General features: G+C 68.0%; 47 protein-coding genes and 2 riboswitches (2 of these 49 running past the window's edge). Of the genes, 20 read left to right on the plus strand and 27 right to left on the minus strand.

Annotation, left to right across the window (positions count from 1 at the left end; all coding sequences use genetic code 11):
• The 6 genes from ABIC51_RS24610 to ABIC51_RS24635 all read left to right on the plus strand — a co-directional run.
• A protein-coding gene (locus ABIC51_RS24610) for a hypothetical protein (RefSeq protein ID WP_027788671.1) crosses the window boundary here: on the plus strand, positions 1-268 show its 3' portion. 95 nt of this gene lie to the left of the window's left edge; only the last 268 of its 363 coding nucleotides appear in the window; its start codon lies beyond the left edge, outside the window; it ends in the stop codon at positions 266-268.
• A 113-nt stretch (positions 269-381) separates the two neighbouring features.
• Positions 382-482, plus strand: a riboswitch (glycine riboswitch).
• A 34-nt stretch (positions 483-516) separates the two neighbouring features.
• Positions 517-650: riboswitch (glycine riboswitch) on the plus strand.
• 84 nt (positions 651-734) lie between these two features.
• On the plus strand, positions 735-1,853 hold the full coding sequence (gcvT, locus tag ABIC51_RS24615; protein WP_059694458.1) for a glycine cleavage system aminomethyltransferase GcvT: 1,119 nt from the start codon (positions 735-737) through the stop codon (positions 1,851-1,853).
• Between the two features lie 117 nt (positions 1,854-1,970).
• Positions 1,971-2,351, plus strand: coding sequence for a glycine cleavage system protein GcvH (gcvH, locus tag ABIC51_RS24620; RefSeq protein ID WP_027788673.1), 381 nt, complete (start codon positions 1,971-1,973; stop codon positions 2,349-2,351).
• Between the two features lie 63 nt (positions 2,352-2,414).
• On the plus strand, positions 2,415-5,342 hold the full coding sequence (gene gcvP, locus ABIC51_RS24625; RefSeq protein WP_174392928.1) for an aminomethyl-transferring glycine dehydrogenase: 2,928 nt from the start codon (positions 2,415-2,417) through the stop codon (positions 5,340-5,342).
• A gap of 151 nt (positions 5,343-5,493) precedes the next feature.
• Positions 5,494-6,630, plus strand: coding sequence for an alginate lyase family protein (locus ABIC51_RS24630; protein WP_027788675.1), 1,137 nt, complete (start codon positions 5,494-5,496; stop codon positions 6,628-6,630).
• Positions 6,631-6,660: 30 nt separating this feature from the next.
• A complete protein-coding gene (locus tag ABIC51_RS24635; protein ID WP_027788676.1) occupies positions 6,661-8,049 on the plus strand; it encodes an L-serine ammonia-lyase in 1,389 nt (462 codons plus the stop codon).
• A 66-nt stretch (positions 8,050-8,115) separates the two neighbouring features.
• Here the strand turns inward: ABIC51_RS24635 and ABIC51_RS24640 are convergent, their stop codons facing one another.
• The 4 genes from ABIC51_RS24640 to ABIC51_RS24655 all read right to left on the minus strand — a co-directional run bounded on the left by ABIC51_RS24640 (position 8,116) and on the right by ABIC51_RS24655 (position 9,632).
• Positions 8,116-8,517 carry a type II toxin-antitoxin system VapC family toxin gene (locus ABIC51_RS24640; RefSeq protein ID WP_027788677.1) on the minus strand — a complete coding sequence of 134 codons (402 nt, stop codon included), beginning with the start codon at positions 8,515-8,517 and terminating at the stop codon, positions 8,116-8,118.
• A complete protein-coding gene (locus tag ABIC51_RS24645; protein WP_027788678.1) occupies positions 8,517-8,753 on the minus strand; it encodes an antitoxin in 237 nt (78 codons plus the stop codon). The genes ABIC51_RS24640 and ABIC51_RS24645 overlap by 1 nt, the downstream gene beginning before the upstream one ends.
• A gap of 136 nt (positions 8,754-8,889) precedes the next feature.
• Positions 8,890-9,174: a type II toxin-antitoxin system RelE/ParE family toxin gene (locus tag ABIC51_RS24650; RefSeq protein ID WP_027788679.1), complete on the minus strand. Its 285-nt coding sequence runs from the start codon at positions 9,172-9,174 to the stop codon at positions 8,890-8,892.
• Positions 9,171-9,632, minus strand: a complete 462-nt coding sequence (locus tag ABIC51_RS24655) for a ParC-related protein (RefSeq protein WP_027788680.1) — start codon at positions 9,630-9,632, stop codon at positions 9,171-9,173. Before ABIC51_RS24655 ends, ABIC51_RS24650 begins: the two co-directional genes overlap by 4 nt.
• A gap of 300 nt (positions 9,633-9,932) precedes the next feature.
• On the opposite strand from ABIC51_RS24655, the gene ABIC51_RS24660 reads away from it, so the two are divergent.
• Entirely contained in the window at positions 9,933-11,636 is a 1,704-nt protein-coding gene (locus ABIC51_RS24660) for a thiamine pyrophosphate-binding protein (RefSeq protein ID WP_059678233.1), read from the plus strand.
• Positions 11,633-12,775: a glycosyltransferase family protein gene (locus ABIC51_RS24665; RefSeq protein WP_175900373.1), complete on the plus strand. Its 1,143-nt coding sequence runs from the start codon at positions 11,633-11,635 to the stop codon at positions 12,773-12,775. Before ABIC51_RS24660 ends, ABIC51_RS24665 begins: the two co-directional genes overlap by 4 nt.
• A gap of 168 nt (positions 12,776-12,943) precedes the next feature.
• Here ABIC51_RS24665 and ABIC51_RS24670 read toward each other — a convergent pair whose 3' ends face one another.
• The 3 genes from ABIC51_RS24670 to exaC all read right to left on the minus strand — a co-directional run bounded on the left by ABIC51_RS24670 (position 12,944) and on the right by exaC (position 16,617).
• The gene (locus ABIC51_RS24670) at positions 12,944-13,975 is read right to left on the minus strand and encodes a helix-turn-helix domain-containing protein (RefSeq protein WP_027788682.1); all 1,032 of its coding nucleotides are present in this window, start codon (positions 13,973-13,975) and stop codon (positions 12,944-12,946) included.
• 205 nt (positions 13,976-14,180) lie between these two features.
• A complete protein-coding gene (locus tag ABIC51_RS24675; protein ID WP_060349879.1) occupies positions 14,181-14,726 on the minus strand; it encodes a hypothetical protein in 546 nt (181 codons plus the stop codon).
• Between the two features lie 364 nt (positions 14,727-15,090).
• Positions 15,091-16,617, minus strand: coding sequence for an acetaldehyde dehydrogenase ExaC (gene exaC / locus ABIC51_RS24680; RefSeq protein WP_021163584.1), 1,527 nt, complete (start codon positions 16,615-16,617; stop codon positions 15,091-15,093).
• 321 nt (positions 16,618-16,938) lie between these two features.
• Between exaC and ABIC51_RS24685 the strand changes: the two genes are divergently transcribed.
• Positions 16,939-17,367, plus strand: coding sequence for a pyridoxamine 5'-phosphate oxidase family protein (locus tag ABIC51_RS24685; protein WP_226129334.1), 429 nt, complete (start codon positions 16,939-16,941; stop codon positions 17,365-17,367).
• A gap of 108 nt (positions 17,368-17,475) precedes the next feature.
• Here the strand turns inward: ABIC51_RS24685 and ABIC51_RS24690 are convergent, their stop codons facing one another.
• Positions 17,476-19,089 carry an MFS transporter gene (locus ABIC51_RS24690; protein WP_175862305.1) on the minus strand — a complete coding sequence of 538 codons (1,614 nt, stop codon included), beginning with the start codon at positions 19,087-19,089 and terminating at the stop codon, positions 17,476-17,478.
• 155 nt (positions 19,090-19,244) lie between these two features.
• Between ABIC51_RS24690 and ABIC51_RS24695 the strand changes: the two genes are divergently transcribed.
• A complete protein-coding gene (locus ABIC51_RS24695) occupies positions 19,245-20,129 on the plus strand; it encodes a LysR family transcriptional regulator (protein WP_027788687.1) in 885 nt (294 codons plus the stop codon).
• 97 nt (positions 20,130-20,226) lie between these two features.
• Here the strand turns inward: ABIC51_RS24695 and eutC are convergent, their stop codons facing one another.
• From eutC to ABIC51_RS24715, 4 genes are all read right to left on the minus strand, one after another.
• Positions 20,227-21,021 (minus strand): ethanolamine ammonia-lyase subunit EutC, encoded by a 795-nt coding sequence (eutC, locus tag ABIC51_RS24700; RefSeq protein WP_021164100.1) that lies wholly within the window; start codon positions 21,019-21,021, stop codon positions 20,227-20,229.
• A complete protein-coding gene (locus tag ABIC51_RS24705; RefSeq protein ID WP_027788688.1) occupies positions 21,018-22,415 on the minus strand; it encodes an ethanolamine ammonia-lyase subunit EutB in 1,398 nt (465 codons plus the stop codon). Before ABIC51_RS24705 ends, eutC begins: the two co-directional genes overlap by 4 nt.
• 95 nt (positions 22,416-22,510) lie before the next feature.
• Positions 22,511-23,923, minus strand: a complete 1,413-nt coding sequence (eat, locus tag ABIC51_RS24710; protein ID WP_059694466.1) for an ethanolamine permease — start codon at positions 23,921-23,923, stop codon at positions 22,511-22,513.
• A 247-nt stretch (positions 23,924-24,170) separates the two neighbouring features.
• Complete coding sequence (locus tag ABIC51_RS24715; RefSeq protein ID WP_146254001.1) at positions 24,171-25,634, minus strand: mechanosensitive ion channel; 1,464 nt, start codon at positions 25,632-25,634, stop codon at positions 24,171-24,173.
• 275 nt (positions 25,635-25,909) lie between these two features.
• Here ABIC51_RS24715 and ABIC51_RS24720 point away from each other — a divergent pair, with 275 nt between their 5' ends.
• The gene (locus ABIC51_RS24720) at positions 25,910-26,788 is read left to right on the plus strand and encodes an AraC family transcriptional regulator (protein ID WP_059490293.1); all 879 of its coding nucleotides are present in this window, start codon (positions 25,910-25,912) and stop codon (positions 26,786-26,788) included.
• A gap of 159 nt (positions 26,789-26,947) precedes the next feature.
• Here ABIC51_RS24720 and ABIC51_RS24725 read toward each other — a convergent pair whose 3' ends face one another.
• Positions 26,948-27,331: a zinc ribbon domain-containing protein gene (locus tag ABIC51_RS24725; protein ID WP_027788692.1), complete on the minus strand. Its 384-nt coding sequence runs from the start codon at positions 27,329-27,331 to the stop codon at positions 26,948-26,950.
• A 10-nt stretch (positions 27,332-27,341) separates the two neighbouring features.
• Positions 27,342-29,882, minus strand: a complete 2,541-nt coding sequence (locus ABIC51_RS24730; RefSeq protein WP_175900376.1) for a heavy metal translocating P-type ATPase — start codon at positions 29,880-29,882, stop codon at positions 27,342-27,344.
• Between the two features lie 92 nt (positions 29,883-29,974).
• On the opposite strand from ABIC51_RS24730, the gene cadR reads away from it, so the two are divergent.
• The gene (gene cadR, locus ABIC51_RS24735; RefSeq protein ID WP_014895515.1) at positions 29,975-30,406 is read left to right on the plus strand and encodes a Cd(II)/Pb(II)-responsive transcriptional regulator; all 432 of its coding nucleotides are present in this window, start codon (positions 29,975-29,977) and stop codon (positions 30,404-30,406) included.
• A gap of 68 nt (positions 30,407-30,474) precedes the next feature.
• Positions 30,475-31,047: a PadR family transcriptional regulator gene (locus tag ABIC51_RS24740; protein ID WP_354006668.1), complete on the plus strand. Its 573-nt coding sequence runs from the start codon at positions 30,475-30,477 to the stop codon at positions 31,045-31,047.
• A gap of 45 nt (positions 31,048-31,092) precedes the next feature.
• Here ABIC51_RS24740 and ABIC51_RS24745 read toward each other — a convergent pair whose 3' ends face one another.
• The 4 genes from ABIC51_RS24745 to ABIC51_RS24760 form a co-directional block, all read right to left on the minus strand.
• Complete coding sequence (locus tag ABIC51_RS24745) at positions 31,093-32,523, minus strand: FAD-binding oxidoreductase (RefSeq protein ID WP_175900379.1); 1,431 nt, start codon at positions 32,521-32,523, stop codon at positions 31,093-31,095.
• A 15-nt stretch (positions 32,524-32,538) separates the two neighbouring features.
• Positions 32,539-33,327, minus strand: coding sequence for an ABC transporter substrate-binding protein (locus ABIC51_RS24750; protein WP_027788696.1), 789 nt, complete (start codon positions 33,325-33,327; stop codon positions 32,539-32,541).
• Between the two features lie 71 nt (positions 33,328-33,398).
• The gene (locus ABIC51_RS24755; protein ID WP_027788697.1) at positions 33,399-34,553 is read right to left on the minus strand and encodes a pyridoxal phosphate-dependent aminotransferase; all 1,155 of its coding nucleotides are present in this window, start codon (positions 34,551-34,553) and stop codon (positions 33,399-33,401) included.
• Positions 34,554-34,752: 199 nt separating this feature from the next.
• A complete protein-coding gene (locus ABIC51_RS24760; RefSeq protein ID WP_027788698.1) occupies positions 34,753-35,427 on the minus strand; it encodes a TetR/AcrR family transcriptional regulator in 675 nt (224 codons plus the stop codon).
• A 121-nt stretch (positions 35,428-35,548) separates the two neighbouring features.
• Here ABIC51_RS24760 and ABIC51_RS24765 point away from each other — a divergent pair, with 121 nt between their 5' ends.
• The 6 genes from ABIC51_RS24765 to ABIC51_RS24790 all read left to right on the plus strand — a co-directional run bounded on the left by ABIC51_RS24765 (position 35,549) and on the right by ABIC51_RS24790 (position 41,323).
• Positions 35,549-37,201, plus strand: coding sequence for an acyl-CoA dehydrogenase family protein (locus ABIC51_RS24765; RefSeq protein WP_146254005.1), 1,653 nt, complete (start codon positions 35,549-35,551; stop codon positions 37,199-37,201).
• A 59-nt stretch (positions 37,202-37,260) separates the two neighbouring features.
• Positions 37,261-38,772: a class I adenylate-forming enzyme family protein gene (locus ABIC51_RS24770; protein WP_175855329.1), complete on the plus strand. Its 1,512-nt coding sequence runs from the start codon at positions 37,261-37,263 to the stop codon at positions 38,770-38,772.
• Between the two features lie 259 nt (positions 38,773-39,031).
• The gene (locus ABIC51_RS24775) at positions 39,032-39,691 is read left to right on the plus strand and encodes a PAAR domain-containing protein (protein ID WP_027788701.1); all 660 of its coding nucleotides are present in this window, start codon (positions 39,032-39,034) and stop codon (positions 39,689-39,691) included.
• Between the two features lie 10 nt (positions 39,692-39,701).
• The gene (locus ABIC51_RS24780; RefSeq protein ID WP_146254007.1) at positions 39,702-40,247 is read left to right on the plus strand and encodes a PAAR domain-containing protein; all 546 of its coding nucleotides are present in this window, start codon (positions 39,702-39,704) and stop codon (positions 40,245-40,247) included.
• Between the two features lie 4 nt (positions 40,248-40,251).
• Entirely contained in the window at positions 40,252-40,920 is a 669-nt protein-coding gene (locus ABIC51_RS24785; protein WP_175900382.1) for a M35 family metalloendopeptidase, read from the plus strand.
• Entirely contained in the window at positions 40,913-41,323 is a 411-nt protein-coding gene (locus tag ABIC51_RS24790; protein WP_175757977.1) for a hypothetical protein, read from the plus strand. Before ABIC51_RS24785 ends, ABIC51_RS24790 begins: the two co-directional genes overlap by 8 nt.
• A gap of 206 nt (positions 41,324-41,529) precedes the next feature.
• Here ABIC51_RS24790 and ABIC51_RS24795 read toward each other — a convergent pair whose 3' ends face one another.
• The 4 genes from ABIC51_RS24795 to hemE form a co-directional block, all read right to left on the minus strand.
• On the minus strand, positions 41,530-42,669 hold the full coding sequence (locus tag ABIC51_RS24795) for a branched-chain amino acid ABC transporter substrate-binding protein (protein ID WP_027788703.1): 1,140 nt from the start codon (positions 42,667-42,669) through the stop codon (positions 41,530-41,532).
• An 84-nt stretch (positions 42,670-42,753) separates the two neighbouring features.
• Positions 42,754-46,686, minus strand: coding sequence for a trifunctional transcriptional regulator/proline dehydrogenase/L-glutamate gamma-semialdehyde dehydrogenase (gene putA, locus ABIC51_RS24800; protein WP_048026158.1), 3,933 nt, complete (start codon positions 46,684-46,686; stop codon positions 42,754-42,756).
• 440 nt (positions 46,687-47,126) lie between these two features.
• On the minus strand, positions 47,127-49,388 hold the full coding sequence (locus tag ABIC51_RS24805; RefSeq protein WP_027788705.1) for a primosomal protein N': 2,262 nt from the start codon (positions 49,386-49,388) through the stop codon (positions 47,127-47,129).
• A 454-nt stretch (positions 49,389-49,842) separates the two neighbouring features.
• Positions 49,843-50,937: a uroporphyrinogen decarboxylase gene (gene hemE / locus ABIC51_RS24810; protein WP_034195829.1), complete on the minus strand. Its 1,095-nt coding sequence runs from the start codon at positions 50,935-50,937 to the stop codon at positions 49,843-49,845.
• A gap of 149 nt (positions 50,938-51,086) precedes the next feature.
• On the opposite strand from hemE, the gene ABIC51_RS24815 reads away from it, so the two are divergent.
• Positions 51,087-51,887 (plus strand): transporter substrate-binding domain-containing protein, encoded by an 801-nt coding sequence (locus ABIC51_RS24815; protein WP_175900388.1) that lies wholly within the window; start codon positions 51,087-51,089, stop codon positions 51,885-51,887.
• A gap of 743 nt (positions 51,888-52,630) precedes the next feature.
• Here ABIC51_RS24815 and ABIC51_RS24820 read toward each other — a convergent pair.
• From ABIC51_RS24820 to atpA, 5 genes are all read right to left on the minus strand, one after another.
• Entirely contained in the window at positions 52,631-54,358 is a 1,728-nt protein-coding gene (locus ABIC51_RS24820) for an AMP-binding protein (RefSeq protein WP_175900391.1), read from the minus strand.
• A 254-nt stretch (positions 54,359-54,612) separates the two neighbouring features.
• Positions 54,613-55,038 carry a F0F1 ATP synthase subunit epsilon gene (locus ABIC51_RS24825; RefSeq protein ID WP_006477288.1) on the minus strand — a complete coding sequence of 142 codons (426 nt, stop codon included), beginning with the start codon at positions 55,036-55,038 and terminating at the stop codon, positions 54,613-54,615.
• A gap of 153 nt (positions 55,039-55,191) precedes the next feature.
• Positions 55,192-56,586 carry a F0F1 ATP synthase subunit beta gene (atpD, locus tag ABIC51_RS24830; RefSeq protein ID WP_027788709.1) on the minus strand — a complete coding sequence of 465 codons (1,395 nt, stop codon included), beginning with the start codon at positions 56,584-56,586 and terminating at the stop codon, positions 55,192-55,194.
• A 66-nt stretch (positions 56,587-56,652) separates the two neighbouring features.
• The gene (atpG, locus tag ABIC51_RS24835; RefSeq protein WP_021160445.1) at positions 56,653-57,528 is read right to left on the minus strand and encodes a F0F1 ATP synthase subunit gamma; all 876 of its coding nucleotides are present in this window, start codon (positions 57,526-57,528) and stop codon (positions 56,653-56,655) included.
• 69 nt (positions 57,529-57,597) lie between these two features.
• Positions 57,598-57,671: the 3' portion of a F0F1 ATP synthase subunit alpha gene (atpA, locus tag ABIC51_RS24840; protein WP_027788710.1), read on the minus strand. It continues 1,468 nt past the right edge of the window; 74 of the gene's 1,542 nt are visible here — the last part of the coding sequence; its start codon lies off the right edge, out of view; its stop codon occupies positions 57,598-57,600.

Here is a 57,671-nt window from a genome sequence, read left to right on the forward strand (position 1 = left end):
TCCGCCGCGGCCGAATCCGCAGGTCGTCGCGAACGAGCGGATGCAGCAGATCCAGGGCCGGATCGACAACCTGCACCGCCGCATCGATGCGCGCGTGAACGGCGGCTACTACCCGCCGCCGTACGGCGCGCAGCTTCACCACCGCCTCGACGTGATCCGCCAGGAAGCGAACGACATGTCCGCGCAGCACAGCGGCGGCCTGTCCGGCGACGAGCAGCGCGTGCTGAACCAGGAACTCGACACGGCCGCGCGCGCGATCGGCGAGTAACGCACCGGCGCCCGCCGGCGCGAAAAAAGCGGCGGCACCGGTTGCCGCCGCTTGTCGCGAAGCGACATTCTTTTGCTCAAATTGACAAGGCCCACCTGCTCGCGTACAGTCGCCCGCACGCGTCGGGAGAGCGTGTGACCGTGCTGTTCCAGCCGGTTGCGCCGCCGAAGGGGCACACCCGCAAACTCTCAGGCAAAAGGACCGACCGCGTCGGGGAACCTCGTCCGTGCATCGCGCGGGCCACACACTCCCCGCACTCTGGAGAGCGGCAGTAGCCCGCAGCGCATAGGCTGCGCGGGCAGGCTGCCCACCGAAGGGGCGCGCGTTCGCCAGGCCTGGCCGGCAGCGCAATCTCTCAGGTATCGAGGACAGAGGGGCATGTACCGGATCGCTCGCAGGCCGTCGGCCGCGGTGGTCGGCACATGGCCGTTCTGATCCGCGCGCAAGCGCCTTGCCTGAGGCCTCGATGACTGCACTGAATCACACCCCGCTCAACGCCGCGCACCGCGCGCTCAATGCCCGCATGGTCGACTTCGGCGGCTGGGACATGCCCGTCAACTACGGCTCGCAGATCGAAGAACATGAAGCCGTGCGCACCGACGCCGGCATGTTCGACGTGTCGCACATGTGCGTCGTCGATTTCACCGGCAGCCGCGTGCGCGCGTTCTTCGAGCACGCGATCGCGAACAACGTCGGCAAGCTCAAGACGCCCGGCAAGGCACTCTACTCGTGCCTGCTCAATCCGCAGGGCGGCGTCATCGACGACTTGATCGTCTACTACTTCACCGAAGAATTCTTCCGCGTCGTCGTCAACGCCGGCACGGCCGAGAAAGACATCGCGTGGTTCAACCAGCTGAACGAGCAAGGCGGCTACGGCGTCACGATCGCGCCGCGCCGCGATTTCGCGATCATCGCCGTACAGGGCCCGAACGCCCGCGAAAAGGCCTGGGCGACCGTGCCCGCCGCGCGTGCCGCGACGAGCGAGCTGAAGCCGTTCAACGCCGCGCAGGTCGCCGGCACGCCGTTCGGCGATCTCACCGTCGCACGCACCGGCTATACCGGCGAAGACGGCTTCGAAGTGATCGTCCCGGCCGTGCATGTCGAAGCGCTGTGGAACGCGCTGCAGCAGAACGGCGTGCGCCCGTGCGGGCTCGGCGCGCGCGACACGCTGCGCCTCGAGGCCGGCATGAACCTGTACGGCCAGGACATGGACGACACCGTCTCCCCGCTCGACGCGGGCCTCGCGTGGACGGTCGACCTCGGCGCGCCGCGCGACTTCGTCGGCCGCGCCGCCCTTGAAGCAAACGGCACCCGCGCCGCGTTCGTCGGCCTGATCCTGCAGAAGGAAAACGGCAAGGCGGGCGGCGTGCTGCGCGCGCACCAGAAGGTCGTCACGCCGCACGGCGAAGGCGAGATCACGAGCGGCACGTTCTCGCCGTCGATGCAGGAATCGATCGCGTTCGCGCGCGTGCCGGCGGCCGTCCAGATCGGCGACGTGGTCCAGGTGCAAATTCGAGACAAGAATCTTCCCGCGCGCGTGGTAAAACTGCCGTTCGTGCGCAACGGCAAGGTCCTCGCTGCGTAACGGCCGGGAGGCCCGCCTCCCGGGAAGCCGGGAGATGGCGCCTGGCGCAACACCACACCCGGCGCGCCCCGGCGGCGCGCCAGCAAAACGAACAAACCCTTTTATCAGGAGCATCCGATGAGCAACGTCCCGGCCGATCTGAAGTACACCGACGAACACGAGTGGATCCGCACTGAAGCCGACGGCACGCTGACGGTCGGCATCACCGATCACGCGCAGAACACGCTCGGCGACATCGTTTTCCTCGAACTGCCGGCCGTCGGCAAGCAGGTGAAGGCGGGCGACGCGATCGGCGTCGTCGAATCGGTGAAAGCCGCGTCGGACATCTATTCGCCGGTGTCGGGCGAGGTGGTCGCGATCAACGCGGACGCCGTCGACACGCCGGAAGAAGTGAACAGCGACGCGTACGACACGTGGCTGTTCAAGATCAAGCTCGCCGACGGCGCATCGACCGACGGCCTGCTCGACGCCGCCGCCTACAGCAAGCTGATCGACTAATTCCCTTACCCGAACCGCGCGACGCCGGCCGCCGGCCGGCCCGCGCGGGACCAGAGTCACGCCATGAAGCTCGAACACCCGGACCGCCTGATGAACCGCACGCCCCTCTCGCTCGCCGCGCTCGAAACGCACGACGCGTTCGCCGAACGCCACATCGGCCCCGACGCCGCCAGCCAGCAGGCCATGCTCGACACGCTCGGCTTCGCGTCGCGCGCCGCCCTGATCGACGCCGTGATCCCGGCCTCGATCCGCCGCGCCGAAACGCTGCCGCTCGGCCCGTTCGCGCAGCCGAAGAGCGAGGCGGAAGCCCTCGCCGCGCTGCGGGTTCTCGCGAACAAGAACCAGGTGTTCCGCTCGTATATCGGTCAGGGTTACCACGACACGCACACGCCGGCCGTGATCCTGCGCAACGTGCTCGAAAACCCGGCGTGGTACACGGCCTACACGCCGTACCAGCCCGAAATTTCCCAGGGCCGCCTCGAGGCGCTCCTGAACTTCCAGCAGATGGTCGCCGACCTGACGGGCCTCGCGATCTCGAACGCGTCGCTGCTCGATGAAGCCACCGCCGCCGCCGAAGCGATGACGCTGCTGCAACGCACCGGCAAGCCGGCGTCGAACGTGTTCTACGTCGCCGACGACGTGCTGCCGCAAACGCTCGAAGTGATCCGCACGCGCGCGCTGCCGGTCGGCATCGAGGTCAAGACGGGCCCGGCCGCCGACGCGGCGCAGGCGAATGCGTTCGGCGTGCTGCTGCAATACCCGGGCGTGAACGGCGACGTGCGCGACTACCGCGCGCTCACCGAAGCGATCCACGCGGCCGGCGGCCACGTGGTCGTCGCGGCCGACCTGCTCGCGCTGACCGTGCTGACGCCGCCCGGCGACTGGGGCGCGGACGTCGCGATCGGCAACACGCAGCGCTTCGGCGTGCCGATGGGCTTCGGCGGCCCGCACGCCGCGTATCTCGCGGTGCGTGACGAATTCAAGCGCCAGATGCCGGGCCGCCTCGTCGGCGTGACGGTCGACGCGCAGGGCAAGCCCGCGCTGCGCCTCGCGCTGCAGACGCGCGAACAGCACATCCGCCGCGAGAAGGCGACCTCGAACGTGTGTACCGCGCAGGCGCTGCTCGCGATCATGGCCAGCATGTACGCGGTCTACCACGGTCCGCACGGCCTGAAGACGATCGCGCTGCGCGTGAACCGCATCGCGGCCCTCTTCGCCGCCGGCGTGAAGCAGCTCGGCTTCGCGACCGTCAACGACACGTTCTTCGACACGCTGACGATCGATACCGGCGCGCGCACCGCGCAGGTCCACGAACTCGCGAAGGCCAAGCGCATCAACCTGCGCCGCGTGAGCGACACGCAAGTCGGCGTGTCGGTCGACGAAACGACGACGCGCGACGACCTCGCCGATCTCCTCGCCGTGTTCGCACAGGCCGCGGGCGGCACCGCCCCGGCCGTCGATGCCCTCGACGCGGGCCTTGCCGGCGTTGCCGCGCTGCCGGCCGGCCTCGAGCGCACGAGCGCGTACCTGACGCACCACGTGTTCAACCGCCACCATTCCGAAACCGAAATGCTGCGCTACCTGCGCAGCCTGTCGGACAAGGATCTCGCGCTCGACCGCTCGATGATCCCGCTCGGCTCGTGCACGATGAAGCTGAACGCGACGTCGGAAATGCTGCCGGTCACGTGGCCCGAATTCGGCGGCATCCATCCGTTCGCGCCGGCCGAGCAGACCGTCGGCTACCGCGAGATGATCGACCAGCTCGAGCAGATGCTTGTCGCGGCCACCGGCTACGCGGCCGTGTCGCTGCAGCCGAACGCCGGCTCGCAGGGCGAGTACGCGGGCCTGCTGATCATCCACGCTTACCACGCATCGCGCGGCGAAGCGCACCGCGACGTGTGCCTGATCCCGGCGTCCGCGCACGGCACGAACCCGGCGTCCGCGCACATGGCCGGCATGAAGGTCGTGGTCGTCGCCTGCGACGCGCAGGGCAACGTCGACATCGCCGATCTCAAGGCCAAGGCCGACGAGCACGCGAAGGACCTCGCGGCGATCATGATCACGTATCCGTCGACGCACGGCGTGTTCGAGCAGAACGTCCGCGAGATCTGCGAGATCGTGCATGCGCACGGCGGCCAGGTGTACGTCGACGGCGCGAACATGAACGCGATGGTCGGCCTGACCGCGCCGGGCCAGTTCGGCGGCGACGTGTCGCACCTGAACCTGCACAAGACCTTCTGCATCCCGCACGGCGGCGGCGGCCCGGGCGTCGGCCCGGTCGCGGTCGGCGCGCACCTCGCGAAGTTCCTGCCGAACCAGCATTCGACCGGCTACTCGCGCGACGAAAACGGCATCGGCGCGGTGTCGGCCGCGCCGTACGGCTCGGCGTCGATCCTGCCGATCTCGTGGATGTACATCGCGATGATGGGCGCGAAGAACCTGACCGCCGCGACGGAAACCGCGATCCTCAACGCGAACTACATCGCGAAGCGCCTCGCGCCGCACTACCCGGTGCTGTATTCGGGCCCGGGCGGGCTGGTCGCGCACGAGTGCATTCTCGACCTGCGCCCGATCAAGGAATCGAGCGGCATCACCGTCGACGACGTCGCGAAGCGCCTGATGGATTACGGCTTCCACGCGCCGACGATGAGCTTCCCGGTGCCGGGCACGCTGATGGTCGAGCCGACCGAATCGGAATCGCAGGAGGAACTCGACCGCTTCATCGCCGCGATGATCGCGATCCGCGAGGAAATCCGTGCGGTCGAGGAAGGCCGCGCCGACCGCGAGGACAACCCGCTGCGTCACGCCCCGCATACGGCGGCCGTCGTCACCGCGAACGAATGGCCGCACGCGTACTCGCGCGAGCAGGCCGCGTACCCGGTCGCGTCGCTCGGCACGAACAAGTACTGGCCGCCGGTCGGCCGCGCGGACAACGTCTACGGCGACCGCAACCTGTTCTGCTCGTGCGTGCCGATGTCGGAATACGCATAACGCACACGAGGCCAGGAGCCGTCCGATGGTGCCCGCACCGCACGCAACCCGGGGTTGCGTGCGGTTTTTTTGTTCGCCGCTCGAACCCGTGCACGTTCGTGCGCCAATCCGGCTAACATCACACGCGATCCAGCCAATGAAGGAGTTCCGCATGGTGCGTCCGATGTTTCCGGGCCATGGTGCACTGCAAGGGCGGCCGCGCGCGCGCCGCTTCGTGCCGATGTTCGTCGCGTCGCTGTCGTTGGCCGCTGCCGGCCTCGGCGCGTGCGGCAGCGCGCGCGCGGCGATGAATTTCTGCGCGGCGCCGGCCCTGCAGGCGAGCGAGACGACGCAGGCCGAGCCGGGCGTCCAAGCGCTGATCCGCAGCGTCGACGCACGCATCGGCGAGCAGCCGAAGGCGATGGCGCGCGTGCACACCGAGGGCACGCTGCCGCACGAAGGCATCTACGACCAGAGCGCCGCCGCGCTGAAGGATCTCGACCTGATGCGCGATGCCGCGCTCGCGTGGCGCGTGACGAACGCGCCGCGCTACCTGCAGCTCGTCGACCGCTTCCTGTCCGCGTGGGTCGGCACCTACCAGCCGAGCTTCAACCCGATCGACGAGACGCGTTTCGACAGCCTGATCGTCGCGTACGACATGACCGCAAGCGCGCTGCCGGTGAAGACCCGCAACGCGACCGCGGCGTTCATCGCGAAGCTCGGCGCCGGTTATGTCGCGCAGATCGACGCGCAGAAGCGCCCGCTCACCGGCACCTGGCGCAACAACTGGCAGAGCCACCGGATCAAGCTGATCGCGCTGTCCGCGTTCACGCTCGGCGACCGCAGGATGATGAACGCCGCGCAGCGGCTGTTCGTCGAGCATCTGGCCGACAACATCGGCCCGGACGGCAAGACGTGGGACTTCGAGGAGCGCGATGCGCTGCACTACGCGGTCTACGACCTGCAGCCGCTGGTGACGGCCGCGCTCGCCGCGCGCCGCTTCAACCGCAACTGGCTGCGCGAGCGCGGCACGAACGGTGCGACCCTGGAGGCCGCGCTCGACTGGCTCGTGCCGTACGCGCTCGGCGAGAAAACGCACGAGGAATTCGTGAATTCGCCGGTGCCGTTCGACGCGAAGCGCCGCGAAGCCGGCCTGCCGGGCTACACGGGGCAGTGGGACCCGAAAAACGCCACCGAACTCTTTCATCTGGCCGCGCGGCTCGACGGGCGCTATGCCCGCGTCGCGCAGCAACTTTCCCCAACGCCGCCCGCATGGCTCGCCGCGTGCCTGCCATTGCAGGCGCGCTAGCACTACTCTTAAAGCAAGGCAGGAATCGAAATGGCAGTCAGCGTCTTTGACCTCTTCAAGATCGGTATCGGTCCGTCCAGTTCGCATACGGTCGGGCCGATGCGCGCGGCGCTGATGTTCGTCCAGGGCCTCGAGCGCGACGGGATGCTCGACGCGACCGCCCACGTGAAGGTCGAGCTGTACGGCTCGCTCGGCGCCACCGGCAAGGGCCACGGCACCGACCGCGGCGTGATGCTCGGCCTGCTCGGCGACGCGCCCGACACCGTCGATCCCGACACGATCGACGCGCGGCTGGAAGACGTCCGCCAGTCGAAGAAGCTCGCGCTGCTCGGCACGCACCCGGTGCCGTTCGTGCTGAAGGAGAACATCGCGTTCTACCGCCAGGCGCTGCCCGAGCATCCGAACGGGATGAAGCTGCGCGCGAGCGACGCGAACGGCGCGGTGCTGGTCGAGCGCACCTACCTGTCGGTCGGGGGCGGCTTCGTCGTGACGGCCGGCGCGCCGAACACGAAGGTGCTGAGCGCGGCCGAGCAGATGACGCACCCGTTCCGCACCGGCGCCGAGCTGCTCGCGCTGACCGAGTCGACCGGCAAGTCGATCGCGCAGCTGATGTGGGAAAACGAGCGCGCGTGGCACACCGAGGAAGAGACGCGCGACGGCCTGCTGAAGATCTGGGCGGTGATGCAGTCGTGCGTGTCGCGCGGCTGCGGAATCGGCAACCCGGATGCCGACGGCAACCTGCCCGGCCCGTTCCAGGTCAAGCGCCGCGCGCCGCAGCTGTACCGCACGCTGACGGGCAGCCCGGAGCGTGCGCTGCAGGATCCGCTGTCGATGATCGACTGGATCAACCTGTACGCGATCGCGGTCAACGAGGAAAACGCGGCCGGCGGGCGCGTCGTGACCGCGCCGACCAACGGCGCGGCCGGCATCATCCCCGCCGTGCTGCACTACTACACGCGCTTCACGCCGGGCGCGAACGAGCAGGGCGTGATCGACTTCCTGCTCACCGCCGCCGCGATCGGCATTCTCTACAAGCTGAATGCGTCGATCTCCGGCGCGGAAGTCGGCTGCCAGGGCGAAGTGGGCGTCGCGTGCTCGATGGCCGCGGGCGCGCTCGCGGCCGTGCTCGGCGGCACGCCGCAACAGGTCGAGAACGCGGCCGAGATCGGGATGGAGCACAACCTCGGCCTCACCTGCGACCCGGTCGGCGGGATGGTGCAGATTCCCTGCATCGAGCGCAACGCGATGGCGTCGGTGAAGGCGGTCAATGCGGCGCGCATGGCGTTGCGCGGCGACGGCTCGCACTACGTGTCGCTCGATTCGGTGATCAAGACGATGCGCGAGACCGGCGCCGACATGAAGACGAAGTACAAGGAAACGTCGCGCGGCGGGCTCGCGGTGAACATCGTCGAGTGCTGATGCCGGTTCGGCGGTCATGCGGGGCGGATCGATGTCCCGCCTGACCGCCGGGCTCGATGCCCGACATCAATCGTTCAGCCAGTTCTCCAGCCGCAATCCCGGATAGCTGACGAAATCCCGCTCGTTGTTGGTCACGAGCGCAACGTCGAGCGACACCGCGTGCGCGGCGATCAGCTTGTCGAGATGATCCCTCTTCCGCTCGCGGGTTGCGTCGCGGACCGGACCGTACGCTTGCGCCGCCGCGACGTCGAACGGCGCAACGGGGATATCGTCGATCAGCGCGGCGAGATGGCGACGCTCCCGCGCAGGATTCGCACATGCGGCGACGCCGTACTCGAGCTCGGCATACGTGATCGCCGACATCACCACATCCCCCGTGTAGCACTGCGCAAATTGTTTCGCGACTTGCTCGGGCTGGTTCTTCATCAGATAGATGCACATGTTGGTGTCGAGCATGTAGCGCGGCATTACAGCTCCTCGCGATCGGCCTGCTCCTGGTCGCCGCGCCCTTCGGCCATGAAATCCGGCCCGAATTTCGCGAACTTCTCGAGTACGCGGGTCAACGGCCGCCGCATCGGTCGAATACGGATTTCGTCACCGATACGCTCGATTTCCAGTTCGATATCGTTACGCTCATAGGCGAGGTCGGCAGGAATTCGCACGGCCTGCGAGTTGCCGTTCCGAAATACCTTCGTCGTGTGCATGTCGATCTCCGCCCGGATGTACATGGGATGTACATTATCCGATGCGGTCTGCGATGTAAATCCATGTGTGTACATAACATGCGTTCCCGTGAAATCCTTCATCCACTGCTCGACGCCGACTTGCGGATATCGGGCATCACGGCCACTGCCGTCGCGCATGCAGCACGCGGAGGATCTCGACGATCCCCTCAGCCGGTCTGATGCGATACACGAGCACGTAGTTCGGCGCGACCACCAGTTCGCGCGTGCCGGCCACTCGCCCTTGCCGATACAGCTCTGCACGGGCCGGCAACGTGGCGGCCCTTTGTTCCAGCAGTTCGTCGAGTTCGATTGCGGCCTGCGGGTCGTCCTCGCCGATGTAGTCCATGATCGCGGCGCGATCCTCGTACGCCTTCGGATTCCAGTGCAGCGCGAGGGTCAAGAAGCATCCCCTCGCCTGCCCGCGAGCCGTTCACGCAGCGCCGCACGGCGCGACGCGAAGTCGGCGCTCACCTCCGCGTCGGGAATCGACGCGCGCGGATCGTCCAGCGCCTGCTGCACCTGCTCGCGAAACCAGCGATCGTGGGCCGCTGCCTCGTGTGCCGCCTTCAGCGCAGCTGCGCGATCGGGCCGGGTCGCGCGGCAGGCCGCATCCGGGTCGAACGTGGACGCGTCCACATCGAACCGGCTGATGCCGATGTCGCGCAGAAAGCCGACCAGCGTTTCAAAGCGGCGAAACACCCGCACGTCGCCGCGTTTCGCCGACAGGAAACGTTCGTGCGCACCGCAACGGGCGGAAAGTGCCCAACCGTTGCCGCACCCCACCACGCGGGCCGCGCTTACGGCGCCGGCTTTGACAAGCTCCGTCAGCATCTTTTGATCGATCGTTTCGGTTGTCATGGCGATCCTCGATCCCTTTATCCATCCGTTCGTTGAAATTTTACTATTGCCTGGCTGCCCATTTTATTGTTAATCGGCGCCCACTTTCAGCGGACAAACAGGTATTGGGTCCAGCTTCGCATCCATGGCAATCACTTTTCACCTTCGCGCACGCCGACACAAGCCGGCCGTTCGGCCACCCGAAGCCACGACGCGCGCCACGAACCGCCCCGCGTTCCGACACTTTTCTCCGGCCGGCGTACCGGCGCCCCGCCGACAGGCGTAAGCTGTACGTCCCGCTACCCAGGGAGACGGCAGCCCATGTCGCATTCCAAGGATCTCGAGCAGCCCGCCACCACCGGCGCGCGACTGCTCGTCGATGCGTTGCTCGCCAATCACGTCGAACGCGTGTTCTGCGTGCCCGGCGAGAGTTTCCTCGCCGTACTCGATGCGCTGGCGGACGACACCGCGCGCATCCAGACCGTCGTCTGCCGCCACGAGGCGGCCGCCGCGAACATGGCCGAGGCGGTCGGCAAGCTGACCGGCCGCCCCGGCATCGCGTTCGTCACGCGCGGGCCCGGCGCGACCCATGCGTCGATCGGCGTGCACACCGCGTTCCAGGATTCGACGCCGATGATCCTGTTCGTCGGCCAGTGCGCGCGCGAGCACCTCGACCGCGAAGCCTTCCAGGAAATCGACTACCGGCGGATGTTCGGCCAGATGGCGAAATGGGTCGCGCAGATCGACGATCCGCGCCGCATTCCCGAGTACCTGAGCCATGCGTTCCACGTCGCGACCGCCGGCCGGCCCGGCCCGGTCGTGCTCGCGCTGCCGGAGGACGTGCTGTCCGAAGCCTGCGCGCCGCAGCCCGTCGTGCCGGCCGCGAAACGCGTCGCGGCCGCGCCGTCGGCCGCGCAGCTCGACGAGCTGCGCGAGCGGCTCGCGCGCGCCGAACGTCCGTTCGCGATCGTCGGCGGCAGCGGCTGGACGCCCGACGCGTGCGCGAACCTGCGCACCTTCGTCGAACGCTGGCAGTTGCCGGTGGCCTGCGCGTTCCGCTACCAGGACACGATCGACAACGCGCACCCGAACTATGCGGGCGACGTCGGGCTCGGGATCAACCCCGCGCTCGCGAAGCGCATCCGCGACGCCGACCTGCTGCTCGTGATCGGGCCGCGCCTCGGCGAAGCGACGACCGGCGGCTACACGCTGCTCGACATCCCGAAGACACGCCAGACGCTCGTTCACGTGCACCAGGGCGCGGACGAGCTCGGCCGCGTGTATGCGGCCGACCTGCCGATCGTGTCCGGGATGCCCGAGATCGCCGCGCCGCTCGCCGCGCTCGAGCCGCCCGAGCACCCCGCGTGGGCCGGCAGCGCCGCCGACGCGCATCGCGCGTATCGCGAATGGCATGCGCCGCTGCCGATGCCCGGCGACGTCCAGCTCGGCGACGTGATGGTGCAGTTGCGCGAGCGCCTGCCGCACGACGCGATCCTCACCAACGGCGCGGGCAACTATGCGATCTGGCTGCATCGCCACTTCGCGTACCGGCACTTCCGCTCGCAGCTCGCGCCGACGAGCGGCGCGATGGGCTACGGGCTGCCGGCCGCGCTCGCCGCGAAGTCGCTGTACCCGTCGCGCGCCGTCGTCGCGCTCGCGGGAGACGGCTGCTTCATGATGGCCGGCAACGAGCTCGCGACTGCGATGCAGTACGGGCTGAACATCGTGGCAATCGTCGTCAACAACGGGCATTTCGGCACGATCCGCATGCATCAGGAGCGCAACTACCCGGGCCGCGTGCACGGCACGGGGCTCACGAATCCCGATTTCGCCGCGTATGCGCGCGCATTCGGCGCACATGGCGAGACCGTCGAGCGCACCGCCGATTTCGCGCCCGCGCTCGAACGCGCGCTGACCTGCGGGCTGCCCGCGCTGATCGAGATCCGCATCCCGCAGGACGCCAGCACGCCGGCCGCGACCCTCGAGCAGATCCGCGAACAGGGCCGCCGCGCGCGCGGCGGATGACGGTGAGCTCGCACGCCGCGCCGCCTGCCGGCGCGCTGTCGCACGACGACGCGCTCGCGCTCCCCGGCACGCTGCTCGCACCGGACGGCACGCTCGTCGCGCCCTACGACCTCGAGCACAGCGACGCGCGTGCCGCCGGCCACGTCGCGGCCGCGCCCGCGCGCGGCCTGCTGCACGCCGCGCACCGGCCGTTCCGGCTCGACTATGGCCGCGCACGGCAGGTGCATGTGATCAACGGAATGGGGGTCACGCTCGGCGATTCGGTGATCGGGCTCACCGCCCTCGCCGCGCTGCGCGCAGCGCACCCGGGCCTGGGCTTCACGCTGTACCGGCCTGCCCGCGCGCCGCGCTACGTCGATGCGCTGTATGCGCTCGCGGCCGACATCGTCGCGCCGTCGCGCGCGCTGCCGTACCCCGCCGACGCGCTGCCGGCGGACGCGCCGTGCATCGACGTCGGCAATCACCTGTACTGGCCCGCGTTCGCGCGGTTGCCGATGATCGATTTCTTCCTCGACGCGCTCGGCGTGGAGCCTGCCTCGGTGCCGGCGTCGGCCAGGCGCAACCGCTGGCTCGCGCGGCTGCCGTTGCCCGCGTTGCCCGCGCAATGGCAGCGTCCGTACGTGCTGTTCTGTCCGAACGCGAGCACCGCGTTGCGCAGCGTGCCGTCTGCCCTCCGGGCTACGTTCGTCGAACAGCTGGCCCGGCGCTACGGCTTGCCGGTGGCCGGGTTCGGGCCGGTCGCGCATCCCGCGTATGTCGACGTGAGCGCCGATGCGGCAGACGATACGGCCCGGTTCATCGCATGGGTCAAGGGCGCCAGCCTGCTGTTCGCGCCCGACACGGCCGCGTTGCACCTTGCCGACGGTTTCGACGTGCCGACGCTCGCGTGCTTCACGACGATCGGGCCGGCGCTGCGTGTGCGCGACTATCCGCATTGCGTGCCGGTCGCGCTCGACGTGCCGGCCGAATTGCGCGGGCTGCATCGCAGCGAGCGGCCGGCCGATCTCGCGGCTGTCGAGGCCGCTTACCGGGCGATCGACTGGGACGCGCTGGCCTGGCCCGCGCCGCGCAAAGCCGCGGCGACCGCCGCACGGGAAAACCGGACGCCAGCATCCGCTGCGTGGCCGAAAGCGCAATAGCGTGCCCGCGCCGCCTGAGCCTGAGCCTGAGCCTGAGCCTGAGCCGGAGCCGGAGCCGGAGCCGGAGCCGGAGCCGGAGCCGGAGCCGGAGCCGGAGCCGGAGCCGGAGTCCGAGTCCGAGTCCGAGTCCGAGTCCGAGCCAGGCTCACCCCGACTGCTGCCCCGCGCTCACCCCGCCACCATCACCGCGCGATCGCGCAGCGTCTCTGACGGCCGCTTGCCGAACAGCCGCCGGTAATCGGTCGCGAACTGGCTGAGATGCCAGAAGCCCCACGCCTCCGCAACGTCCTGCACCGAACCGGCCGCGCGGCCGCACAGGTCGCGCCGCGCACCGTTCAGCCGCAGCGTGCGCAGGTAGGTGGCGGGCGCCATGCCGAGCACGTCCTGGAAGCAGTACTGCAGCGTGCGCCGGCTCACGTGCAACTGCTCGCACAGTTCGGGCACGCCGACCGGGCGCGTGCGGTGCGCAAGCACGTAGTCGCGCGCCTGTTCGACGATCCAGCGGCGCATCGACGGCGCGCGGCCGGCATCGTCGTCGGCCGGTTGCGCGCACACGTCGAACAGCGCGGCCAGCACCTCGGCCTGCAGGTCGTCGCGCTGCGCATCGGCCAGCGGGCCGGCCATCGCCACCGCCCCGTCGAGCCGGCGGCCGAGCAGCGCGCACAGGCGCGCGAGCCGCGCATCGCCGACCTGCATCACGCGCTGCGTGAACAGCCGCTCGTCGAGTGCGCGGTGTTCGACCTCCTCCGCATAACGGCGCAGCACGTCGCCGCGCACGACGATCCCGTAGATCGAGAACTGCGCGGGCGTCACCAGTTCGAATTCGACGTTGCCGGGCCGGAACGCGAGCGCGCCGGGCCCGATGCGGCACGCATCGACGCGCGCGGTGCCGTCGCTCACGAGCGGGATGCCGAACCAGTACGCATCGCCGCGCACCTCGCATGCCTGGCGCAGCAGGTGGCTCGTCGATTCCCGAAACAGTTTCATCGTGTCGAGCGGCAGCTCGGTCAGCGTGCCGACGAAACGGCCGGCCGCGAGCTGGTCGTAGGTCTGCCGCCAGCCGATCAGGTTGCGCGCCTGCTCGTCGGCGTCGTGCGCGACGCTGACGACCGCCTGCCCGGCCAGCGCATCGTCGCCCTGCGCGTTGCGCCGCGTGTCTTCGGCCGTCGGTTCTTCGCTATACGCCACGTGTTGGTCCATCGTGTCCTCCCTCACCTGCCCGGAACCGCGTCTGTCACGCAAGTCCCGTGCCGAACCGCGCGGTTCGGCGCACGGCCCGTCATTCCACGTTGCCCGGCCGTTGCGCGCCATCCGGGCGCACCCGAAGGCAGCGTGCCGCGCACGCCGCCGGTGCGATCCGCGCGACGACCGCGCATCTCGACCGCCGCCGGCCACCGAATCCCGGCTACCCGGCCGGCTTCAGCCGGACGACCCGCGTACCGCAATTGCCATACGCCTGCGCGACCGCCAGCTCGACGATCGCGCTTCCGGCCGGCCAGGGTGCCGCGTCGGCTTCGGGCAAATCGGCGCGCAGCGTCGCGCGACCGTTGATCCGGTAGCGGATGCCGCGCACGAAGTCGACGAACAGCAACCCGACGCCGCTGCCGTCGCATGCCGCCGCATCGATCCGGCCCCCGGCGCCGGGGGCGACCGGCAACGCGAACCGCAGCGTCTTCGTGTCGATCACGCGGACGACCGGCAGCAGATCGCCGTTCGCATCGCGCATGCCCGGCACGATGTCGCAGCTCACGGATGTGCGCGAGCCGCCTGCGGTGGCGATGAACATGAACGGCTGAGATTCGACGAACTGCCGCACGCCGATGCTCACGCGTGTCGTCACCACGTCGCTCATCCGCTCGGCTTCGTCGGCCACGCCGAAGCGGTGCTGCGCGTCGAGTTCGCCCGCATGGAACACGGGGTGACGCGGAAAGGATCGGGGCAGTTCTGCCATGCTGGTTTTCGTTACACGCATCGGCGCGCCGTGCCGCAGCGACGACACGACGGCCGGTATCGTTTCCGGCGCCGGCCGCGACGATGCTCGACCGGCGCCGGGGGTCGGATGTCGAAGTCGAAAATGGCGAAGTGCCGGGTGGCCGGGTGGCCGGATGGGCCGACGGCCACCAGCCGATAGCCGATAACCGCCGCATCGCACCCGCATGTGCAACGTTCGACGGACGGGCAAACGTCACCCGACCATCGAACGTCGAACGCAGCCAGTGCGCCACGCGCCCCACCAACGAACCCCGGCGATCGTCCCGGCCGGCGCTACCCTGCCGGCCGATCCCGGCGCTCCGCCACTGCGTCGACGCCCCGGGTCAGAAGAACCCGAGCGCCTCGGCCTGGTAGCTGACCAGCAGGCACTTCGTCTGCTGATAGTTCGACAGCGCCATCTTGTGCGTCTCGCGGCCGATCCCCGACTGCTTGTAGCCGCCGAACGCCGCGTGCGCGGGGTACAGGTGGTAGCAGTTGGTCCACACGCGGCCGGCCTCGACCTCGCGGCCCATCCGGTACGCACGCGTGCCGTTGCGCGTCCACACACCCGCGCCGAGCCCGTAGAACGTGTCGTTCGCGAGTTCGATCGCTTCCTGCTCGTCCTTGAACGTCATCACCGACGCGACCGGCCCGAAGATCTCTTCCTGGAACACGCGCATCTTGTTGTTGCCGAGCAGCATCGTCGGCTTCACGTAGTAGCCCGTGTCGAGGCCGGCGGCCGGCGCCGTGCGTTCGCCGCCCGTCAGGCATTGCGCGCCTTCGCCGCGGCCGATGTCGATGTACGACAGGATCTTGTCGAGCTGCTGCTGCGACGCCTGCGCGCCGATCATCGTCTGCAGGTCGAGCGGGTGGCCGGCCTTGATGCGCTCGACGCGCGCGACCGCCTTCTCGATGAACTTCTCGTAGATCGATTCCTGGATCAGGATCCGCGACGGGCACGTGCACACCTCGCCCTGGTTCAGCGCGAACATCGCGAGCCCTTCGAGCGCCTTGTCGAGGAACGCGTCGTCCTGGTCGAGCACGTCGGCGAAGAAGATGTTCGGGCTCTTGCCGCCCAGTTCGACCGTCGACGGGATCAGGCTGTCGGCCGCCGCGCGCAGGATGTGCTTGCCGACCGGCGTCGAGCCCGTGAACGCGATCTTCGCGATCCGCTTGCTGGTCGCGAGCGCTTCGCCCGCTTCCTTGCCGAAGCCGTTCACGATGTTGATCGTGCCGGCCGGGAACAGGTCGCCGATCAGCTCCATCAGCACGAGTACCGACGCGGGCGTCTGCTCGGCCGGCTTCATCACGACGCAGCAGCCGGCCGCGAGCGCCGGCGCGAGCTTCCATGCGGCCATCAGCAGCGGGAAGTTCCACGGGATGATCTGGCCGACGACGCCGAGCGGCTCGTGGAAGTGGTACGCGACGGTGTTGTCGTCGATCTCGGAGATGCCGCCTTCCTGCGCGCGGATGCAGCCCGCGAAGTAGCGGAAGTGGTCGATCGCGAGCGGCAGGTCGGCCGCCATCGTCTCGCGCAGCGGCTTGCCGTTGTCGATCGTTTCGGCCACCGCCAGCAGCTTCAGGTTCTTTTCCATCCGGTCGGCGGCGGCGAGCAGCAGGTTCGCGCGCTCGGCCACGGACGTCTTGCCCCACTTGCGGCGCGCGGCATGCGCGGCGTCGAGCGCCAGCTCGATGTCGTCGGCGCCCGAGCGCGGAATGCGGCAGAACGGCTGGCCGTTGATCGGCGACACGTTCTCGAAATACTCGCCTTTCACCGGCGGAACCCACTTGCCGCCGATGTAGTTGTCGTATTGCTGACGGTACGGGTATTCGACGTCGAGGCCCAGTTGCTTCAGGTCAAACGGGTTCATACATGTCTCCTGTTCATCGTGCTTGTGTGCGTACAGCGCCGGTTGGATCGCGCTGCATCCGTTTACGCAACATGCGTGCCAAACCGGACGGAAGCACGGCGACCACGGCCGGCCCGCGTGCGCACCGTGCCGTGTTCACCCACGCAGCACGGCGGGTGTACCCATTCTGAACAGCGCGATTGCGCAGCAGCCGGGGCCGGTGTGCGAAATTTCCACAGTGCGCGGGCGCGCGTGCAGGCGGACGCCGGCCGCGACGCGTGGCATGTCGCTTGCGTGCGCTTCGTGCATTCCCACGCAACGGCGAGTGCGCCGACCGACACCATGAACGACCGCGGCCCCCTGACCGACGACGCCATCGCGTTCATCCGCGAGCAGGCGTTCCTGATCGTCGCGACCGCCGACGAAGGCGGCAACAGCGACTGCTCGTACCGCGGCCGCCAGCCGCGCGCCGACGGCTCGTTCGAGCCGCTCGTCGACATCCCCGACCGCCGCACGCTCGTGCTGCCCGACTTCGCGGGCAACAACCTGTTCAACACGATCGGCAACCTGCTCGTGAATCCGGCCGTCGCGCTGCTGTTCGTCGATTTCGTGCGCCAGACGACCTGGCTCGTGCAGGGCCGCGCGGCGATCGACGAGGATGCGCAAGGCCGCGCTCACCTGTGGCCGGACGCGCGGCGCTATGTGGTGGTTGAAGTGGAACGGGCGCAGGCGCGCGCCGATGCGGCGCTGCCGCCGCTGGTGCTGGCGTGATTCACGTGATGCGCTGGACGAATCGCCGACTTGCGATGCAAACGACGATGAAACAATGCGGCACTCCCGCTGCCGTGGCCGAAGCGCCCGCGCATGGCGATACGCCGCTCAACGCCCGTGCGTTTCCGTGCAGGCCGCATCGATCCGGCTGCGCACCGGCACGTCGGCATGGGCGTGCCCGTCGGTGCCGTCGCCCGCTTCCGCAGCCACCCGCCGCCCGCCGAGAAACACGAACACCACCACCGCACACAACACGGTGACGACCGCCAGACCGATCAGCAACCGGTCGAATGCATGCGCGTAACTCGCGAGCAGCGCCGCCTGGCCGACACCCGGCAATGCAGCCGCCGCGCCCGCGAGATCGCCGGTCGCGAGCCGCGCGGCCGCACGCAGCGTCGCATCGGGCGTGCCGGCGGCGCCCGCCGCCTGTCGCAGCCCCGTCTGCGCGAGCGCGGCCAGTACCGCGCCGACGATCGCGAGCGCGATCCCTTCGCCGGCCACGCGCGTCGTGCTGAAGATGCCCGTCGCCATCCCCGCGCGCTCCTTCGGCACGACGCTCACCGACAGCCCGTCCATCAGCCCCCACGGCATGCCGGCCCCGACGCCGATCGCGAGCATCGGCGCGATCGCCGCCGGCCCCGCGCCGCCGCGCAGCGCGACGTCCAGCCACACCAGCCCGGCCGCCGCGATCAGCAGCCCGAGCCCCGAGATCACGCCGGCCGTCAGCCAGCGCGTGAGCGTCGCCGCGACCAGCGGCACGACCAGCATCGGCGCGGAAATCGCGAGCATCAGCCAGCCGGCGTCGATCTCGCTGAAGCCGTCGATGCCGATGAAGCGCAGCGGCAGCACGACGAGCAGCACGATGTAGCAGCAGCAGGTCGACACCGGCAGCACCTGCACGCCGACGAAGCGCGCGATCCGGAACAGCGACAGGTCGAGCATCGGCCGCGCGACCCGCGTCTCGATCGCCACGAACGCGCAGGCGCCGAGCGCCGCGCCGGCCAGCAGCGCGATCACGAGCGCGTTCGACCATCCGCGTGCGGGGGCTTCGATCACGCCGAACGTGAACAGCGTCAGCGCGGCGGTGAACGCGGCCGTGCCGGGCCAGTCGAGCCCCGTCGCGTGCGGGTCGCGCGACTCGTGCATGCGCGGCAGCCCGAAGCCGAGCGACAGCCCGCCGGCCACCGCGCTCGTCACGAAGATCGTGCGCCAGCCGCCGTGCCCGATCAGCGCACCGGCCAGCACGGGCCCGAACGCGAGCCCGATGCCGAAGGTCGTGCCGAGCAGGCTGAATGCGCGCGTGCGCGCCGCGCCGTCGAACTCCTGCGCGAGCGCGGCCGTGCCGCCCGCGAGCGCCGCGGCCGCCGCGAGCCCCTGCGCGGCGCGCAGCAGGTCGACCGCGAGCATCGACGGCGCGAACGCGAGCGCGACCGACATCAGCGTGAAACCGCCGACCCCGATCGCGAACACGCGCTTGCGGCCGAACTGGTCGGCCAGCGCGCCCGCCGCCATCAGGCAGCTGCCGAACGCGAGCATGAACGCGTTGGTGATCCAGTTCATCGCGACCGTGCCGCCGTGCAGGTCGCGGCCGATCGCGGGCGTCGCGACCGCGCCGCCCGAAAACGACAACGGCAGCGCGACGGCGGCCATGCAGACGGCGGCCAGCACCCACGCGCGCCGGCGTGCCGACTGCGTCGATGCGGCTGAAAAAGGCTGATCCATCATCGCTCCTCTAAAGGCCGGCGCGGATGCGCCGTCAGAGCGACAGAAGATAAATCCGATTCAATCGAAGAAAAACCACGCGAAGTTCCGCATATACCGGACTAGAATTCCGCAATTCACTTCACCGCGCGTGTCGTCGAGCGCGCTTCGATTCGATGGAAAACCTGTCCGGCATCGTCGCGTTCGTCCGCACCGCCGAAGCGCTGAGCTTCGTCGCGGCCGGCCGCGCGCTCGGCATCTCGGCGTCGGCGGTCGGCAAGACGATCGCGAAACTCGAACAGTCGCTGGGCGTGCGCCTGTTCAACCGCACGACCCGCCGCGTCACGCTCACCGAAGAGGGGCGCCACTTCTACGAACGTTGCCAGCGGATCCTCGAGGATTTCCGCGACGCGGAAGCGACCGTGACGGCGTCGGCGCAGCGCCCGCGCGGCAGGCTGCGCGTGAGCCTGCCGGTGATCGGCTACCGGTTCCTGCTGCCGGTGCTGCCCGAATTCCGGCAGCGCTACCCGGACGTCGAGCTCGATCTCGATTTCAACGACCGGATGGTGGATGTCGTCGAAGGCGGCTTCGACGCGGCGATCCGCAGCGGCCCGCTGTCCGATTCGAGCCTGATGTCACGGCGGCTCGGCCCGTTTGCGTTCGTGCTGTGCGCGACGCCCGCGTATCTCGCGCGGGCCGGCACGCCGCGCACGCCGCGCGATCTCGAAGCGCACGAATGCGTGCGCTACTGCTTCCCGACCACCGGCAAGCTGCAGGACTGGGCGCTCTCGGCCGCCGACGGCACGCCGCCGAAGCTGCGCACCGCGCTGACCTGCAACAACATGGAAGCCCTGCGCGGCACCGTGCTCGCGGGGCTCGGCATCGGCTACATGCCCGACTTCCTCGCACGCGACGCGCTCGAACACGGCGCGCTCGTCACCGTGCTCGACGACTACCGGATCGCGCCGGGGCAGTTCTCGATCGTGTGGCCGTCGAGCCGGCAGTTGTCGCCGAAGCTGCGCGTGTTCGTCGATTTTCTGTGCGAGCGGCTGTTCAGGTAGCCGGGTGGCGGGCGCCTCGACAGCCGCCCTCGTGCCGCTCCTGCCGCCCGAAAAGCACGCAACCCGCGATGCGGGAGCGGCCCGCGTGCGCCCGTTTTCAGTCCGCCCCGATCCGCTCCGCTTCCGCCTGCGGCAACAGCGCGTCGCTGTCGTCCTTTAGCCCGACGCCCGTCAGCTGAAGCCGGCGCGCATGCGTCATCAGGTAATGCAGCTTGTGCGCGGCCGCCGCGTACGGCAGCCCTTCGGGCCGCACGTTCGAGATGCAGTTGCGCAGCGCGTCGTGGCAGCCGACCTTCGGCGCCCACGTCAGGTACACGCCGAGGCTGTCCGGCGAGCTGAGCCCCGGCCGTTCGCCGATCAGCATCGCCACGACCTTCGCGCGCAGCAGCTCGCCGATCTCGTCGCCGAGGGCGACGCGCGCCTGCGTCGCGACCACCACCGGGCCGATCCGCCAGCCGTCCGCGTCGAGCCGCGGCCGCACGGCCTGCAGCAGCGGCAGTGCCTGCTTCGCGGCCGCGAACGCCGAGAGCCCGTCGCCGACCACGAACACGACATCGGGCGCGTCGTCGAGCGCCGCGCCGTAACCGGCGAGCAGCCCGCGGCTGTCGTCCGACAGCTTGCGGCCGAGATCGGGCCGGCGCAGATAGTGGTCACGGTCCGGCGCGGCGCTCTGCACGCCGAGCGTCGGCAGCAGGCCGGCCGCCTCGATCTCGCGCCGCAGCGCGTCCGAGTCGAGCGGCTGGTGCACCGCGTCACGCGCCTGCGCGTGCGACAGGTTGAAGGCCAGCAGCGGCGCGGTCGGCAGGCTGTTGCCCGCGCGGCCGAGCGCGATCCGCGCGTTCGTGAACGACTTCAGCTGGCCCCACGGATTCTTTTCGACGGCGTCGCTCATGCCGAAATCCCCATCCAGTCGTTCGCGCCCGCGAGCAGCGGCACGCGTGAGCTCGCGGCGCGCAATGCACCGTGCGCGTCGGCGATCTCCATCGTCTCCAGCCACTCCTCGAATTCCGGCGCGCGGCGCAGGCCGAGCACCTCGCGCACGTAGAGCTGGTCGTGAAACGACGTGCTCTGGTAGTTCAGCATCACGTCGTCCGCGCCCGGAATCCCCATGATGAAGTTGATGCCGGCCGCGCCCAGCAGCGTCAGCAGCGTGTCCATGTCGTCCTGGTCGGCTTCCGCGTGGTTCGTGTAGCAGATGTCGCAGCCCATCGGCACGCCGAGCAGCTTCCCGCAGAAGTGATCCTCGAGCCCCGCGCGGATGATCTGCTTGCCGTCGTACAGGTATTCGGGCCCGATGAAGCCGACCACCGTGTTCACGAGGAACGGCTCGAACTTGCGCGCCACCGCATACGCGCGCACTTCGCAGGTCTGCTGGTCGACGCCGAAGTGCGCGTTCGCCGACAACGCACTGCCCTGCCCCGTCTCGAAGTACATGAGATTGTTGCCGACGGTGCCGCGCTTGAGCGACAGCGCGGCTTCGCGCGCCTCGCCGAGCAGCGCGAGCGAGATGCCGAAGCTCGCGTTCGCCTTCTCGGTGCCCGCGATCGACTGGAACACCAGATCGACCGGCGCGCCCTTCTCGACCGCCGCGATCGTGTTGGTCACGTGCGTGAGCACGCACGACTGCGTCGGCACGCCGTAGCGTTCGCGGAACCCGTCGATCATCGCGAGCAGCTTCACGATCGCCGCGAGGCTGTCGGTGGCCGGGTTGATGCCGATCATCGCGTCGCCGCAGCCGTACATCAGCCCGTCGAGCATCGACGCGGCGATCCCCTTCACGTCGTCGGTCGGGTGGTTCGGCTGCAGCCGCACCGACATCCGGCCCGGCAGCCCGACCGTGTTGCGAAAGCGCGTGACGACGCGGCGTTTTCGCGCCGCCGCGATCAGGTCCTGGTTGCGCATCAGCTTCGACACGGCGGCGACCATCTCGGGCGTGAGGCCCGGCGCGATCCGTTCGAGCGCCGCGCCGTCGGCGGCGGGCGACAGCAGCCAGTTGCGGAAGTCGCCGACGGTGAGGTGCGAGATTTCCGCGAACGCCGCCGCATCGTGATCGTCGAGGATCAGGCGCGTGACCTCGTCGTGTTCGTACGGAATCACCGCCTCGTTCAGGAACGCCTTCAGCGGCACGCCCGCGAGCGCGATCTTCGCGGCCACGCGCTCCTCCTCGCTCGCCGCCGCGACACCGGCGAGCTGGTCGCCGGAACGCAGCGGGCTCGCTTTCGCGAGCAGCGTCTTCAGGTCCGCGAAACGGTACGTGCGCGGGCCGATCGTCTCCGTATAGGACATCGTGCGAGTCTCCTTGCCTTGCCAAAAGCCGACGGCGCGCCCGTTCGACGGGGCGCGCCGGATGCCGTCAGGAACGGCCGTTCACCTTCACCTGCTCACTCCTCCAGCAGCGCGTCGCCCGGCGCGCTCGCCCGCTGCGAACGCGTCGCGAGGAAGTACGCGTAGCCGACCGCGAGGAAGCCGACGAACACCAGCGCGACCAGCCCGTTGAAATACACCATCGTACCGAGGCAGACGAGCGCCGCCAGGATCGCGAAGGCCGGGAAGATCGGGTACAGCGGCGCGCGGAACGGCCGCGCCATGTTCGGCTGCGTGCGGCGCAGCTTGAACAGCGACGCCATGCTCACGATATACATCACGATCGCGCCGAATACCGACATCGTCACGATATTCGCGGTCAGCGTCTGCCCGCCGAACTGGATCAGCTCGTCGCTGTAGATCGCCGCGATGCCGACCACGCCGCCCGCGAGAATCGCGCGGTGCGGGGTCTTGAAGCGCGGATGCACCTTGCCGAGCCACTCCGGCAGGTAGCCTTCGCGGGCCAGCGCGAAGATCTGGCGCGAATAACCGAGGATGATCCCGTGGAACGACGCGACGAGGCCGAACAGGCCGAGCCACACGAGCATGTGCATCCAGCCGCTGTTCTCGCCGACGATGTATTTCATCGCCTGCGGCAGCGGGTCGTTGATGTTCGCGAGCTTGGTCCAGTCGCCCGCGCCGCCGGCGAACACCATCACGCCGATCGCGAGAATGACGAGCGTCAGGATCCCGGCCACGTACGCGATCGGAATCGAGCGCTTCGGGTTCTTCGCCTCTTCGGCGGCCATCGCGACGCCTTCGATCGCGAGGAAGAACCAGATCGCGAACGGGATCGCCGCGAACATCCCGTGGAACGCGCCCAGGCTGAAATGATCGGCACCCGACCAGCCGCCCTTCATGAAGTTGCTCCACGCGAAGCCCGGCGACACGACGCCCATGAACACCAGCAGCTCGAAGATCGCGAACAGCGTCACGACCAGCTCGAAGGTCGCCGCGATCTGCACGCCGACGATGTTCAGCGCCATGAACACGAGATACGCGCCCATCGCCGCATGCTTCGGTTCGAGCCCCGGAAACTGCACGTGCAGGTACGCGCCGATCGCGAGCGCGATCGCGGGCGGCGCGAACACGAATTCGACGAGCGTCGCCGCGCCGGCGAGATAACCGCCGGTCGGGCCGAACGCGCGGCGTGCATACGCGAACGGGCCGCCCGCGTGCGGGATCGACGTCGTCAGCTCGGTGAAACTGAAGATGAAGGTCGTGTACATCGCCGCGACGAACAGCGCGGTGATCACGAAACCCAGCGTGCCGGCGCTCGCCCAGCCGTAACTCCAGCCGAAGTATTCGCCGGAAATCACGAGGCCGACCGCGATGCCCCACAGTTGCCAGGTCCCGAGCGTCTGCTGCAGCGCGGGCTGGCCGGACGACTTGGCGCCGGCGGCGGGCCGGCCATTCGACTCTGCTTTCATCGGACTCTCTCCTCAAATGCGCCGGGCCTGGCGGCCTGCGCGACTGAGAATCGATGCTAGAGAGTCATTAAACGACGTGTTATCGAAATTCGGCAAAGATCGCGGCTGACATTTCGCTGACGGAAACGCCTGTTCCGGGCGTGTACGGCCTCCCGATGCGCGAAAGGCGCCGATGCCGGGCCCGCCCCGCTGCGACCGCCGCCGCCGGCCGCACGAAGCGGCCGGACGGATGATCGACGCGCAAGACTTATTGCCCGCCGCCGCGCTGGTTGAACCAGCGGTCGAGCAGCTTGCCGGCCGCTTCGCGGCCGCCGAGGCCGAACGACAGCGCCACCGCCACCGCGATCGCACCGAGCACGAGGCCGAACGCGAGCTGCACGATCTCGTTCGCGATGCCCATCGCGCGCAGCCCCATCGCGAACACGAGGCCGAGGATCGCGAATTGCGCGATGCGCGCGAACAGCACGCTGTGCTCGCGGTCGGCCTGCTCGATCACGCGGCGCGCGAGGCCCGCGAGCCACACGCCGATCACGAGGATCACGCCGCCCGTCAGCACGTGGCCGCCGAATTCGATGAACAGCGTGACGACGTCGCGCACCTGCGAGAAGCCGAGCCGGTTCGCCGCTTCGACCGAGGCGAACAGCATCGCGAAGAACACGATCAGCCGCGCCACCAGCACCGACGGCAGCAGGATCCCCGAGAACACGCGCTCGACGCCGAGCACGGCCGGGAGCCCGTCGGCGCCCGCGGCTTCCAGCAGCTTCTGCGCGAGCGACGCGACGAAGCGCGCGAAGTAGAACGTCACCAGCACGATCACGATCGCCGCGACGATGTCCGGCACCGCGCCGAGGAACTGGTTCAGCATGTTGGTGGCCGGCACCGAGATCGCGTCGATCTTCAGCGCGTCGAGCGCGGAGATCAGCGTCGGCACGAACACGAACACGTAGACGACCGTGCCGATCAGGCTCGACACGCGCACGGGCGTCGGGCTGTCGAGACGCTGCGTGAGGCGGTCGGCGCCGGCGGCGACGAGCAGGTTCGTCACGAGGCCGCGCAGCACGCGCGCGACGATCCAGCCGACGATGCCGATCACCGCGGCCGCGAACAGGTTCGGCACGATCGCGAGCAGCTTGTCGACCATCCCCTGCACGGGCGTCAGCAGCCCCGACAACGCGAACGACGCGAGGATCGCCGGCAGGAACATCAGGATCACGAGCCAGAACAGCACGTCGCCGAGATAACCGCTCATCGGCTGCAAGCCGGCGCCTTCGGACAATTTGTCGTCGATCTTGCTCGCCTTCAGCGCGCGGTTCGCGAGGCTGCGCAGCAGCGACGCGATGAGCCACGCGATCAGCGTCAGCGCCGCGCCGCCGATCAGGTTCGGCAGGTAGTTGACGATGTGGGTGACCAGCAGCGAGAACGGGTTGGAGACCGCATACAGGTTGAGCACGTTGAAGATGCCCACCGCGGTGACCAGCAGCACGAGCCAGAACAGGCCGCCGGCGATGATGCGCTCGACGCATGCGCCCTGGCCGGTGCTTTCGTTGATCCGCTGATCGACCTTCAGCGCGCCGAGCAGACGCATCGCGCCGGCCCGCACCACGACGGCGATCAGCCAGCCGATCACCAGGATGCCGATCGCGCCGGCAATCTTTGGCAGATACCCCCCTAGCGTGGTCTGCAGCGACGTGATGAAGCTGGAAGCATCCATTTCTTCTTCTCCCGAAAACGTGGTGTTGCGATTGGACATCGACGAACTACCTGCGTACTTCGAAAAGCGTGCTGCCCCGACGGAGCAACTTACCCGAGAAAAATGACGCGATCACCCGATTCCGTCTTTAACTTTAGTCATAGATCGCAGAGGGGCAAGACCCCATTTCGCCAAAATGAAAAAGGGCCCGACGGGTCGGCGCGCCTGCGTATTTCCGCAAGATTTATCAATTCGCACCGTGCTACCGTGGCGTCGGTTCCTGCCCGGATACGCCGATGACCGTCGAAACGAAACCCGACCAGCCTGCATGGGCCCGCTACGCGGCAAGCGTGGCGCGCGTCCACGAATACATCCGCGCGCACCTTGACGGCCCGCTCGACCTGAACCGGCTCGCCGAAGTCGCGTGCCTGTCGCCGTATCACTGGCAGCGCGTCTATCGCGCGCTGTACGGCGAATCGATCGTGCTGACGGTGCGGCGGATGCGGATCGTGCGCGCGTCCGAGGATCTCGTGTGCACGGCGCGGCCGATCGACGAGATCGCGCGGCGCGCGGGCTACGGTTCGACGCACGCGTTCGCGCGGGCGTTTCGCGACGCATACGGTGTGCCGCCCGCGCAGCACCGGCGCACGGGCAGCCACCGGCCCATCTATCCACTACAGAGAGGAGAGGAAGACATGTTCAAGCATGAAGTCGAAATCCGGCGGCTGCCGGAACTGCGTGGCTACGCGGTGGCGCACACGGGCGCATACATGAAGGTCGGCGACGCATTCGGGCGGATCGGCGCGTGGGTCGGGCAGCACGGGCTGATCGGCCCGGGCGCGAAGATGATCGGCATTTTCTACGACGATCCGGACACGACGCCCGAAGCGCAGCTGCGCGCGAAGGCGTGTTTCATGCCGGCCGACGGCGCGCCGGACGTCGAGCCCGTGCCGCCGGTCGAACGCGCGACGGTCGCGGGCGGCGAATACGCGGTGCTGCTGCATACGGGGCCGTACGCGGACCTGAAGACGGCCTACCAGTGGCTCTACGGCGACTGGCTGCGTCATTCGGGCCGCGAAGCCGCCGACGCGCCGCCGTTCGAGCTGTACCTCAACACGCCGATGGATGCGGCGCCGGCCGACCTCCGTACCGAAATTCATCTGCCGCTGCGCTGAGCAAAGGGGGCGTCGTGGAGCCGTGTATCTGGACGGACCGCGACGATATTGCCGGCGCGAGCATGCCCGGGACGATATCGGGCAGGCTGGTGCGCCGGCCGTCGAACGAAGCGTGCCGGCCTGTGCTCATGCGCAGCCGGCACGAACGCGCGGACCTCTTCAAGCCGCCTGCGTCCCGCAGCCGGGACAGAACCGCGCGTCGGCCGCCAGCGCCGCATGGCAGCGGCTGCAGGCCTTGCCGCGTTGCGCCGCGCCGCACTGCGCGCAGAAACGCGCATCGGCCCCATTGAGCGCGCCGCAGCCGGCGCACGCGAGCTGGCTCAGCGGCACGTTGCCGCCCTGGCCGCCTCGCCCGCCACTGGCGTCGGCCGGCGCCTGCCAGCCCCAGCCGTGGCGATCGCGGCCGCGCGCGTCGTGGCCGCCGTGTGCGTCCTGGCGCTGCACGCCGTGATGCCCGCCTCCACCGCCGTGGCCTCCGCCACCGTGGCCGCCATTGCCGTGGCCACCGCCATGGCCGCCCAGGATTCGCTTCAGAAAGCTCATCGCCCGCTCCTCAACGCGTGGCCTGCGCGCCGCCGAACGCCCCGGAGGACGACAGCAGCCGCAAGCCGTTGGCCACGACGATCAGGCTGGCGCCCGCGTCGGCGAAGACCGCCATCCACATCGTGCCGAGCCCCGCGACCGTGAGGCCGAGGAACACGACCTTCACGCCGAGCGCGAAGCCGATGTTCTGCACCAGGACGCGATGCGTCGCGCGCGACAGCCGCACGAACGCGGGAATCTTGCGCAGGTCGTCGTCCATCAGCGCGACGTCGGCCGTCTCGATCGCCGTGTCGGTGCCCATCGCCCCCATCGCGAAGCCGATGTCGGCACGGGCGAGCGCCGGTGCGTCGTTGATCCCGTCGCCGACCATCCCGACCGCGCCCGCGCCGCCGGCCGACAGCTCCTCGACCGCCGCGAGCTTGTCTTCCGGCAACTGGTTGCCGCGCGCGTCGTCGATGCCGGCCTGCTTCGCGATCGCCTGCGCGGTATGCGGGTTGTCGCCCGTCAGCATCGCGGTGCGGATGCCGAGCGCGTGCAGATCGGCGATCGCTTCACGGCTCGTGTCCTTGATCGTGTCGGCCACCGCGAAGATGCCGAGCACGCGCGCTTCGTCGACCAGCACCACGACGCTCTTGCCCTGCCGCTCGAGCGCATCGAGCTTCGCTTCGAGCGCCGTCGAGCAGCGTTCGAGCTCCTCGACGAGCCGGTGGTTGCCGAGCCAGTAGCGCGTGCCGTCGATCGTGCCGCGCACCCCGCGCCCGACGATCGCTTCGAAATCCTGCACATCGGCGAATGCCGTCGTGCCGGCGTCACGGGCCGCGGCGGCGATCGCCTGCGACACCGGGTGATCGGAGCGCGCCGCGAGGCTCGCACCAAGGTGCCGCACCCGCACCGCATCGGCGTCGGTCGCATGCAGGTCGAAGTCAGTCTGCACCGGCTTGCCGTGCGTGATCGTGCCGGTCTTGTCGAGCGCGAGCCAGGCGAGCTTGCGCCCCTCTTCCAGATAGACGCCGCCCTTCACGAGAATCCCGCGTCGTGCCGCGGCCGCGAGCCCCGACACGATCGTCACCGGCGTCGAGATCACCAGCGCGCACGGGCACGCGATCACGAGCAGCACCAGCGCACGATAGATCCAGTCGTGCCACGCACCGCCCATGACGAGCGGCGGCACCACCGCCACCAGCAGCGCGACCGCGAACACGATCGGCGTGTAGACACGCGCGAACTGGTCGACGAAGCGCTGCGTCGGCGCCTTCGCGCCCTGCGCCTCCTCGACCGCATGGATGATCCGCGCGAGCGTCGAGTTGGCCGCCACCGCCGTCACGCGGTATTCGAACGAACCCGATTCGTTGATCGTGCCCGCGTACACGGCGTCGCCGGTCGTCTTTTCGACGGGCAGGCTCTCGCCGGTGATCGGCGCCTGGTTCACCGTCGAGCGGCCGGCGACGACCTCGCCGTCCAGCCCGATCCGCTCGCCCGGCTTCACGCGCACGACCGCGCCGAGCGCCACCTGCGCGGCCTCGATCGTGCGCCACGAGCCGTCGGCGTCCTGCACGGTCGCGGTGTCCGGCGCGAGCTGCATCAGGCCCTGGATCGCATTGCGCGCGCGGTCGAGCGACTTCGCCTCGATCAGCTCGGCAATCGTGAACAGCACCATCACCATCGCGGCTTCGGGCCACTGGCCGATCGCCATCGCCCCCGTCACCGCGATGCTCATCAGCGCGTTGATGTTCAGGTTGCCGTTGCGGATCGCGATCCAGCCCTTCTTGTACGTGGTGAGCCCGCACGCGAGTACCGCGGCAAGCGCGAGCGCCGCCGCGAACCACACCGGCAGCCCGGCCCACGTCGCGCCCTCGGATGCGATCGCGGCGACGCCGGCCAGCGCCAGCGGCCACCACGGCTTCGCGGACGCGTCGACGACGCGCGACGCCAGCGCGCCGGCCGCCGCGGCCTCGGGCGTCATCCCGAGCGTGCGGATCGCGCCTTCGATCGCCGGCTGGGCGCCCGGCACGTGTTCGACGGTCAGCACACGCTGCATCAGGTTGAATTCGAGCGCCGACACTTCGCTCATCCCGCCGAGCTTCTTGCGGATCAGCGTTTCCTCGGTCGGACAGTCCATCTGCATGATCCGGAACGCGGAGCGCACGTGACCCGACGCGGTCGCCTGCGCGACCGGCAGCGGCGCGAGCGTCAGCGCGGCAGGCGCGCAGCAGTCGCCGGCCGCGTGGTCGTGGTCGTGGTCGTGGTCGTGGTCGTGCTTGCCGTGGTCGTGAGAGCACGCGTCGCCGTGTACATGGCCGCTGCCTTCCGCATGATCGTGGCCATGATCCGAAGGGTCGTGCGCGCCGTGGTCGTGCGTGCACGCCGCGCCGTGCCGATGCGCGTCGTCGTGGTCGCCGTGATCATGGTCGTGGCCGTGCGCGCGCTCGCCGGCCGCCGGCACCGCGTCGGCAACGGTCGCCGTCTGCGTGTCGCGCGAATCGGCGCAGCACGCATCGGCGCCGCCGGCGTGACGGTGTCGTGGGTCGTGGGTACGCTGGGCATCGGTCATGACAACCTCCTCAATGGCTTTCAATGGCTTGACGGAGTAGAGTTAACACCCTGAAGCCACTACAAGGTCAACCCTTGCACGGGAGAAAGACAATGAAGATCGGCGAACTGGCCAAGGCGGCCCGCTGCACACCCGAGACGATCCGTTTCTACGAGAAAGAGGGGCTGATGCCGGATGCGGAGCGCACCGACTCGAACTACCGCAACTACACCGACGTGCATGTCGAACGGCTGCGCTTCATCCGCAACTGCCGCGCACTCGACATGGCCCACGACGAAATCCGCGCGCTGCTGCAGCTCACCGACACGCCGGCCGATCCCTGCGATTCGATCAATGCGCTGCTCGACGAACACATCGGCCACGTCGATGCGCGCCTCGCGGAACTCACGCATCTGCGCGACCAGCTCACCGAATTGCGCCGGCAGTGCGTCGGCGAGCATTCGGTCGAGGATTGCGGCATCGTGCACGGTCTCGCGACGATGGAAACCGTCGCACCGGCCGCGAAACGCTCGCACCTCGGCTGAAACCCTTGTGGAATGCGATAGTTTCGTCGAGAATAGTTATATCATTACTAGATATGCGATAACTATTCATGTTCACTAGTCGTCCATCCCCGCTCGCGCTGGCCGTCCTCGCGACGCTCACCGAAACGCCGATGCATCCGTACGGGATGCTGCAGCAACTGAAGGCCCGCGGGTACGACGAAGTCGTCAACGTCCGGCAGCGCACGAGCCTCTACCAGACGATCGACCGGCTGCTGCGCGACGGGCTGATCGCCGTTCACGACACCGAGCGCGATGGCGCGTTTCCCGAGCGCACGCTGTATGCGCTGACCGAGGCCGGGCACACGGCCGGGCAGGCGTGGCTGCATGCGCTGCTCGCGGAGCCCGCGCGCGAATTCCCGGCGTTCGGCGCCGGCCTCGCCTTCCTGCCGCTGCTCGACGCCGAAGATGCCCGCCACCAGCTCGAGCTTCGGATCGCCCGGCTCGACGCCGAGCGCGAGCGCCTCGAGACGCTGCGCAACGCCGCGCAGGCCGACCAGGTGCCGCGCCTGTTCCTGCTGCAGAACGAACACGCGCTCGTGCTGCTCAATGCCGAGCTCGGATGGGCGCGCAGCGTCGTCGAACACCTGAAGATCGGCGCGCTGCGCTGGGTGGACGGCTGACAAATCACGCAGGCGGGCGCCCGGCGGCGACAGGCAACGCCGCCGTCAAAGCACCTTGCCCGGATTCAGGATGCCGCCCGGATCGAGCGCGGCCTTCAGGCGTCGCATCAGCCCGATTTCCGCGTCGCTGCGCGTGTGCGCGAGATAAGGCCGCTTGAGCACGCCGATCCCGTGCTCGGCCGACACCGAGCCGCCCATGTCCCGCACCACCGCGTACACGCAGTGATCAAGCGCGTCGGCGTCCGCATCGCTCATCCCGGCCAGTGACACGCCGATATGAACGTTGCCGTCGCCGACGTGCCCGAAGAACAGGCACACGGCATCCGGCCATTGCATGCGCAGCGCCGCTTCGCAGCGTTCGGCGAACACGCCGAGTTCGCCGGTCGGCAAACTCACGTCGAAGTTGACCAGATGCGGCAGCGCGTCGATCGCGAGGCCTTCGCGCAGCGTCCACAAGTCCCGCGCCTGCCGCTCCGACGTCGCGAGCACCGCATCCTCCACGAGCCCGGCCTCGATTCCCGCCGCGAGGCCGGTTTCCAGCGCCTGGTGCGCATCGCCGCGCGGTGCGCTCGTCGCGCATTCGATCAGCACCGCGAAGCCGTCGTCGCCGACAAACGGCGCCGAGACGCCCGGCGTGCGGCGCGCGACGTAGTCGTAGAACGCCGGCCACATCGCCTCGAAACTGACGACCTCCGGCAGCGTGCGTACGCGATTCCACAGCGCGATGACCGCGTCGTAGTCGCGCACGCGGCAGAGCGCCGTGGCCGGCGCGGCGAGCAACGGATGCAGCCGCAGCACGGCACGCGTGACGACGCCGAGCGTCCCCTCGCTGCCGATGAACAGCTGCTTCAGGTCGTAGCCCGCGTTGTTCTTCAGCATCCGGTTCATCGACGACACGACCGTGCCGTCCGCGAGCACGGCCTCGAGCCCGAGCACCTGCTCGCGCATCATCCCGTAGCGGATCGCGCGCGTGCCGCCCGCGTTGGTCGCGAGCATCCCGCCGATCTGGCACGAGCCGCGTGCGCCGAGATCGACACCGAACGTGAAACCCGCCGCTTCCGCGGCTTCCTGCACCGTCTGCAGCGGCGTCCCGGCGCGCACGGTCATCGTGCCGGCCGCCGCGTCGAGCGCCTCGACGCCCGCGAAGCGTTCCATCGACAGCACGACCTCGCCGCCGAGCGCGACCGCGCCGCGCGCGAGCCCCGTCAGGCCCCCCTGCGGCACGACCGTCTGGCCGAGCCGCGCGCACAGCGCGAGCGTGCGCGACACGTCGTCGACACTGCGCGGGCGCACCAGCGCGCGCGGCCGCGCGCCGGCCGGCTCGTTGTAGGCGGTGAAATAACGCGGATCGATGTCGGCCGCGCGCGTGACGAGCGCATCGCCCAGTTCGGCGACGAGCACGGCTTCGAGCGCGTCGCCCGACAGCGGCGTGCCCGCCGGTTCGCCGCCCGCGGCGGTCGTGTTCCGGTTCTGCATCGCGCGCTGCCCCGCTTACTTCGCCGAAATGTCGATATCGCCGAAATACTTCAGGCCGAGCGACTTCACCGTGCCGTCCGCCTTCAGCTTGTCGATCGCCGCATCGAGTTTCGCCTTCAGCGCGCTGTCGCCCTTGCGCAGCCCGAATGCGATGCCGCTGCCGAGGATCCGGTCGTCGTGCACGGGCTGGCCGACGAACGAAAAGCCCTTGCCGTCCGGACGCGACAGGAAGCCGCGCTGGCCGGACGGTGCGAGCACGAGCGTCGCGTCGAGACGGCCCGCGACCAGATCCGCATACGCCTGGTTCTGGTCCTGGTACGCGACGACCGCGACGCCGGCCGGCTCCCAGTGCGCCTTCGCGAAGGTTTCCTGGATCGACGCCTGCAGCACGCCGACCCGCTTGCCCTTCAGCGATTCCGGCGTCGGCAGCAGGCCGCTGCCGGTGCGCGCGATCAGCTGGGTCGGCACGCGATAGATGATCGTCGTGAAGTCGATCGCCTGGCGCCGCTGCTCGGTCGCATTCATCGCCGAGTTGATCGCGTCGAATTTGCGGCCCTTCAGCGCGGGAATCAGGCCGTCGAACGACGTCTCGACCCATTTGCACGACAGCTTCGCCGTCTGGCAGACGGCGTTGCCGACATCGATGTCGAAGCCCTGCAGGTCGCCGTTCGGCGCTTTCGATTCGAACGGCGGGTATTGCGCCTCGAGGCCGAAGCGCAGTGTCTGCGCATCGGCGAGCGCCGCGCCGGAACCGATGGCGCACGCGAGTGCGAACGCGAGTTTCAGGGTGGCCGTGTGCTTCATCGTGATCTCCTGTGTCTGGTCGATGCGACGTACCCGTCGCCGGATGCCCGTGGCCGGATGCCGTACGGGGTTTACAGCGAACGCAGCCGCCGCGCGCCTTCGACCAGCGTCGCGTCGTCCTTCGAAAAGCTGAGCCGGATCACGCCGGCGTCGGTGCCGTCGGTGTAGAACGCCGACAGCGGAATCGTCGCGACACGCGCGTCGCGGATCAGGCGCAGCACGAAATCGCTGTCGCTTTCGTCCGAGAAGTGCCGGAAACGCGCGAGCATGAAGAACGAGCCCTCGCTCGGCAGCAGCTCGAAACGCGAATCGGCCAGCTCGCGCGCGAGCAGGTCGCGCTTGGCCTCGTAGAACGCCGACAGGCCGAGATAGCTGTCCGGCCGCGCGAGGATCTCCGCGAACGCGATCTGCATCGGCGTATCGGCCGAGAACACCATGAACTGGTGCACCTTGCGGATCTCGTCCATCAGTTCGGCCGGCGCGAGGCAATGGCCGACCCGCCAGCCGGTCACGTGGAACGACTTGCCGAACGACGACACGATCACGCTGCGCTCGGCCAGCTCGCGGTGGCGTGCGACGCTCTGGTGCTGCGCGCCGTCGAACACGACGTGCTCGTAGACTTCGTCGGACAGCACGACGATGCCCGTGTCGCGCGTGAGCTGCGCGAGCCGCTCGAGATCGTCGGCCGAGAACACGGTCGCGGTCGGGTTGTGCGGCGTGTTGACGATGATCATCCGCGTGCGCGGCGTGATCGCGGCCGCCACTTCATCCCAGTTCACGCGGAAATGCTCCGGCGACAGCTTGATCGCCACGGGCGTCGCGCCCTGCAGCCGCACGATCGGCGCATAGCTGTCGAACGACGGCTCGAAGTAGATCACCTCGTCGCCCGGGTGCACGAGCGCGCTGATCGCCGCGTACAGCCCCTCGCTCGCGCTCGCGATCACCGTGATCTCGGTGGCCGGGTCGTAGCGCGCGCCGTACAGCGCCTCCGTCTTTTCCGCGAGCCGCTCGCGCAGCGCCATCACGCCGGCCATCGGTGCGTACTGGTTGTGCCCGTCGCGCATCGCGCGCGCGACGCCTTCGACGAGCGCCGGATCGGGCGCGAAATTCGGCGCGCCCTGCGACAGGTTCAGCGCATCGTGCCGGGCGGCCAGCTGGCCGATCACCGTGAAGATCGTCGTCCCGACGTCGGGCAGTTTCGAACGGGGCGCGGTGGCGCTTCGCATGACTCCTCCTTCTAATGTCCTTCGGGCGGCCCCGCGCGACGCGCGCGGCCTGCATCGCCGCATGATTTAGCCCGAGCCAATATCGGTGGACAAACGAAACTTCGTCATGGCGGCCATGTATTTTTCTCATGCCCCATGGAGAGAAGCACGCGGCGGCAAGGCTCGCCTGCCCGGCCGACATGCGAATCCGGCATTTCTCTTAAAGGATGCTACCGGCCGCCGCCAGATAGGCGAGCAGCACGGCCCGCAATTCGCCACGCAGCGCGGCGATGTCGAACGCGGGCCCGAGCGTCAGCAGCGCCTGCGAGAGCCCGCCGTAGCAGAGCGTGTGCGCCATCCGCGCGATCCCGTCGAGCCGCGCGGCCGGCGGCGGATCGGCCGCGTGCGCGAGCGCGTCGCGCCACAGCGCGACGTACGCGTCGTAATGCCGGCGGTAGGCGGCGAGCGGCGACACCTGCCGCTCCAGCGCGAAGAGCGCGCCCCACAGCGCCGCGTCGGCGCCGATCGCGTCGACCTGCAGGTCGACGAGCGCGGCGGCGAGTTCGGCCCGCGGCGCGCCGCGCAGCCCCGCCACCGCGTCGCGCAGCCGGTCGGCCAGCGCCAGCACGTGCCGATGGATGCAGAGCGCCGCGAGGCTCTGCTTGTCGCCGAAATACTCGTAGAAGGTGCCGATGCTGACGCCCGCGACGGCCGCGATCTCGCGGATCGTCGCTTTCGCGTAGCCGCGTTCGAGCAAAAGCTGAACGAACGCCTGCTGCAGCGCGTCGGAACTCGCCTGCGCGCGCGACTGGCGCGGCCGGCGGCGCAACGCGGGCGCGGGTTGCGCCGCCGGCTGGCCGGGCGGCGCCGGAACCTGAACATGTCGCGGCGGCATATTTGCTACTCTGGAAATCAGCAGGGCATGCGTTTTACCGGGGGCCGGAACCGGCGCCGAAGCGTCATCCGTGCGGCATGACGCCGGCCGCCCGCGAAGCATGAGACCGGAGACAACTTCGATGACCGAATCGACTCACGCCGTCACGAACCAGTTCGACGAACTGGTCGACTATAACCTCTTCACGACGGACATCGCGCTGCGCGACGCGCTCACCCGCGCGGGCGCCGACTGGGCCGTGCCGCAGCTCGACGCATACGGCGCGTGGCTCGGCAGCGCCGACACCGCGCGGCTTGCCGACGAAGCGAACCGTCACACGCCGGAACTGAACACGTTCGACCGGCGCGGCCGGCGCATCGACCGCGTCGACTTTCACCCGGCGTGGCACGCGCTGCTCGGCCGGTACCGCCGGGAAGGCTTCGTGTCGCTCGCGTTCCGCGAGTCGCGCCGCGGCCGCTGGGCCGCGACCGCGGCCGGCTTCTACCTGCATGGCCAGATCGAGGCCGGCACGCTGTGCCCCGCGACGATGACGCAGGCCGCGATCCCGGTGCTGCAGAAGGAGCCCGCGCTGTGGGCGCTGCTGCGCGACAAGCTCTACAGCGACGACTACGATCCGCGCGACGTGCCGGTCGCCGACAAGCGCTCGATCTGGTTCGGCATGGGCATGACCGAGAAACAGGGCGGCTCCGACGTACGCGCGAACACGACGCTCGCGACCGCCGTCGGCGCGGGCGGGCGCGGCGGCGAATACCGGCTGCGCGGCCACAAGTGGTTTTTCTCCGCGCCGATGTGCGATGCGCACCTCGTCGTCGCGCAGACCGAAGGCGGCGGCCCGTCGTGTTTCTACGTGCCGCGCTGGCGGCCGGACGGCACGAAGAACGCGGTCGAGATCCAGCGGCTGAAGGACAAGGTAGGCAACCGCAGCAACTCGAGCAGCGAGATCGAGCTGAACGACGCGTGGGGCATCATGCTCGGCGACGAAGGCCGCGGCATTCCGACCATCATCGAAATGGCCACCTACACGCGGCTGAACTGCGTGCTCGGCAGTGCGGCGATGCTGCGCCAGGGCGTCGTGCAGGCGATCGCGTACACGCGCCAGCGCCATGCATTCGGCCGTGCGCTCGCCGAACAGCCGCTGATGCGCACCGTGCTGGCCGATCTCGCGCTCGAAAGCGAAGCCGCGCTCGTGCTGGCGATGCGTCTGGCCGACGCGTTCGAGCGCGACGACTCGCCGCGCGAACGCGCATGGAAGCGCATCGTCACGCCCGCCGCGAAATTCTGGGTGTGCAAGCGCGCGGTCGAGCTGACCGGCGAGGTGATGGAAGTGTTCGGCGGCAACGGCTATGTCGACGACGGCCCGATCGCGCGGCTGTTCCGCGAGGCGCCCGTCAACTCGATCTGGGAAGGCTCGGGCAACGTGATGTGCCTCGACGTGCTGCGCGCGGTGTCGCGCGAGCCCGACGCGGCTGCCGCGCTGTTCACCGAACTCGCCGACCTCGGCGCGGGCGAACCGCGCATCCGCGCGGCGCTCGACGCGCTGCGCGCGATGCTCGACGCACCGGCCGACACGCTCGAGGCGTCGGGCCGCGTGTTCGCGCAGCGCCTCGCGCTCGTCGCGCAGGCGTGCCTGCTGCGCCGCGACGCACCGGCGGCCGTCGCCGACGCGTTCGTCGCGACACGGCTTGCCGCGCCCGACTGGGGCCGCATCGCGGGCGGCTTCGACCCGCACGCGATCGACGTCGCCGCGCTGCTGCAGCGCGCGTACCCGGCCTGACGCCCGTTCGTCCGGCCCGGTTCCCCCCGTTCGCCTTCGTTCGCCCGCCCGGAGCCCCGATGAACCTCGTCGCCGCCCTCGACCGCGCCGCCCGCGCGACGCCCGACAAGCCGTTCCTCGTCAGCGAATCCGCGACGATCACCTATGCCGCCGCGCGCGAGCGCTCGCACCGCGCGGCGGCCGTGCTGAGCGCGCTCGGCGTCGCGGCCGGCGACCGTGTCGCCGCGATGTGCTTCAACACGCCGGCCTTCGTCGACCTGATGTTCGGCGCGTGGCGGCTCGGCGCGACGTTCGTGCCGATCAACCACAAGCTGCAGGCGCCGGAAGTCGACTACGTGCTCGAACACAGCCGCAGCAAGGTGCTGCTGTTCGACGTGACGCTCGCGCCGGTGGTCGAGCGCATCGTGCATCCCGCGCGACGGCTCGTGACCGAGGGCGAGCTCGACGGCGTGCCGTGCTTCGACACGCTGTGCGCAACGATGGACGGCCTCGCGGGCATCGAGCCGGCCGACGGCGACATCGCGCAGATCCTCTATACGTCCGGCACGACCGGCCACCCGAAAGGCTGCGTGCACAGCCACCGCACCGTGACGCTCGCCGCGATGCAGGCGGCCCTCGCAACCGGCATCGGCCGCAACGAGCGCACGCTGATGGCGATGCCGATCTGGCATTCGTCGCCGCTCAACAACTGGTTCGGCGGCACGCTGTATGCGGGCGGCACCGTCGTGCTGCTACGCGAATACCATCCGCTGCGGTTCCTGCAGGCCGTCGAGCGCGAGCGCGTGACGCTGTATTTCGGCGCGCCGGTATCGTACCTGCTGCCGCTCGACACGATCGAGGGTTTCGCGGCGTTCGACCTGTCGAGCGTGCGGGCATGGCTGTACGGAGGCGGCCCGATCGGCGCCGCGCAGGCCGAACGGCTCGCGCGCGCGTATCGCAGCGACGCGTTCTTCCAGGTGTACGGCATGACGGAAGCGGGCCCGGCCGGCACGACGCTGTATCCGGACGAGCAGATCGCGAAGGCCGGCTCGATCGGCCGCCACGGCGGCCCGGGCGTCGACCTGCGCGTCGTGCGGATGGACGGCGTCGACGCGCAGCCGGGCGAGACCGGCGAGATCTGGCTGAAGACCGACAGCATGATGCTCGGCTATCTCGACGATGCGGCCGCGACCCGCGCCGCGTTCGCGCCGCACGGCTGGTATCGCACCGGCGACATCGCGCGGATCGATCAGGACGGCTACCTGTTCATCGTCGACCGGCTGAAGGACATGATCGTGACGGGCGGCGAGAACGTCTATTCGAAGGAAGTGGAGGACGTGCTCGGCGCGCATCCGGACATCGCCGAGGCGGCCGTCGTCGGTGTCCCGCATCCCGACTGGGGCGAGACGGTCGTCGCGCACGTCGTGCCGCGCGCGGGCACGGTGCCCGACGCGGACGCGCTGCGCGCGTTCTGCGGCGAGCGGCTCGCCGCTTACAAGATTCCGCGTGAGTTCACGTTCGTGCAGGCGCTGCCGCGCACGCCTACGGGCAAGCTGCAGAAGTTCCTGCTGCGTGTGCGTCGCGAGGACTAAGCATCCACGATTGCGCAAGCGCACTTACAACTCACGCACTCATATTCCCCTTGCGAACCGCAAAGCAAGATACGGCATCACTCCTTATCCGCATCACCTGGTCAACACATTCGCGCACGCGCGGTCAATGCAAAAGGCAGAACTGAACAAGTAATAGAAATTAGCAGCCCTGAATCATATTCGTCAGATTGATCTACGTTTTCCTATCTGGAATAGCGTCTCTAGGCAGCCATTCCATTTACTGAGACAGGGAAGCCGGATGAAAGACGAACTCAAAGCACCGACCCATCTTTTCGCCACCGTTGGTGCACTCACGGAACGCGGTGGACGCGTCACCACCGCAACCAGCGGCCTGACCCTGGCTGGATTAGAAGTCGCCTGCGTCGGCGACGTAGTGACCTATGACGACGGCAGCGAGGCTGCGATTATCGACGGCGCGGGAAACAACCATAGCGGAGGCAAGCCGTTCGCGTTGGTCGGCAGCCGGTTGAGCAACGGTGACCGCATTACCGAAACACTGCGCACCTCATGGGGCATTCACGTGCGGGATGGGCAAAGCGCTGCGGGCCTGTTCGATCCGACCTATGTGCCGCCGCCCGCGCCGCCCGCCTACAGATTGGCGGTATGTGGCGCGACAACCGCGCGCGGCGGTGCATTGCGCGAGCCGTCCGGCACATGGGAAGTAGCGCCGCACTTGGGCAAGGCTGCCACGGTGGGCGACCTGATCCACTACCCGGACGGTTCAACCGCGCGCGTGACGAGCGGTCTGGGTTTGGCCGACAGGCCCGACTTCCCACCGCTCGCATTCGTTGGCAGCGAACTCGATAACGGCGACACGATCACCGATAGTCCCGAACGACGAGGCGTAGCGTCATCCGTTGTATTTAGCGTCGTCACCCGCTCGTCCATGCCCCGCTGAGGTAGCGTCCATGATCCGCTACTTTCTTGCCAAAGGCGACCGCGCCGGGGAAGCGGTGATTGTCGAAGGCCTCGACACCGTGACCTGTTCCAATCCGCCGCCGAGGGTTCATATCGCCACGCTGGATATGAAGACCTACTGTTCTGCCTGCAAGCGTGAAGGACACATCGCACCGCAAGGTCCGCGCTGGCCAGGTACCGGTCCGAACGGCAAGCAGTGGGCATTGAGCGGGGATATCAATGTCTGCGGCTGCAACCCGCCGCCGATCTTCTACGCTGAGCGCGGCATGCGGATGATTTTTACTGCGGAAGAGACTGCGACGCTGAATGGGCGCCAACCTGATGCAGCCGATCGGTCATTTGCTCGGTCGGCTGTCGTACACGACGAGCAATTCACCTTGCTCGATGACTCCTGCCGCCCGCTCGCGAACATTCGCTATCGAATCGTTACGGACACTGGGCAGATTTTCACGGGCACCACGGACACGGCCGGGCAAACACATCGAATCGCCACCGACGCCTCGGCAACTCTGAAAATCTATACGACGGAACATTGAAGCAATGAAAAATTTTGACGTGAATGATGACGGAGAATGGTTCCTCGTACACTCAGGCGCAGTCACCAATACCAATCCTGGGTCGATGGTGGAAGTAACGATCAATACCGAAAAAATATGTCACAACATGACAAACAAGGAATTCCGGGAAATGGTATTGAGTAAACGCGATCGAGCCGTTTCTCTCGTCGAGAAAAGAATCAAGGATCTGCAGCGCTGGTCCAACACTGATAAGGCACGCGTATTACAGTGGTTCGGCAGGACTGATGAACGCACCCGCATAACGCCATTAACAGGCCTGACTGCAATCGTCCGCGTACTAAAGGCACTCACCGGATACAATTTCACGCGATGGGACAGCGAGCGATTCAAACATATTGGATGCGTTCCAAATTCGAACAAATCGGGAGTCGCGGCATCAGTTTGTTCGCCGGATACCGTAACTCATACGATCGCAATACACCCCGATTTTTGTACAATGCGAGACTTCTCATGGGAAAAAGATTCCGTCGTTTCCACCCTGATTCATGAGGTGAGTCATTTTGACGACACAATGGGAACCCGGGATCACAAATATTTCATGGAGGAGTGTTTGGCGTTTGGAGCCGAAAACCCGAATCAAGCAATCAACAATGCCGACAGCATTGCAGGATACGTCATTTACAATGCTTAAATTTATTCTTGCCCTAAGCCTTCTCGTCTCCAATCCGGTATTTGCTTGCATCGCCAGCGAGAACTTCGACATCTACTTTTCGAGAGATAGCTCGCACCTATCGAATGCAGAGATCGTCCGCATTGCAAAATGGACAGCCGACCAAAAGCTCAATTACGCGAATCACCTGACCAAAGAGACAACCCTGATCAGTGGCCATGCCGAGGAAAGTGAACCGGGAGCACTGGCCCTTGCGCAATCAAGATTGCAAACCGCGTATGCGCTGTTGGAGCAACTCGGCTTTTTACGCGGAACGATCAAGAAGAGCGCCCGCGTCTATTCGCATGGCGACGTGGACAATGGGCGACGTGTGGAAATTTCCTTCCTGCCCGATTGCCCTAACAAGTGCTGCGACGGCAAGTAACGTCATACTGCCGCCGATCGGGGCGATGCGGTATCGACGTACACATGCGGCGATCCTGCTGCACCACTACCTGCAACATCCCTATGCCCCTGTCGGGTGTGTCCCACCAAAGAAAAAGCCACCCGGCCCGACGGCCAGGTGGCTTTTTCGCATGACCGGCGGGGCGGCGACGTGCGCCGCCGCCCGTTCGTCACGTCACGGGCTGCTTACTTGCCGCCGATGCTCTTCAGCGGCTTCCACTCGCCCTTCTCGACCTTGTACATCGTGATGCCGCCGTTCTTCAGGTCGCCCTTCGCGTCATACGCGACGTGCGTCGACGTCACGCCGGCCATGTCGGTCTTCGCGAGCACCGGCAGATACTTCGCCGGATCGGTCGAGTCGGCCTTCTTCATCGCGTTGAACAGCGCCATCGCGCCGTCGTACGCATACGGCGAGTAGGTCTGCACGTCTTCGCCGAAGCGCTTCTTGTACTTGTCGGCGTACGTCTTGCCGCCCGGCATCTCTTCGAGCGGCAGGCCTGCCAGCGAGGCGATCGTGCCGTCGGCCGCGTTGCCCGCGATCTTCAGGAACGTCGGCGTCTTCACCATTTCGCCGCTCATCAGCGGGGCGGTGATGCCGAGCGTCTTCATCTGCTTGACCATCGGTGCAGCCTGCGAATCCGCGCCGCCGTAGTAGACGAGATCCGGCTTCGCCGCCTTCAGCTTGGTCAGGATCGCCTTGAAGTCCACCGCCTTGTCGTTCGTGAATTCACGGTCGACGATCGTCGCGCCGCCGGCCTTCGCGGCCTTCTCGAACTGGTCGGCGAGACCCTGGCCGTAGGCCGTGCGGTCGTCGACGATCGCGATCTTCTTCATGCCGAGATCCTTCGACGCGAACGTGCCGGCCACCGAGCCCTGCTGCGTGTCGGACGTCATCATGCGGAAGGTCGTCTTGTAACCCTGCTGCGTGTATTCCGGTGCGGTCGCCATCGCGATCTGCGGAATGCCCGCGTTCGCGTAGATGCGCGAGGCCGGAATCGTCGTGCCCGAGTTGAAGTGGCCGAGCATGCCCTTGATGCCGTCGTCGACGAGCTTCTGCGCGACCGTCGTGCCGGTGCGCGGGTCAGCCTGGTCGTCCTGCGTGTCGAGTGCGAACTTCACCGGCTTGCCGCCGATCTTCGGGCTCGTCGCGTTGAAATCCTCGATCGCGAGCACGATCCCGTTCTGCATATCCTTGCCGTAGTGCGCCTGCGCGCCCGTCATCGGCCCTGCGTAGCCGATCTTCACGTCATCCGCATGGGCCGTCCCCGCCAGCGACATGACCGCGACGAACGTCGCGCCTGCCACCTTTTTCATCGTGTGTTGCATAGCATCTCCTTGGTACCAGGGTAAATGGAGCGGCTTCGGGATCGCCTAGCCGCTTCCTTTGTTTGATCCGAACGGCAAGGATGATCAGCCGATCGTCATCAAATTCGCATTGCCGCCCGCCGCGGCCGTGTTCACGCTCACCGAGCGCTCCGTCAACAGCCGTTCCAGCGCGTAATCTTCCGCATCGCCGTTCTCGAACGCGCCCACCGACACGCCCTGCACCGACACGATCGGGCCCGGCCGCTGCGCGACGTCCTTCACGAGCGTCTGCAGTTCGTCGCTGTCGCCTTCGAACAGCACCGCGTCGAACGGCGTATCGGCCTGCTTGCGCACGGTCGCATGCGCCTTCAGCGACGCCGGCAGCGCGGCGACCAGCGCCTCGCCGGCCGCGCCCGCGAACAGCGCGCGGTTGCCGGTCGCCAGCACCGCCGCGAACTGCGCGCGCGCGCCGCCCGGCGTCGCCGCGACACACAGCACCGTGCCGCGCGGGCCGAGTGTATACGTGTTTCGCTCGCCCGTCGGGCCGGTCAGCACGGCGGTCGCACCGGCCGGCACCTGCGCCAGGTAGCCGTCGCAACGCGCGGCCAGTGCCGGCTCGCGCTGCTCGATCAGCCAGTCGCGCAGCGTCGTGAGCGCTGCCGCGGGGTTGCCGCGCGCATCGCCTTCGACCGCGCCGTCCGCGATCAGCGTCTGCGCGAGCGAACGCGGCAGGCCCGACGGACGCGTCGCGAGCAGGCGCTGCAGGTACAGCGCGCCGCCGGCCTTCGGGCCCGTGCCCGACAGCCCTTCGCCGCCGAACGGCTGCACGCCGACCACCGCGCCGATCACGTTGCGGTTCACGTAGATGTTGCCGACGTGCGCATTCGAGATCACGTGCGCGATCGTCTCGTCGATCCGCGTGTGGATGCCGAGCGTCAGGCCGTAGCCGGTCGCGCGGATCTGCTCCAGCAGCTTGTCGAGCTGGCTGCGGCGGTAGCGCACCACGTGCAGCACGGGGCCGAACACTTCGCGCTTCAGCTCGTCGATGCTGCCGATCTCGATCAGCGTCGGCGGCACGAACGTGCCGTGCGCGCAGGCTTCCGGCGCCGGCAGCTGCGTGACCGCGTGGCCCTTCTCCTTCATCGCCGCGACGTGCGTATCGATCGTCTGCTTCGCTTCACCGTCGATCACCGGGCCGACGTCCGTCGACAGCCGGTCGGGGTTGCCGAGCGCCAGCTCGTGCATCGCGCCCTTCAGCATCGTCAGCGTGCGGTCCGCGACATCGTCCTGCAGACACAGAACGCGCAGCGCCGAACACCGTTGACCGGCCGAGTCGAACGACGACTGCATCACGTCCGCGACCACCTGCTCCGCGAGCGCCGACGAGTCGACGATCATCGCGTTCTGGCCGCCCGTTTCCGCGATCAGCGGGATCGGCTTGCCGTCCGGGTCGAGGCGCGCCGACAGCGTCTTGTTGATCAGGCGCGCGACTTCGGTCGAGCCGGTGAACATCACCGCACGCGTGCGCGGATCGGCGACCAGCGCCGCACCGACGGTCTCGCCGTCGCCCGGCAGCAGCTGCACCGCGCCGGCCGGCACGCCGGCCTCGCGCAGCAGGCGCACGGCCTGGGCGGCGATCAGCGGCGTCTGTTCGGCCGGCTTCGCGAGCACCGTGTTGCCGGCCGCGAGCGCGGCGGCCACCTGGCCCATGAAGATCGCGAGCGGGAAGTTCCACGGGCTGATGCAGACCACGGGACCGAGCGGGCGGTGCGTGTCGTTCGAGAATTCGTCGCGGATCTGCGCGGCGTAGTAGCGCAGGAAGTCGACCGCTTCGCGGATCTCGGCGATCGCGTTCGGCAGCGACTTGCCGGCTTCGCGCACGATCAGGCCCATCAGCGTGTGCATCTGCGCTTCGAGCAGGTCGGCCGCGCGCACCAGGCAATCGGCGCGTGCGTCGACCGGCGTCGCCTGCCAGATCGGCGCGGCGGCCACCGCGTGCGCGAGTGCCGCGCTCACGTGTTCGGCCGTCGCTTCGCTGACGGTGCCGACCGTGTCGCGCTGGTCGGCCGGGTTGCGCACGTCGCGGGCCGGCGCGTCTGCGAGCGTGTCGTCGGCGAGCATCGGCGCCGCGCGCCACGGGAAATGCGCGCTCGCGAGCAGCGCGGACGACAGCGACGCGAGGCGGTGCTCGTTCGACAGGTCGAGGCCCATCGAGTTGGGACGCTCGTCGCCGTACAGGTTGCGCGGCAGCGGGATCTTCGCGTGCGGCGCGCCGAGCGGCACGACCTTCGACGCTTCGTCGACCGGATCGGCGACCAGTTCCTTCACCGACACGGTCTTGTCCGCGATGCGGTTCACGAACGACGTGTTCGCGCCGTTTTCCAGCAGGCGGCGCACCAGGTACGCGAGCAGCGTCTCGTGCGTGCCGACCGGCGCGTACACGCGGCACGGCCGGTTCAGCTTGTCGCGGCCGGTGACTTCCTCGTACAGCGGCTCGCCCATCCCGTGCAGGCACTGGAATTCGTACTGGCCCGGGTAGTAGTTCTGGCCCGCGAGCTGGTAGATCGCGGCGAGCGTGTACGCGTTGTGCGTTGCGAACTGCGGGTAGACGGCGTCGGGGGCGGCGAGCAGCTTCTTCGCGCACGCGAGGTACGACACGTCCGTGTAGATCTTGCGCGTATAGACCGGATAGCCTTCGAGGCCGTCGACCTGCGCACGCTTGATCTCGGTATCCCAGTACGCGCCCTTGACCAGACGGATCATCAGGCGGTGACGGCTGCGGCGCGCGAGATCGATCAGGTAGTCGATCACGAACGGGCAGCGCTTCTGGTAGCCCTGCACCACGAAGCCGATGCCGTTCCAGCCCGCGAGATCCGGATCGAAGCACAGCGCCTCGAGCAGGTCGAGCGACAGTTCGAGGCGGTCGGCTTCTTCCGCGTCGATGTTCAGGCCGATGTCGTAGCGGCGGGCGAGCAGCGCGAGCGCGCGCACGCGCGGCAGCAGCTCGCTCATCGTGCGGTCCTGCTGCGAACGCGAGTAGCGTGCGTGCAGCGCCGACAGCTTGATCGAGATGCCCGGGCCTTCGTAGATGCCGCGGCCGCCGGCCGCCTTGCCGATCGCGTGGATCGCCTGTTCGTACGACGCGTAGTAGCGCTGCGCGTCCTCTTCGGTCGTCGCCGCTTCGCCGAGCATGTCGTACGAGTAGCGGAAGCCGCGCGCTTCGTACTTGCGGCTGTTGGCCAGCGCTTCGGAAATCGTCTCGCCGGTGACGAACTGCTCGCCCATCAGGCGCATCGCCATGTCGACGCCCTTGCGGATCAGCGGCTCGCCGCCGCGGCCGATCAGGCGCGTGAGCGCCGACGACAGCCCCGCTTCGCTGTTGGTCGTCACGAGCTTGCCGGTGATCATCAGCCCCCAGGTCGCCGCGTTCACGAACAGCGACGGCGCGTGGCCGACGTGCGAGCGCCAGTCGCCCTTGCTGATCTTGTCGCGGATCAGCGCATCGCGCGTCGCGCGATCGGGAATGCGCAGCAGCGCCTCGGCGAGGCACATCAGCGCGACGCCTTCCTGGCTCGACAGCGAGAATTCGTGGATCAGCCCTTCGACGCCGCCGCCCGAGCTCTTCTCGCGCAGCGCCTCGACGAGCTTCGTCGCGAGCGCCTGCACGTCCGCCTGCAGGTTCGCGGGCAGGCGCGCCTGGCCGAGCAGGAACGGCACGCATTCCGGCTCGGGGCGGCGGTACGCGGCCGTGATCGCCGCGCGCAGCACCGATTGCGGCTGCACGTTCTGCGCGAATTCGAGGAACGGGTGCGGCGAGTTGTCGTCGTCGCCGTCCGCGGCCTGGCCGTCGGCGAGCTCCGTGACGCCGCTGTGGCCCGACAGCTCGGGCGGCAACTGGCCGTGCTCGATCCGCTCGAGATAAGCGAAGATCGCCTGCTTGATCAGCCAGTGGGGAGTGCGCTCGAGACGCGCGGCTGCGTCCTTGAGGCGCGAGCGGAGAAGGTCGTCGACCTTGACGCCGAGAGTCGTGCTTGCCATGGTGGGTTCGTGCGCCGGTGCGAGCCCGGCAATGTGGTGTGAGAGGATGCGCGAAATCCTACGGCACGCAATAAAAAGGTGCAACCAAATTGCGAGGTGGGTTGCACCCCTGGGTTAGTCAATATAATCAACCACTTATGCGGTTGCAACCTAGGAGTTGCCCGTGGTCGGGGGATCGGTGTTTTCCCTGAGCAGGCCGATTTGGCATGCGCGCGCAACCTTCCCCGCGCGTGGCGGCGGACGAAAACGGGTTGCACTGGGGTGGCGGCGGAGGGGGTGGCCGGGGGTGGCCGTGCCGCAAAAGACGGTTCGGGGCTGCCCGACGGCCCGGGCGTCGACGCAGCGGCACTTGGTGTGCGGTGTGCGGTGTGCGGTGTGCGGTGTGCGGTGTGCGGTGTGCGGTGTGCGGTGTGCGGCACGACGGCCGCATGGCGCGCCGCTCAGATATCCAGCGGATCGACCTCGACGCTCCACCGCAGCACGCCCTTCAGCGCGCGCAATTCCGGCTGCCATGCGCGCAGCGCATGCTGCAGCGCCGCCCGCGACGCGCTTTCGAGCAGCAACTGCGCGCGGTGAACGTTCGCGACCTTGACGATCGTCATCGGCACCGCGTCGTACACGGTCACGCGATCGGCGCCCGGCAGCCCCGGCAACGCGGCCGCGGCTTGCAGCAGGAACGCGAGCGCCGCGTCGAGCGTGCGCCCCTCGGCGCGCAGCAGCGCCTGGTAGACGAACGGCGGCAGGTGCGCGTCGCGGCGCTCGCCGAGCGTCGAATTCGCGAAGCCGACGTAGTCCTGCCGCCCGAGCGCGTGATACAGCGCGTGACGCGGGTAGCGCGTCTGCACGAGCACCTCGCCCGGCAGCCCCGCGCGCCCCGCGCGGCCGCTCACCTGCATCAGTTGCGCGAACAGCCGCTCGCTCGCGCGGAAGTCATGCGAGAACAGCGCCGTGTCGGCATTGAGCACACCGACGAGCGACACGCGCTGGAAGTCGTGCCCCTTCGCGATCATCTGCGTGCCGACGAGGATATCGACCTCGCCCGCGTGCACGTCGGAAAAGAGCGCCTGCGCACTGCCCTTGCGGCGCGTGCTGTCCGCGTCGATCCGCAGCACGCGCGCGCCCGGCACGGCCTCGGCGAGCGCCTCCTCGATGCGTTGCGTGCCGCGCCCGAGCGGCGCGATGTCGACGTTCCCGCACTCGGGGCACGATCGCGGAATGCGGGCTTCCCAGCCGCAGTGATGGCAGCGCAGCGCATGCTCGGGCTTGTGCAGCACGACGTACGCGCTGCAGCGCGGGCAGCCTGCGACCCAGCCGCATGCGTCGCACGCGAGCTGCGGCGCGTAACCGCGCCGGTTCAGGAACACGAGACTCTGCTCGCCGCGCTCGAGCCGCGCCTTCAGCGCCGCGACGAGCGGCCCCGACAGTCCGCCCATCGACGCGCGGCCGCGCCGCCGCTCCTCTTCGAGGTCGATCAGCCGCACGGTCGGCAGCGTCGCGTCGGCCACCGCGCGGCGCGACAGTGTGAGCCGCGTATAGCGGCCCTGCTCCGCCTGCCACCAGCTTTCGAGCGACGGCGTGGCCGAGCCAAGCACGACCGTGATGCCGAGCTGCTTCGCGCGCCACACGGCGAGATCGCGTGCCGAATAGCGCAGCCCTTCCTGCTGCTTGTACGCGGGCTCGTGCTCCTCGTCGACGACGATCAGCGCGAGCGCCGGCATCGACGCGAGCACCGCGAGGCGTGTGCCGAGCACGATCCGCGCACGCCCCGTATGCGCGGCGAGCCAGTTGCGCGCCCGCTCGCCCTCGGCGAGCCCGCTGTGCAGCGTGACGATCGCGTCGTCGGCGAGCGCACCCGCGAAGCGCGCGCGAAACGCGGCCTCGAACTGCGGCGTCAGGTTGATTTCGGGGACGAGCACGAGCGCCTGCGCGTCCGGCCGGGCGTCGAGCAGCGACGCGAGCGCATGCAGATAGACCTCGGTCTTGCCGCTGCCCGTCACGCCGTGCAGCAGGAACGGCGCAAAGCCCTGCGCGGCGCGGATCGCGTCGAGCGCCTCGGCCTGCTGATCCGTGAGCGCCGGCGGCACAGTTCGTCCACCGGCTGCCAACAGGTTATCCACAGCTTTGGGCACAGGCGCATCGGCCCAGCCGATCTCCTCGACGTCGACCCAGCCGCGCGCCGCCCAGTCGTCGAGCGTCGCGGCCGCCTTCGGGTGCAGCGCGCGCGCATCAGGCAGCGCGAGCGAGCCGGTGTCGACCAGCGCCTGCGCGAGCCGCCGCAGCGCGGCCCCGCGTGCGGGCAACGCATCGGGCAGCGCCGCGCGGCCGGCCTCCGTCGGCCGGTAGCGCACCTCGGGCGCAAGCAGCCGCCCCCAGCGCCCCGCATCGCGCAGCGCCTGCGGCAGCGCCGGCAGCGCGACCTCGCCGCGCCCGCGCTGGTAGTAATCGGCGGCGAACGACACGAGCGCGAGCCAGTCCGGCGACAACGGCGGCAGGTCGGTGCAGATCGCGTCGACCGCGCGCAGCCGGGACGGCGGCACGTCGGTGTGAGTCGTCACTTCGCAGACGAGCCCGACCGCCTGCCGCTTGCCGAACGGCACCTGCACGAGCGTGCCCGGCACGGGCGCCGGTTGCGCGTCGCAGCGATAGTCGAACAGGGTGGCGAGCGGATGGTCGAGCGCGACGCGCAGGTAGGTGCCGCTCATCGCGGCGCTCCGGCGGCGGCATGCACCGCATCGAGACGGGCGGCCGGCATCCGCGCCCGCATCGTGGCGGCGGACTTAAAGTAAAACGTCAGATTCGGCGCTAAGTTTTGGATTCGCATTAGGAATCGCCGTATACCCTGCCCAGCCTGTGGATAACTTTGTTGAGAACTCGCCGCTCACGGGCCGCAACGCACGCGGGGCCGCGCTTTCCGCTGATTTTCGCCGTTTGTGGCGGTCCCCCGCGGAGCCTTATTCCATAAGGCTGCTATTCAAATTACCGAACCATAGCGAGGCAATTTGACCGACACAGGGCTCTACCGCGCTGCAACGAGGAAAATGTGTATAAGTCAAGTCTTGACAAGCACTGAATCGGCAACCGGTGCGGGGTTGCGCCCTGTTTAGCGCCGAAAACGAAACGCTGTCATCCCGCAGTGCAGCATGACAGCGCTTGCGTTCAGCCGGCGGCTCCGCTACGGATCGCGCGGCTGTGGTTATGCACCTCGTCGACGAGTTCAGCGACGTGATCGGGCGACGTGAATTGCGAAATACCGTGCCCGAGGTTGAATACATGGCCCGGATGGTTGCCGTAGCTGTCGAGCACCGCGCGCGCCTGCTCGCGCACCGCGGCGGGCGGCGCAAACAGGATCGTCGGGTCGAGGTTGCCCTGCAGCGCGACTCGCCCCGCGACGCGCTCGCGCGCGGCGCCGAGGTTGACCGTCCAGTCGAGCCCGACCGCGTCGACGCCGGTCGCCGCGATCTCCTCGAGCCACAGCCCGCCGCCCTTCGTGAACGTGATGACCGGCACGCGCTCGCCGTCGTGCTCGCGCTTGAGCTGCGCCACCACGCGGCGAATGTAGTCCAGCGAGAAGCGCTGGTACGCGCCGTCCGCCAGCGCGCCGCCCCATGTATCGAAGATCATCACGGCCTGCGCGCCCGCTTCGATCTGCGCGTTCAGGTAGGCCGCCACGGCCTGCGCGTTCACGTCGAGAATCCGGTGCATCAGGTCGGGGCGCGAATACGCCATCGACTTCACCGTGCGGAAATCGTCCGACCCGCCGCCTTCGACCATGTAGCACGCGAGCGTCCACGGGCTGCCCGAAAAGCCGATCAGCGGCACGCGCTGGCGACCCTGGCCGTCGGTGAGCGCGCGGCGGATCTCGCGCACCGCGCCCGTCACGTAGCCGAGCGTCTCTTCGATGTCCGGCACCGCGAGCCTGGCGACGTCGGCCTCGGTACGCACCGGATGCGCGAACTTCGGCCCTTCGCCGACCTGGAAGTCGAGGCCGAGGCCCATCGCGTCCGGAATCGTCAGGATGTCCGAGAACAGGATCGCGGCGTCGAGCGGAAAGCGCTCGAGCGGCTGCAGCGTCACTTCGGTCGCGTAGTCGGGATTCTTCGCGAGACCGAGGAAGCTGCCGGCGCGCGCGCGCGTCGCGTTGTATTCGGGCAGGTAGCGGCCGGCCTGGCGCATCAGCCAGATCGGCGTGTAGTCGGTCGGCTCGCGCAGAAGCGCACGCAGGAAGGTGTCGTTGAGCAGGGTATGGGCCACGGTAGGAGCGACGGTGCGAAGGCAAAGCGGCATTTTACCGGACAGCCGCCGCAAGGCTGCGCATGCCGGCGCGATGGCGGCCATATGACGCGCGCGATGGCTCCGTTATGATCGGACGCTCATATCGAACGAAACGAAGGAGGAGACCGATGAAACCATTCGCCACGCTCGCCGCCGCCGCGTTGTTTTGCTGCGCCGCCGCGCACGCACAGACCGCCGCAGGCGCAGCCGCCGCCGCACCTGGCGCCGGCTCGCGGCTCGACGACGTACTCGCGCGCGGCACGCTGCGCGTCTGCACGACGGGCGACTACAAGCCGTATTCGTACTACCGTGCGGACGGCCGCTTCGAGGGCATCGACATCGACATGGCCGAATCGCTCGCGAAGTCGCTCGGCGTGAAGACCGACTACGTGAAGACGAGCTGGCCGAACCTGACCGGCGACTTCGTCGCGAAATGCGACATCGCGGTGGGCGGCGTTTCGACGACGCTCGAGCGCCAGAAGCGCGTGTTCTTCACGCAGCCGTACGTCGTGGACGGCAAGACGCCGATCGTGCGCTGCGCGGACGCCGACAAATACCAGACCGTCGCGCAGATCGACCGGCCGGAAACGCGCGTGATCGTGAACCCGGGCGGCACCAACGAGCGTTTCGCGAAGCAGTATTTCACGCACGCGAACCTCACGGTCTATCCGGACAACGTAACGATCTTCAGGCAAATCCTCGCGGGCAAGGCGGACGTGATGGTGACGGATGCGTCCGAGACGCTGCTGCAGCAAAAGCTGAATCCGGGCCTGTGCTCGGTGCATCCGGACAAGCCGTTCCAGTTCGGCGAGAAGGCGTACATGGTGCCGCGCGGCGACGTCGCGTTCCAGCAGTACGTCGACCAGTGGCTGCATCTCGCGCTCTCGACCGGCGAATACCAGGCGATTTCGGACAAATGGCTGAAGTAAGCGGGTTCGCACGCGGCGGCCCGCAGTGACTTTAGCGGGCACCGACCCCGCGGCGGCCGCCCGCGAAAATCGCTGCACGGTGGCGGCCGAATCGCCGCCGTTACACTTCGACGCAGCTCGCCGGCGCCGGCAAAATCGGCCCGATGCCGGCGAACTGGCCGAACGGTCGACTTCCGCGCCGCCCAATCACGTTTCAAAATCTTTCTGACGAATGAATCGTCATGCGCGGCATCTGCCGAATCGCGCATTTTCTCGCGTGGAAATCGGCAATTCGTCGAGCCTGATACGCATGAAAAACGCATCGTGCGCACGCGCTGAAAACGCTGCGGAAAATATGGGTAAAAATGACCTTTTTCGGGCCCTCAAAAACAGCAAAAAATCCCGGAAAGCCTTATCTGGCGGGCGTTACAACCTGAAACACTTTGTTACCGCGAGGGGTCATTAATTCGCCCACAATGGCCTCAACGGTTTCAACACGGATGCGGTCTCGTGTGCCAAGTGTGAGCGGACGCGAAGCGCTGCGAGCCAGTCGGTCACGTACCGAAGCCCTTCCAAGGGGCATCCCTGTTGGAGTCGTTTCCGGCCCCCCGCCGGACTCGGTTTCATCTTTGGTCTCCTCGCGCTAACCCCGTAGCGTGTGGTTTTTAGCGGGCTAATAAGCCCGCTTTTTTTCGTCCATCGAAAACGCAACGGCCCGCAGGCCGCCGCGTTTTTCCAGCGCGTTTTCCCTTCTTCATGCCGCGCTAAGCGGTCTTCTGCACGTCGAGCTTCAGCTCCTCGATCATCCGGTCGCGCATCACGAACTTCTGCACCTTGCCCGTCACCGTCATCGGCAGCTCGTCGACGAAGCGGATGTAGCGCGGAATCTTGTAGTGCGCGATCTGCCCGCTGCAGAACGCACGCACGTCGTCCTCGGTCATCTGCTCGTCCGCGCGCAGCACGATCCACGCGCACAGCTCCTCGCCGTACTTCGCATCGGGTACGCCGAATACCTGCGCGCTCTGAATCTTCGGATGCCGAAACAGGAATTCCTCGATCTCGCGCGGATAGACGTTCTCGCCGCCGCGAATCACCATGTCCTTCAACCGGCCGACGATGTTGCAGTAACCGTCCGCATCGAGCGTCGCGAGGTCGCCCGTATGCATCCAGCCGTCCACGAGCACCTCGCGCGTCTTCGTGTCGTCGTCCCAGTAGCCGAGCATCACCGAATAGCCCTTCGTGCAAAGCTCGCCCGTCGCGCCGACCGGCACGATATCGCCGCCCGGATCGACGATCTTCACTTCCAGGTGCGGCTGGATGCGGCCGACCGTCGTCGTGCGCTTCTCGAGCGGGTCGTCGGTCGAGCTCTGGAACGACACGGGGCTCGTCTCCGTCATCCCGTACGCGATCGTGATCTCGGACAGGTGCATCTGCGACACGACGCGCTTCATCGTCTCGATCGGGCACGGCGAGCCGGCCATGATCCCGGTGCGCAGCGTCGACAGGTCGAATTGCGCGAACGCCGGATGATCGAGCTCCGCAATGAACATCGTCGGCACGCCGTGCAGCGCGGTGCAACGCTCGTCGGCCACCGCCGCGAGCGTCGCGACCGGGTCGAATGCTTCGCCCGGGAACACCATCGCCGCCCCCTTCGACACGCACGCGAGCACTGCGAGCACCATCCCGAAGCAGTGATACAGCGGCACCGGGATGCACAGCGTGTCCTGTTCGGTGAAGCGCATCGCGGTCGCGATCGAGCGGCCGTTGTTGACGACGTTGCGATGCGTGAGCGTCGCGCCCTTCGGGCTGCCCGTCGTGCCGCTCGTGAACTGGATGTTGATCGGCTCATGGGCCTCGAGCGTCGCGCCGATCGCATCGAGCAGCGCGGGATCGACGGCCTGGCGGCCGCGCGCCATCACGTCCGCGAAGCGGAACATGCCGGCCGGCGCGACGTCGCCCATCGACACGACCGTGCGCAGGCTCGGCACGCGCGCCGCATGCAGGTCGCACGGCGTCGCGGTCGCGAGTTCCGGCGCGATGGTCTGCAGCATCTCGACGTATGCGGACGTCTTGAAGCGCTCGGCGGCGATCACGGCTTTACAGCCGACCTTGTTCAGCGCGTATTCGAGTTCCGCGAGCCGGTAGGCCGGATTGATGTTGACGAGCACCGCGCCGATCCGCGCGGTCGCGAACTGCGTGAGCAGCCATTCGCTGCGGTTCGGCGACCAGATGCCGACGCGATCGCCCTTCACGATGCCGAGCGAGGCCAGCCCGGCCGCCAGCACGTCGACCTCGTTCGCGAACTCGCGCCAGGTCCAGCGCACCTGCTGCTCGCGGAACACGACGGCCGGCCGATCGGGAAAGCGGCCTGCCGTGTCGAGCAGGAACCGGCCGATCGTCGCTTCGGAGAGCGGCACGTCGGTCGTGCCGCGCACGTACGACAATCCGTTTTCGGGCGCGATCAGCGCCCCCACGCCAAGGTCTGCTGCCATGAATGTCTCCGTCCGTTTTTTGTCTGACCGGCCCGACATGCGGCTCACGCGTGTCTGCTCCGCCGCCGTCGCGACGGATAGCCTCTCCGGGATGATGCCGTGCGCGGCTGACGACACTCTGACATCGAATTACTGCGGACGGGTGAAATAGCACGACCGGACGGTATGATCCGACCCGTAAAAACAGACGAAAACGACGGGCGAAAAAAAAGCAGCCCGAAGGCTGCTTTCTTTCGCGGGATACGCGGCGCGGCTCAGTGCCGGCTGCGGATCTTCGCCAGACGCTGGATCGCTTCGAGCTGCGCCATCGCGGTCGCGAGCTCGGATTGCGCCTTCGCGAGGTCGAGATCCGACTTCGCGTTCTGCAGCGTTTCCTCGGCACGCTTGCGTGCTTCCTCGGCTTTCGCCGCGTCGAGGTCCTTGCCGCGGATCGCGGTGTCGGCGAGCACCGTCACGGCACCCGGCTGCACTTCGAGAATGCCGCCCGCGACGAACACGAATTCGTCGTTGCCGCCCTCGACTTCGATGCGCACCGCACCCGGACGAATCCGCGTGATCAGCGGCGTGTGACCCGGCAGAATGCCCAGCTCACCCGTTTCGCCCGGCAGCGCGACGAATTTCGCCTCGCCCGAGAAGATCTGCTCTTCCGCGCTGACGACGTCTACTTTGATGGTTGCCATATCGACTCCTGTCGATCGGAACGAGCGCTTCAGCGCCTGCTCCGATCCCATGCACGGCGGGTTGAGCGTATTACGTGAGCGCCTGCCCGCGAACGGATACCATCAAGGTATCCCTCACGGACGTAGCGGCGCCCGCTGCGTTACGCCTGACCCTTACGAGATCTTCTTGGCCTTTTCGAAGGCTTCGTCGATCGTGCCGACCATGTAGAACGCCTGTTCCGGCAGGTGGTCGCACTCGCCGTCGACGATCATCTTGAAGCCACGGATCGTTTCCTTCAGCGGCACGTACTTGCCCGGCGAGCCCGTGAACACTTCAGCGACGTGGAACGGCTGCGACAGGAAACGCTGGATCTTACGCGCGCGTGCGACCGACAGCTTGTCTTCCGGCGACAGTTCGTCCATGCCCAGAATCGCGATGATGTCGCGCAGTTCCTTGTAGCGCTGCAGCGTCTGCTGAACACGACGGGTGATCGAGTAGTGCTCTTCACCGATCACGTTCGGGTCGATCTGGCGCGACGTCGAGTCGAGCGGGTCGACCGCCGGGTAGATACCCAGCGAAGCGATGTCACGCGACAGAACGACGGTTGCGTCCAGGTGGCCGAAGGTCGTAGCCGGCGACGGGTCGGTCAAGTCGTCCGCAGGGACGTACACGGCCTGGACCGACGTAATCGAGCCCTTCTTGGTCGACGTGATGCGCTCTTGCAGCTTGCCCATTTCTTCAGCCAGCGTCGGCTGATAGCCCACTGCCGACGGCATACGGCCGAGCAGTGCCGACACTTCGGTACCGGCCAGCGTGAAACGGTAGATGTTGTCGACGAAGAACAGCACGTCGAGGCCTTCGTCACGGAAGTGCTCGGCCATCGTCAGGCCGGTCAGCGCGACGCGCAGACGGTTGCCCGGCGGCTCGTTCATCTGGCCGTACACCAGCGCGACCTTGTCGAGAACGTTCGAGTCCTTCATTTCGTGGTAGAAGTCGTTCCCTTCACGGGTACGCTCGCCCACGCCCGCGAACACGGAGTAACCGCCGTGCTCCTTCGCGATGTTGTTGATGAGCTCCATCATGTTGACGGTCTTGCCCACGCCAGCACCGCCGAACAGGCCAACCTTGCCGCCCTTTGCGAACGGGCAGATCAGGTCGATAACCTTGATACCCGTTTCGAGCAGTTCGGTCGACGGCGACAGTTCGTCGAACGCCGGAGCCTTCTGGTGGATCGAGCGCGTCGTTTCGCTCACGATCGGGCCAGCCTCGTCGATCGGACGGCCGAGCACGTCCATGATCCGGCCGAGGGTCGGCTTGCCGACCGGCACCGAGATCGGATTTGCCGTGTTCTTCACGGTCAGACCGCGGCGCAGGCCGTCGGATGCACCCAGACAAATGGTACGGACCACGCCGTCGCCCAGCTGTTGCTGGACTTCGAGCGTCAGTTCCGAGCCATCGAGAATGAGCGCGTCGTAGATCTTCGGCATGCTGTCGCGCGGGAATTCCACGTCGATAACGGCGCCGATGCACTGTACGATCTTGCCTTCTACCAAAGCAGCAGTACTCATCGCTTTTCCTTTAAATACCTGATTCTTTACTCGCGCAAAGGCGCAGTTGTCGTCCGTGGCGCGCGCTTAAACAGCGGCTGCGCCGCCGACGATCTCCGACAGTTCTTTCGTGATCGCGGCCTGGCGGCTCTTGTTGTACACGAGCTGCAGTTCGCTGATCACCGTCTTCGCGTTGTCGGACGCGGCCTTCATCGCGACCATGCGCGCCGATTGCTCGGACGCCATGTTTTCCGCGACGGCCTGGTACACCAGCGCCTCGACGTAACGCACGAGCAGTTCGTCGACGACTGCCTGCGCGTCCGGCTCGTAGATGTAGTCCCACGACGTGGCCGGCGTACCATCATCGGCTTCGAAGTGTTCCGACGACAGCGGCAGCAACTGCTCGATCACGGCTTCCTGCTTCATCGTGTTGACGAAGCGCGTGTAAGCGATATAAACCGCCGACAGCTTGCCTTCCGAGTACAGATCGAGCTGCGTCTTCACGGCGCCGATCAGCTTGTCCAGATGCGGGGTGTCGCCGAGGTGCACGACCTGCGACATCACCTTCGCGCCGAAGCGATTCAGGAACCCGAGGCCCTTGCTACCGATCGCGGTGGCTTCGACCTTCTGGCCCTTCTCTTCCAGCTCCTTGAACTTCTGAACCGTCGCACGCAGCACGTTGGTGTTCAAACCGCCGCACAGACCCTTGTCCGTCGTGACGAGAATGATGCCGGCCGTGTTCGCGCCTTCGTTCGCCACCATGAACGGGTGACGGTACTCCGGGTTCGCGCGGCTCATGTGCGCGGCGATGGCACGGACCTTGTCCGCATACGGACGAGCGGCGCGCATGCGTTCCTGCGCGCGACGCATCTTCGATGCGGCCACCATCTCCATCGCCTTCGTGATCTTGCGCGTGTTCTGCACGCTCTTGATCTTGCCGCGAATTTCCTTCATTCCAGCCATAGCTTGCTCCTTGACCGAAGCGGCGCGGGCGCGTCAGCACCCGCGCGGCCTCAGTGTGTCACTCGCGGATCAATAGGCACCGGACTTCTTGAAGGATTCGATCGCCGAGCGCAGTGCGCCTTCGTCGTCCTTCGAGAGATCCT

The sequence above is a fragment of the Burkholderia sp. 572 genome (assembly GCF_040545135.1).
Taxonomy (GTDB): domain Bacteria; phylum Pseudomonadota; class Gammaproteobacteria; order Burkholderiales; family Burkholderiaceae; genus Burkholderia; species Burkholderia cepacia.

Excerpts from the sequence above, each read along its gene's own strand:
- ABIC51_RS24690 (WP_175862305.1), bottom strand. The coding sequence starts at position 19,089 with ATGGATCAGCCTTTTTCAGCCGCATCGACGCAGTCGGCACGCCGGCGC.
- ABIC51_RS24745 (WP_175900379.1), bottom strand. The coding sequence starts at position 32,523 with ATGCAGAACCGGAACACGACCGCCGCGGGCGGCGAACCGGCGGGCACG.
- putA (WP_048026158.1), bottom strand. The coding sequence starts at position 46,686 with ATGGCAAGCACGACTCTCGGCGTCAAGGTCGACGACCTTCTCCGCTCG.
- ABIC51_RS24645 (WP_027788678.1), bottom strand. The coding sequence starts at position 8,753 with ATGCACACGACGAAGGTATTTCGGAACGGCAACTCGCAGGCCGTGCGA.
- eat (WP_059694466.1), bottom strand. The coding sequence starts at position 23,923 with ATGAAAGCAGAGTCGAATGGCCGGCCCGCCGCCGGCGCCAAGTCGTCC.
- ABIC51_RS24770 (WP_175855329.1), top strand. The coding sequence starts at position 37,261 with ATGAACCTCGTCGCCGCCCTCGACCGCGCCGCCCGCGCGACGCCCGAC.
- ABIC51_RS24785 (WP_175900382.1), top strand. The coding sequence starts at position 40,252 with ATGAAAAATTTTGACGTGAATGATGACGGAGAATGGTTCCTCGTACAC.
- ABIC51_RS24775 (WP_027788701.1), top strand. The coding sequence starts at position 39,032 with ATGAAAGACGAACTCAAAGCACCGACCCATCTTTTCGCCACCGTTGGT.
- ABIC51_RS24660 (WP_059678233.1), top strand. The coding sequence starts at position 9,933 with ATGTCGCATTCCAAGGATCTCGAGCAGCCCGCCACCACCGGCGCGCGA.
- ABIC51_RS24715 (WP_146254001.1), bottom strand. The coding sequence starts at position 25,634 with ATGGATGCTTCCAGCTTCATCACGTCGCTGCAGACCACGCTAGGGGGG.
- atpG (WP_021160445.1), bottom strand. The coding sequence starts at position 57,528 with ATGGCTGGAATGAAGGAAATTCGCGGCAAGATCAAGAGCGTGCAGAAC.
- ABIC51_RS24730 (WP_175900376.1), bottom strand. The coding sequence starts at position 29,882 with ATGACCGATGCCCAGCGTACCCACGACCCACGACACCGTCACGCCGGC.
- gcvP (WP_174392928.1), top strand. The coding sequence starts at position 2,415 with ATGAAGCTCGAACACCCGGACCGCCTGATGAACCGCACGCCCCTCTCG.
- ABIC51_RS24640 (WP_027788677.1), bottom strand. The coding sequence starts at position 8,517 with ATGCCGCGCTACATGCTCGACACCAACATGTGCATCTATCTGATGAAG.
- ABIC51_RS24815 (WP_175900388.1), top strand. The coding sequence starts at position 51,087 with ATGAAACCATTCGCCACGCTCGCCGCCGCCGCGTTGTTTTGCTGCGCC.
- ABIC51_RS24635 (WP_027788676.1), top strand. The coding sequence starts at position 6,661 with ATGGCAGTCAGCGTCTTTGACCTCTTCAAGATCGGTATCGGTCCGTCC.
- cadR (WP_014895515.1), top strand. The coding sequence starts at position 29,975 with ATGAAGATCGGCGAACTGGCCAAGGCGGCCCGCTGCACACCCGAGACG.
- ABIC51_RS24685 (WP_226129334.1), top strand. The coding sequence starts at position 16,939 with ATGAACGACCGCGGCCCCCTGACCGACGACGCCATCGCGTTCATCCGC.
- gcvH (WP_027788673.1), top strand. The coding sequence starts at position 1,971 with ATGAGCAACGTCCCGGCCGATCTGAAGTACACCGACGAACACGAGTGG.
- exaC (WP_021163584.1), bottom strand. The coding sequence starts at position 16,617 with ATGAACCCGTTTGACCTGAAGCAACTGGGCCTCGACGTCGAATACCCG.
- ABIC51_RS24655 (WP_027788680.1), bottom strand. The coding sequence starts at position 9,632 with ATGACAACCGAAACGATCGATCAAAAGATGCTGACGGAGCTTGTCAAA.
- ABIC51_RS24765 (WP_146254005.1), top strand. The coding sequence starts at position 35,549 with ATGACCGAATCGACTCACGCCGTCACGAACCAGTTCGACGAACTGGTC.
- ABIC51_RS24750 (WP_027788696.1), bottom strand. The coding sequence starts at position 33,327 with ATGAAGCACACGGCCACCCTGAAACTCGCGTTCGCACTCGCGTGCGCC.
- ABIC51_RS24780 (WP_146254007.1), top strand. The coding sequence starts at position 39,702 with ATGATCCGCTACTTTCTTGCCAAAGGCGACCGCGCCGGGGAAGCGGTG.
- ABIC51_RS24805 (WP_027788705.1), bottom strand. The coding sequence starts at position 49,388 with ATGAGCGGCACCTACCTGCGCGTCGCGCTCGACCATCCGCTCGCCACC.
- ABIC51_RS24705 (WP_027788688.1), bottom strand. The coding sequence starts at position 22,415 with ATGTCCTATACGGAGACGATCGGCCCGCGCACGTACCGTTTCGCGGAC.
- ABIC51_RS24820 (WP_175900391.1), bottom strand. The coding sequence starts at position 54,358 with ATGGCAGCAGACCTTGGCGTGGGGGCGCTGATCGCGCCCGAAAACGGA.
- ABIC51_RS24755 (WP_027788697.1), bottom strand. The coding sequence starts at position 34,553 with ATGCGAAGCGCCACCGCGCCCCGTTCGAAACTGCCCGACGTCGGGACG.
- ABIC51_RS24725 (WP_027788692.1), bottom strand. The coding sequence starts at position 27,331 with ATGAGCTTTCTGAAGCGAATCCTGGGCGGCCATGGCGGTGGCCACGGC.
- ABIC51_RS24790 (WP_175757977.1), top strand. The coding sequence starts at position 40,913 with ATGCTTAAATTTATTCTTGCCCTAAGCCTTCTCGTCTCCAATCCGGTA.
- ABIC51_RS24675 (WP_060349879.1), bottom strand. The coding sequence starts at position 14,726 with ATGGCAGAACTGCCCCGATCCTTTCCGCGTCACCCCGTGTTCCATGCG.
- atpD (WP_027788709.1), bottom strand. The coding sequence starts at position 56,586 with ATGAGTACTGCTGCTTTGGTAGAAGGCAAGATCGTACAGTGCATCGGC.
- ABIC51_RS24695 (WP_027788687.1), top strand. The coding sequence starts at position 19,245 with ATGGAAAACCTGTCCGGCATCGTCGCGTTCGTCCGCACCGCCGAAGCG.
- ABIC51_RS24825 (WP_006477288.1), bottom strand. The coding sequence starts at position 55,038 with ATGGCAACCATCAAAGTAGACGTCGTCAGCGCGGAAGAGCAGATCTTC.
- eutC (WP_021164100.1), bottom strand. The coding sequence starts at position 21,021 with ATGAGCGACGCCGTCGAAAAGAATCCGTGGGGCCAGCTGAAGTCGTTC.
- ABIC51_RS24795 (WP_027788703.1), bottom strand. The coding sequence starts at position 42,669 with ATGCAACACACGATGAAAAAGGTGGCAGGCGCGACGTTCGTCGCGGTC.
- gcvT (WP_059694458.1), top strand. The coding sequence starts at position 735 with ATGACTGCACTGAATCACACCCCGCTCAACGCCGCGCACCGCGCGCTC.
- ABIC51_RS24630 (WP_027788675.1), top strand. The coding sequence starts at position 5,494 with ATGGTGCGTCCGATGTTTCCGGGCCATGGTGCACTGCAAGGGCGGCCG.
- ABIC51_RS24740 (WP_354006668.1), top strand. The coding sequence starts at position 30,475 with ATGTTCACTAGTCGTCCATCCCCGCTCGCGCTGGCCGTCCTCGCGACG.
- ABIC51_RS24665 (WP_175900373.1), top strand. The coding sequence starts at position 11,633 with ATGACGGTGAGCTCGCACGCCGCGCCGCCTGCCGGCGCGCTGTCGCAC.
- ABIC51_RS24670 (WP_027788682.1), bottom strand. The coding sequence starts at position 13,975 with ATGGACCAACACGTGGCGTATAGCGAAGAACCGACGGCCGAAGACACG.
- ABIC51_RS24720 (WP_059490293.1), top strand. The coding sequence starts at position 25,910 with ATGACCGTCGAAACGAAACCCGACCAGCCTGCATGGGCCCGCTACGCG.
- ABIC51_RS24760 (WP_027788698.1), bottom strand. The coding sequence starts at position 35,427 with ATGCCGCCGCGACATGTTCAGGTTCCGGCGCCGCCCGGCCAGCCGGCG.